Origin of the sequence: Acinetobacter sp. YH12138 (assembly GCF_015218525.1) — a bacterium.
Lineage (GTDB): Bacteria > Pseudomonadota > Gammaproteobacteria > Pseudomonadales > Moraxellaceae > Acinetobacter > Acinetobacter amyesii.
Window position 1 is genome coordinate 1845488 of sequence record NZ_CP048670.1, and the last position, 57671, is coordinate 1903158.

A 57671-nucleotide genomic window follows, 5' to 3' on the forward strand; every position below is an offset into this window, starting at 1 on the left:
AAACAACGCATTGCCAAAGCCTTAGTAGGAAAATATGCCTACAATGCCCCAAAAGTTTTAGATTCATCACATACGATTTTATTCTGTACTAAAGCAGACATCACTGCAGAGCATTTAGATAATCTTTTAAATCAGGATGATCGTAGTGGTCGCTTTAAAGATGACAAAGCAAAACAAGGTCAAAAAGACAGCCGTACAGGTTATGTCGATTATTATCGTAATGAAAAAGGTGATATTCAACGTTGGGCTGAAAACCAAACATTTATTGCTTTAGGTCAAATGCTTTTGGCAGCAGGCATTGAAGGTGTGGATGCAACACCGATTGGTGGATTTGACGAAGCGATCATCACTGAAGAATTGGGCTTAGTTGAACAAAACTTGATTCCTTCTGTACTGATGACTTTAGGCTATCGTAGCGAAAATGATTTCAATGCGAAATTACCTAAATCACGTCTGAATGCTGAAGAAATTTTTACACACCTCTAAGCTTTCCATAAAACCGACGAAAGGGGCAATTTTGCCTCTTTTTTGTCATTTCGGGACTTATTATTTAAACAATTATCGAGTATATTCTGCTCAAAATATACTCAGGTCTCTCCCTATGCCTACAGCTATAAAATTACCCATGAAATTTCATTGCGAAGCGTGCAATACGGTTTATTTACAAAAATATGCGGGCGATATGCTCCATAGCTATCCAAACTGCCCAAACTGTAAACAACCGGGTCAGTTACAAGGCACGATTGAAACTCAAGATTTCCTAAAACACCCCGTTGCAGTGGGTAAATGTTATTTTGAAAACACCTTACAACGTTTTCAACAACTCACACGTTAACTAAGCATCTAAAACTAAAAGCCTTCAAATCGAGGGCTTTTTTAATAACGACATATTTAGCAACAATGTGAAAATATAATATTTATAAATTGGTCTGGACTTTGCTGAATAATTTGAATCAGAACAACAAATCAAGCAGAGGTGGGACATGTCATATTTACTACAAATGCCGATGAAGTTTGAATGCGGTCATTGCCATCAAATGTATCTACATACTTATCAATATACCGACCTCCACTGCCCTGAGTGTCCAACCTGTCGAGATCAAGGACTGCTCATGGGCGTGGCTGAATGGGATGATTTACTACAACACCCGATCGTTTTTGCTAAAAATTATCTTAGACATACATGGCATATGCTAAGCAAACCACACTCATGATCCCAGCAATCAAACCAAATACGGTTGCGACTCTCAATTTTTCTTTAAAGATGATGAGGCCCGCAACCACACCTAAAACCACGACCAAAATATTCATTCCAGCAAACACGATTGCAGGTGTGTCTTTAAGCAACATGTGGGCTTTCACATACAGTGCGATATTGGCAAAGTTCAAGAGACCTAAGCCCAATCCAGCGAGGATATTTTTGGTCTGCCCCAAACTGCCGTGCTGTACGATGTTATAAATGCTCGAAAGTAAAAATGCACAAATAAACACCAAATTTAAAGTCACCGCAAACTGCATGCCCAAACCTGAAGCAAATTTTAATAGCACATCAATCAGTGCATAGCCTGCCCAAACGCTTAATAAAAATAAAATACCCTGCTTTCCATCAATGCTTCCCTTGCGCTGTGAAAATAAAATCAGCAATACCGCAAGTACACCAAGTGCGATACCAATGAGCTTAATGGCATTAAAATATTCACTGAAAATAAAATAGGCTGCGCTAAGAGAAAGCACAACAGATAAGCGCTGAGCCAATTCGGTTTTTAAAATACCCGCTGTTTGCAGTGAGCGTGCTAAGCAATAAAAAATCGTCGGCAGTAATACACCCAAAGCCGCAATTAAAACCCACGGCGTTTTATTAATCGAAATATGAGCTAGATCCGGCTTAAACCATAGAAAACATAAAATACTCGCAGATGCATAATTCCATGTGATCATTTGTGCAGGGTTAAAACCCCGATCACGACATAGTTTTAGAATTACTGAAACGAGAACACTGCAAATCGCGGCAGCAAAGATCAATTCCATGACACGCTCTTATTCTTGAGTTGTATTTAAAGCAATATTTCTAAGTTCAAATCAAAGAAAAGCCCACTTAATTGTGGGCTTTTCTTCAAAAATAATCTATCTCAAGACAAATTATTTATAGTGACTCACCATTTTCTCTAAAGAAATTGGACGAATCTTGTCAGCATTACCCGCTGTACCAAATGCTTCATAACGATCGATACAAATTTGTTTCATTGCATCAACAGTTGCAGAGAAGAATTTACGTGGGTCAAATTCAGCTGGTTTTTCAGCCATCATACGGCGCATAGCACCTGTAGATGCAAGACGTAAGTCAGTATCGATGTTAATTTTACGAACACCGTGTTTGATTGCGTCTACAAGTTGGTCTACTGGAACACCATAAGTTTCGCCGATGTTACCACCGAATTCATTAATTACAGCTAACCATTCTTGTGGCACAGAGCTTGAACCGTGCATTACAAGATGCGTATTTGGTAACGCAGCGTGAATTTCTTTAATACGGTCAATCGCTAAGATGTCACCTGTAGGTGGGCGAGTAAATTTGTACGCACCGTGTGAAGTACCCACTGCAATTGCAAGTGCGTCAACATTGGTATCAGCTACAAATGAACGCGCTTCTTCAACTGAAGTTAAAAGCTGAGAATGATCAAGTACGCCTTCAGCGCCTACACCATCTTCTTCACCAGCCATACCAGTTTCAAGGCTACCTAAACAACCGATTTCGCCTTCTACTGAAACGCCACACGCATGTGCCATTTGAACAGTACGACGAGTCACGTCTACGTTGTATTCGTATGAAGTTGGCGTTTTACCGTCTTCACCTAAAGAACCGTCCATCATCACTGATGAGAAGCCAAGTTGAATAGAACGTTGACATACGTCAGGGCTAGTACCATGGTCTTGGTGCATAACCACAGGAATATGTGGCCATTCTTCGATTGCTGCCAAAATCAAATGACGCAAGAACGGAGCGCCTGCATACTTACGTGCACCCGCAGATGCTTGTACGATTACAGGTGAATTTGTTGCATCTGCTGCAAGCATAATTGCACGCATTTGTTCTAAGTTGTTTACGTTGAATGCTGGTACGCCGTAAGCATGTTCGCCGGCGTGATCCAAGAGCTGGCGCAATGAAATAAGAGCCATAATATCCTCCCAGGTAATGCCGCATATTCTACATGCTCAATCATTTCAATTCAGCAACAAATAACACTATTTAAAAAAAAATCCCTGCATTTGCAGGGACTTTTTAAATAAAGACAACAATCTTAGTGAGTTGCTGCTGCTGAACCGGCTGTTTCAGTGTCAGCTGTTGCTTCGTCTGCAGGTGCATTTGCAATTTCAGCAGGAACATCTTGGTTCTTTTCATCCAATACTGGCTTATCAAGTTCATCAATGGCTTTTTGTTGTTCTGGCGTTGTTTGAGCGTTGTCTACGGCAACAGCAGATGCTTCTGATTCCGTTGGTGCAGACTCTTTTTTAGCACAAGCTGTCAAAGTTAATGGTGCGATTAAAAGTACAGCAAGTGCAAGTTTTAAGTTCATCGTTGTTTCCTACTACTGCGAATTAGGTGTTGCGATGAATTTTATTGCAGAAATATTGCACTTTGATGACGGCAAAATGAATGGGCGATAAAAAAAGGCTGACCGAAGCCAACCTTTTTTAATACTGTATTATCTTATTGATAATACTAAATTAAGCACGGTCAAGAAGCGCCGCTACAGCAGGAAGTGTTTTACCTTCTACGAATTCAAGGAAAGCACCACCACCAGTCGAGATGTAACCAATATTGTCTGCAACTTCATATTTATCAATTGCAGCAAGCGTGTCACCACCACCCGCGATCGAGAAGCCTTCAGATTCTGCAATCGCTAAAGACAATGCTTTGGTGCCTTCGCCGAATTGATCAACTTCAAACACACCTACTGGACCATTCCATAGAATAGTTTTTGAAGTTTTCAAGATTTCTGCAAATGCTTTGGCAGTTTCAGGGCCCACATCCAAAATCATGTCGTTGTCTGTTACATCTTCAACTTTTTTCACGACAGCTTTAGCAGCAGCTAATGAACCGAGGAAGTCTGCAAAATCAATTTCAGCAGCATCAGCAACAACAACATCTGTTGGAAGTGGTACAGATACTTTTGCAGCAATCGCTTTTGCTGTGTCGATCAGGTCATTTTCACAAAGTGATTTACCAACATTGAAGCCTGCAGCAGCTAAGAATGTATTGGCAATACCACCACCCACGATCAATTGATCACAGATGTCAGATAGTGAAGTTAATACATCTAATTTAGTAGAAACTTTTGAGCCTGCAACAATCGCAACCATTGGTTTTGCAGGAGTTTTAAGTGCACGGCCTAGTGCATCAAGCTCAGCAGCAAGTAAAGGACCTGCAGCAGCCACTTTTGCACAACGTGCTACGCCTTCAGTCGATGCTTCTGCGCGGTGAGCCGTACCAAATGCATCCATAACGTAAACATCACAAAGTGCTGCATATTTAGCAGATAATTCAGGATTGTTTTTCTTTTCACCTACATTGAAACGGCAGTTTTCAAGTAAAACCACTTGACCTGGCACAACGTCAACACCATCCAAATAGTCAGTGATCAATTGAACATCTTGACCCAAAGCTTCTGTTAAATAAGCGGCTACAGGTGCTAGAGACTGTTCTGCTTTAGGCTCACCTTCAACAGGACGACCTAAGTGTGAATACACCATTACAGCAGCACCTTTTTCTAAAGCTGCTTTAATTGTTGGCAACGCCGCACGTAAACGTGCATCGCTTGTAATCACGCCATTTTTAACTGGTACGTTAAGATCTTCACGGATCAGAACACGTTTACCCGCCAAATCTAGGTCAGTCATACGCTGAAAGTTCATGCATTACTCTCTTTTATTGATATCAAAACGCGACGATTTTAAATGATTATGCAGAAAAACGTTAGCTTCTTTTGCAGAAAAGCTATGTCGAGCCAAAGTTTTGTTATGATAGCGAAAAGCCTTATAAAGATTCAGCGCTTATGTCGATTCATCCAGACCCAAATATTAATCGTTTAAATGTTTTAGGCGAACCCTTGGCAAGCTGTTGTTTTGATCCGATTACCGGATATTTTAGAAATGGCTTTTGCCATACAGCAACAACAGACCTTGGTCAGCATACGATGTGTGCACAAATGACATCTGAATTTTTAAACTTTTCCCAAAAAGTTGGCAATGACCTAATCACACCCTTACCCGAAGTTGGTTTTCCAGGACTACAACCTGGTGACTTCTGGTGTATCTGTGTGACTCGCTGGGTGGAAGCGTATCAAGAAGGATTTGCCCCACCTATTAAAATACAAGCGTGTCACCAAGCGGTGCTGTCTTATGTACCGCTTGATGTACTTATGGAATATGCAGTGTAATGAGTACTTCCAAAATCATTTTGGCTTCTAGCAGCCAAACCCGTAAAGACCTAATGGACCGTTTACGGATTGATTACCTCTCAATCGTACCAGATATAGACGAAACACCTCGTGGTGAGAACCACGCTGATGAGTTAGCAAAGCGACTGGCATTTGAAAAAGCTTCAGCAATTGCAAACCAACACCCAGACGCAATTGTGATTGGTTCTGACCAAGTCGCATGGCGCGAAGGCGCACCAGATATTTTTATCGGTAAACCGCTTTGCGATGAAAAAGCCATTAAGCAGCTTCAAGCCAATTCTGACAAAATCGTTTATTTCAGTACGGCACTCAGTGTCCAACAAAAATCGACAGGTTTTGAACAAACCCTTGTCGAGCACTATAAAGTGAAGTTTCGCAAACTTAGCTTGCCTGAAATTGAACGTTATGTTCAGGTTGAACAACCGTTACACTGCGCTGGCAGTTTTAAATGTGAAAGTTTAGGGATTAGCTTATTTGAAGAAATGATCGGGCAAGACCAAACTACACTCATGGGTATGCCGATGATTAAACTCTGCAATATTTTGCGTGAGCTTAAGATCTTAGTCCCATAATTTTAAAATCTTTATTTGTTACAGCATAATAAACACATCATTAGCTCTTTATGGGCTAATGATTAAAAAGTCACTTACTTATTTATTACAACCAAGAACTGAAAACATGAAAAAGTTTAATTTAATTTCATCTAGCCTCATTAGCATTAGCCTTCTATTTTGTTCGACAAACGGTCATACCAATACAGTGAATCAAACTGTAACCAACTCTCAGCAATACAACAAAAACTTAGTCAATGAATGGGTTCAATATAAATTTATCCATGCTGAATTAGAACAACAAGGCGCTGCAATGCAGGAGCAAATCATTCAACAGCTAGGCACTAAGACCAAAACCGGTGGTAGTAACACGCCAGAACAACAAATCAATAAACTGGTTGCTCTAGGCAAACAAAAATTTGAAAGCATTCAACCACAAACAGTTGAAGTAAAAAAACTTCTAAAACTACAAACCGAAAACATTGAAATGATGGCAAAAGTCATGCCGAATCATTTCAAATTAATATCTGATAAAGAAAATACTAAAATTGATACCAATGCACATTTTGAGCAATTCATGAAATTTTCAGCGACTACGGCTGCTGCCAATAGCTATGATTTGGAAGTTGAAAAATTAGTCATGCAATATCTCAAAGACAATCCTTTAAAATAGTCTCAAGCTAATCGAAATAATTTAATGAAATAGAGCCTTGCTAAAAACTGGAATCTCAAGGGACAATATATCCATTGAAATTGTATGTATTTAGCTATGGCTCATTCTCTTGACATCCTCGGCGGTATCAGCGCTGAACAATTCCTTGCCGAATATTGGCAGAAAAAACCATTATTGGTTCGTAATGCACTCCCTGAAATTGCCCATATACTAGAACCCAAAGACATTCTTGAATTGGCTTTAGAAGATAACGTCACTGCACGTCTCATCAAACAAAAAGATCGTGATCCTAACCAATGGACAGTAAAATCTTCTCCACTACTTAAAGCCGATTTTCAAAAAATGCCGAAACTGTGGACTTTATTAGTTCAAGCTGTCGATCATTATTCTTTTGACCTAGCCGAGCTTTGGAAGCAGTTTTCATTTATTCCGCAATGGCGTCGTGATGACATCATGGTGTCGTATGCACAAAAAGGTGGCTCTGTCGGGCAACATTTTGATTTTTACGATGTATTCCTCGTACAAGGCTATGGTCACCGCCGTTGGCAATTGGGTCAGATGTGTGATGCAGATACTTCATTTGTCGAAGGTCAACCGCTTCGCTTACTGCCAGAAATGGACGTTCATTTTGATGAAGTGCTTGCTCCCGGCGACTTACTTTATGTGCCACCAGGCCTATCACATTATGGCGTAGCTGAAGATGAATGTCTGACGTATTCATTTGGCTTCCGCATGCCAAATGTCACTGAAATGATGGATCGAGTGACAGACAAATTCACAGACAATCCCCTACTTAAAAATCCATTAACTGACATTTTACGTGACCAAATCAGTGCGATCGGCCAAGTGACTGAAAATGAACTTGAGTATTTAAAAGAAAAGTTATTTGAACAATTGCAAAATTCAACCGTACTTGAAGATGCAATCATGAGCTTAATGTCAGAACCTAAATATCCTGACAATATTCCTGAAGCCGAAGAAATCGGCACTGGTGATCTTGAAGAGGCCTTAGATCAAGGCTATCAACTCATGTTAGAACCGGCTTCACGCTTACTATATACAGAGCAAGACGGTGATATTTTGTTTTGGGCAAATGGCGAAGGAATCTGTATCTCAGACGAATTTGCAGTGCATTTAAAAACCATTGCCGATGGCCAAAGTCTAGCGCTAGACGAATCTTTATATGATGCTGATATCTTAGAAGATATTGCCATGTTATTAAATGAATCTGTGCTGATGCTCGTCCCAACAGAAGCTGAATAAACTCAATAAAAAGGGAGCGTCATGCTCCCTTTTTATACTGCTGAATAGCATTATTTTCGCTTTCTACGATTTAAAAAATCTTCGACTTGATCGGCTTTTTTTTCCACGATGACGTGATAAACCCATACTATCAATAACACCAATCCAATAAACCACAGATAGCGCATTACACCGTATTGACTACCTTTGCCTTGCCAAATTTGTAATTCAATACTTTGAAACTCTACATTCCTCGACTCTAACAAACTTATTTGACTGGTCATACTATTTGGATCATTGGCAGCATTGACTGAAAAAGGCGCACCGTCCATAACAAAAATAAATTCTTGTCCTGCATCCAATGTTTCTAATCGTTCAACCTGATCAATACCTGCACCCATTTGCATAAGATTGCTTGAGGTTTGTTGAATAGCGGCATTGTAGTTATCAATTTGAAATTTTACAGATACCTCACCACTGATCATTGCCCTACCTTTGACCAACAAGACTGCACGATATGGGTTTTGGCTCGATGTCGCCGTGTAATCCACTGCAAATTTTTTAGTGTTTAATGTATTTGTATCGCTTTGACTTTCACTGAGTAATTGTTGAATTTCTTCGGTACTTAACACCGCATGCTGGAACAAAATCTGCCCATACTCACCTGGTTTAGGCGCATGATCCTGCGAACCACAAGCTGCTATAAAAGTGACACAGCAGAAGAATGCAATGCGCTTTAGATGACTTAATATCGAATTGATCATCATTTTTATTATTTCAATATATTATTTTATGCAGCTGATTTTAAATTAATTTCTGTTTGAATAATGGTACAGCCTTGCTGAGAATGAATTTTGAAATTTCCGCCTATACGCTCCACACGCATTTTCATACTTCTCATACCGATACTCATGCCATGATTTGAAACACTCTCAACATCAAAACCAACGCCATCATCTTCAATAGTTAATAACAATGCGCCATTTTCGAACTGTGACAGCGTGACATTGACATGATTTGCTTGGCTATGTTTCACAATATTGGTCAGGCTTTCTTCAATCACTCGTATTAAAGTCAGACACTGAATTGCCGTTGGTTTGATCGCCCACTGCGAAGGAATACACCATTTGGCATTCATTTCCACTTCATCCATCAACTGACTAAAGCGATGTCGAACAGGTGCGATCCAGAGCAAAGGTGAATCTGGCACTTTACTGTCTAAAGATGATCCACTATCAATAATTTGCCTTAAATCATCGCGCAATAATTTCAACATCGACAAGAACTGTCTGTTTGGAATATTACTTTCACACTGATCAACCAAGATCATCGAGCGCACAATGGATGCGCCCAGACCATCATGCAGATCATGCGATAATTTAATCCGTTCCTGCAGGCGTACATTACTCAGTTCAAGCTGATGTTTATCATTCAAGCTACTACATAGTTCATCACTGACTTTCTGAACTTCAAATGCCAAATCATCATTATATTTTTCAATTTTCTGTATATTTCGATTGAGTCTCGCCCCCAAGATCACCACTATAAATAAGGTTATAATCGGTGAAGTAAAGGGTGATAAAGGTGTAAAATTTTCTTTTGGAAAGAGCACCAAGACCATGATGTCAGCTATGACTATCACAATTATCGCAGTCAAACAGATTGCTAATAAAATATAGTCCTTTCTTCGTTCTTTGAAACAAATTTTACACAGATAGAGGTAAGTGATAAAAAAGAATGCACAATACAAAAAGAAAATAAGGCTCGAAATATCTGCATTTTGTTCGAATGGCCAAATACACACCACACCAATCAGTGCAGCAGTCAACATTGTAAATGACAGTTCTATTCGTGGAAACTTACGCCCAAGAAAGCGTAAGATATAAATGCTAAAGCACTGAAAGTACAGCATTACAAATATCAGATTAGCTTTGGCAGAAAAAACCGAATCTGGGTATGGAAAGGTTTCAGTAGTCAGGGCATTACTGAGAAATAAAATCCACAGCACTGTTGAAAGCGCAAACCAGCCAAAACTGGTATCACGAGGACGCATCAACCAAATAATAAAGCAAATTAGACCCAAGACCCCAGAAAGAAAAATATTTAACTGTAATATGGTCCGACGTGTAAATGTTGTTTTTTCGGCTTGCTCTACCGTTGCCATTACATTGTTAAATACTACTGGGCCCAAGCCAGCATTTAAACTCGAGTAACCATACACATAGATCAAAGTTTCATTATGATCATGTTTGATTCCACTTATCGGTAAAATCCAATAGCGCGCAACATTCCAACTTTTAGAAATCGGTTCTTGAAGATTTTTATTGGTCCACAGCAAGTCGCCATTCAGAAAGACTGAACCCGTATTAATGATATAATCAATATATAGTACGATGGGTTCTGCCAAACGGGCATTATTTTTACAGTACCAAGACCAGTCTAGTTTATACCAAGCACCACCTTGATAACCTTCCCAGTCTTTATCTTCTTTCCAACGATCAGGTAATTGTGTGGTTTTCCATCCCGTTCTGGGTAATTCTTGATTGGATGGTGTTTTCACCCGTGAAATGCTATTTACAGTTACATTACATTGATCATTTACAGGGAAAACTTGCTCTGCATGACTCAAGGTCCCCCATACTAAACAGAGGATAAATAATAAAAAATATCCTCCTTTACGCATTATAAAATACCCATAGATCTTGCTGTACTCACGGCTTTTGTTCGTTTCGTTACGGCTAATTTTCGGTAAATATGTTTAATATGGCTTTCTACGGTATAGCGCGATACAAAAAGCTGTTCAGCAATCTCACGATTACTCAAACCTTGAGCAACCAAACATAAAATTTCTTTTTCACGACTGGTCAGCAGATTTAAGTCTGCTTCATCGGCGACTGTTTGTTCTGGACTTGGTGCTTCAGCTTCAGATATTTGTTTGAGGATTTCTCGTGCAATAAATGGGTCAATCGGCGCCCCACCACGTAAAATACTCCGAATAGATAAAAGTACTTCAGCATCATCACGTTCTTTTAATACATAGCCTGTTGCGCCTGCTTTAATCGCAGCAAATAAGCTTTCTTGTGTACTCCATGCAGAGACAACCAAGATCATAGTATTACTTTCGAGGGAACGTATTTTTTCAATAATTTCGATACCACTACCATCAGGCAAACCTAAGTCAACTAAGGCTAAGGATATCGGTTGTGTCTCTACGGCTTGAATAGATTCTTTAACATTTTTGGTGAAGATAAGCTCTTCACGCTTATAACCCAGCTCCGTCAAAATTTGACGTAAACGTAATTGAATAATTTCCTCATCTTCAACGACGAGCACCGGTACGGGTAGTATGACTTCTTGTGGTGACATGATTTACTTCCCCCGAAAAAATGAAATGTCTTTTACATTAATGAGTTTAATCCTTTTAGGATATCCCTGTAATTAAGTAAATTTCTTATTTTTAATAATTTATTCTAATTCAATTTATGCAGTTATGATGCATTTTTCTTCTAATATTAAATCCACTTAACATTACAATATATGTATAGCCATCAGTCTGACTATACACTGTACTTAGCTTAAACTTGAGTAAGATTAGCTCAAATATTGCTTTTTCAGATATTTTACAATTTTTTCAGATTCAAAAAGTTCTACACCAGTATTAGGGTCTTTCAAGTATGGTACTTGAATATTGTTCCCCATGATTTTTAACACTTGTTCACGCTTACCACCTTTTAGAGGTACATATTTACCCGGTTTTAAGCGCATTATCGCTAATCCCTGATCTTGCCAACGCTCCTTGGCCACATTATGAAAAGTATATGCCAGCTCCATTTCAGACAATGCGCTACGTACGATGCGTGTATATGGACTCGCTTCAAAGCCCCATAGTTCTAAGAGTTGACTTGGTGCATCACGATGGATAACTTTACGCTGCACCCACACGCCTTGAGCCCCATTAATTAAGGTTCCAACATAGGCAACATACGGAATTTTAGGATAATTGGCATACTTCTTAGGAGTCTGACCTGTTTTGCCATAATGTTTAAATAAATGATGAATAATTTGCTGAGATTCGTACAAACGATCCCCTGTATTGTCATCCACCAAGAAAGGAAATTGCTGTTTTCCACCTAATTTCTGTACCTCTAAACGGTACTTTCTAGCCCCTTTGGGACATGGGTAAACCTCATAATCCAAATTAAGTGTGGTCAAAACTTCACGCACACGACGGCAATACGGAGAACCTTCAAATTCGTACAGTTTAAGGGCTTTTTCAGGTTGTTTGGGATAAGGCGTCCCATTTGTACCACGTCCTCCCTCTGCTACGCCTGAGAGCAACGCTTGCGCCACTTTTAATTGATGCAACAACATACATTCTTCCTTTCTTCTTTTATTTCGTATTTTTATACAACAGCCGAGAGTCCTCAGCTGAAGTTTGTATTTTTCCAGATTTGTATCGTCGTATATAAGTAAGCAATGCCCACTCATTCCATGACTAAAAACTCAAACACACTTATAGAACAACCAATTGCTCTTTTGAAACAACAATGCCGTTATTGTCAGCATAAATAAAATCACCAGATTGAATGTTTACACCACCAAAACTCAATGGAATATCTGTTTCACCCACGCCTTTGCGGTTACTTTTTTGTGGAATTGCGGCCAAAGCATGCACACCTAAATCAAGTTCGGCTATTGCATCGACATCACGCACGCAGCCGTAAATAATGACACCATTCCAATGATTCTTGACTGCAGATTCAGCAATCATATCGCCCATCAAGGCACAGCGCATCGAAGCGCCACCATCCACAACCAATACTTTACCCGTACCATCGGTTGCCAATAATTCTTTAACACGAGAGTTATCTTCAAAACATTTAACCGTCACCACCTGACCGCCAAAACTTTTTCGTGCACCATAACTTTGAAAGAATTTACCATCCAAAGACGGGATCACCACTTGTAATTCTTTGTCTGGATGATCATCAAGTAAATCACAAGTGACGAATGGAACTGTAGACACGGTATTTCCCTCATTTAATTGTTAGTATGCGTAAATTATCATAAATCTCGAACTTTTCAGTCTGAGTTTGTGCCGCCTCGACCATAGTATGAGCCACTTGCTGTGCTGTCACTGGCTTAAATTTGAAACGATCAGGTACAAAATGCGAAAAGCGCATATAAAGTTTCTGTGTCGCATCTTCTAAACGTCGAGATTCATGACGCTCACCAAGTAACAGCGAAGGTTTTAAAATCGAAAGTTGATTTAACTTTAAGGTTTTTAAATAATATTCCAATTCACCTTTGACTCGATTATAAAAAAACGCGGAATTGGCTTTTGCGCCCATTGCACTGACAATGATCAGATGTGTGTCTGTATATTCTAATAATTCAGCAAAATGCGCATTGATGCTAAAATCAATTTGATAAAAATTATCTTTAGACCCTGCTTTTTTAATGGTCGAGCCTAAACAACTAAAGGCATGACTATAATCTCTCACATCATCCTGAGTCAGAGAAAGAAAGTCACTGATCACCATTTGTTGAACTTTTGCCAGTCCATTCAGTTCATGGTCACGTTGACGTACCACAGCCGTAATATTCTTACATCCTGTATTTTGACTGAGCTGACGAACCAATACCCGCCCGACCAATCCTGTTGCTCCGATGACAATCGCATTCTCTATACTTTTAGTCATTTTTCATACAATCTCAATCACTTTAGACTAATCTAACGTTTTCTTTAAAATTTTTCTGCATCTAAAATGTTGTCAAAGCATGTCAAGACTTGACTTAAGCGCTTAGTTTAATCACAATATGGCACTTGTTTACGGGCTGGTGATAGTTCTTCTGATGTTGGTTTTCAGATGTAATTTCAGCCCGCCCAGACCAATCTATTTCAAGGAGTGCACGAGTGGCAAACTCTGCTCAAGCAAAAAAACGTGCTCGTCAAAACGTTAAAGCACGTCAACACAACGCAAGCTTACGTTCTATGGTTCGTACTTATCTTAAACGCACAGTAGCTGCTATTGCTGCTGGTGATTATGCTGTCGCTACAGAAGCTTACAAAAAAGCTGTTCCTGTTATCGATCGTATGGCTGATAAAGGCATCATCCATAAAAACAAAGCTGCTCGTCATAAGAGCCGTTTAAATGCACAAGTTAAAGCTTTAGCTAACTAATTTGTTGCGATAAAAAAAGCCCTTTTTAGGGCTTTTTTTGTACCTATAGGTTTTTAAAAGCAAAAAATAAGGTCCTCGATGGACCTTATTTTTTTAATTATAGGCTATTTATTAATCAGCTTCATATTCGTCGCTGATAAGTACGTCCATAATAAGTTTTGGCTTGCTGTCAAATTTGTCCAACGCTGATTGGCACCATTGGTACAGCTATATCGAATTAAATCCGCACGGTTATTTTGCAAACGTCCCGTATTTAAATCCATACATTGACCACTCTGACGAATCGTTGTAGTCGCAGGGTCCATGGTCCAAATTTGGTTGGTTTGGTTTAACACGCAACGTTCTAGCGTCACTTTAGCTGAACCACCGTTGCCTGTTATGCATTGATCTGGATTTGACTTACTGTGTATACGGCCAATGGCATCATATACCCACTGTTCCGATTCGTCCGCCGTACAACCGCTTGGGCCACTGATGTATAAATTCAATGTTCCATCAGTTAAGGTTTCAGATTTCAAACAATTGTTACCATTTTTGATCAATGTCGCCTGCTCGAACAAACCTTCTTGAGTGACTGAAAGCTTTTTCATAAATGCTTCGAGCGCGCTTTGCGCCTCAGGTACTTGATTGGTTAGGTCTTGTGCATACACATTCATCCAACGATTTAGTCGGTATGCTGTGTTTTGTTGCGACTCATAACGGGTTAATTGCTGACGCGCTACACTATTCATTAATGACTTGTCATTTTTATATGACTCATACAGCATTTTTTCAGTTGGATTTAGTGCAACAACAGCATTTACAGCTTGCGCTTCCAAAGCACTTTCTAATTGAGGAAGTTCGATAGCACGCAATGCACTATAACCATGCTGACGTCCAATTTTGACGGCCGGCTTGATCGCTGTGCTGTAGACTGGAATATCAATATTTGCTAATAACTTGGCTTCTTCACCTGCTTTTTTACAATATAAATCAACTTTCTGTGGTTGATCTGCCAAAGCTAAATTGACATGCAATTTATTGGCATTACTGCCTAATCGTGCAGGTGCTAAAGCAATATTGTTGACTTTATTCGTGTATTGCACATTCAACCAACATGCAGCTTGGTCTAAGGCCGTATTGGCCGCCGTTAAATCATAAACATTACCCCAGTTTGAACGTGCCGCAGGATATAACAAACCGACTTGATTGACAGGATCATAACCACCTAAAATTGTAATGACAGGCTGACCAAATACTCTTGGTCGTGGATAATTTTGATCTGCGTTATACCAAACCGGAGCCGTAGAATTTGGCATTTTCGGTTGTGCGACTTCCATCTCACGAGTGGTTTTGTTCCACTTTTTGTAGCCGGTAGGTGATGTTTCATCCCAGACATAACGGTCAAAGTGCGGTTGAATTTTCAGGAAGGTGCTGTAACCTGTGTAGTGCGTATATCGTGATACATTACTATCGGTATATCCGCCAGACATCGCATCTTTACCGTATGGGAACATATTTTTAAAATTAGGGATCCCATTGCTACCATCCCACTTCCATGTCGCTGTCCACGATAAATTACCACGCATCATATGACGGTTGGCAATATAGCCCCATCCACTATCCGCATGATGTGCAGCCCAAAATAGATTGTCGCCTACCTGACCAGGGTAATGCCCTAAACCATAGTGATGACCGATTTCATGGCTAAATTCATTCCCTACAGAATCATAAAGTGTCAGCATACCATTACCACCACTCAGGCCATGAGTATGCACACCATTGGCATAGTTCCCCTTCGTATGATGGACAACCACTGTTTGGGTTAATTGTGGCTGGCTTTGGTTGGCCATAGATGCACTGGTAATACCCCAGTTGGCAAGGTTTATACCAACACTAAAGGTTGATTTACCAACATCCTCACGCATGTCTCCTGCATAAACACCACCATCTCCGGCACTTTTACTGTCATAAATAACACCCGAAGAAACCATTGCACGTGTTAACTGCATATCATCATATTGTGCAACCGTCATTTCTGCTGCAGGAATGGTTTGGAAATAATCTGTACCTGCTTTTTCAGGCTCAAGCAGCATATAGTGACCGGTAGAATTTGGCTTATCTGCCAACATACCAACACGGATATTATTTAAAACCAATTCACCTGGTGCAGCAAAATCGATTTTATCTTCAGCCAATTCACCGCTGGCTTTATTTGCATCGATAAATTTTAATCTTAGACCAGGTTTAACTTCATCCCAATTGAGTTTCGTGGTCCACGCGCGTTTACTGTACCAAACATCTGGACGCCCTCTTTGCCCACTCTGGTCTGAAATAGGCATGTGCGTCGGATCATCCAATGTCGCGGTACGAACTAAGCGATTGTTTTGATAGATTTCTACTTTGAGTTGCTTGATGTTTTGCATATCAAGTGTTGGTGTCACGATAAGCAGCGCTTCTTTTTCACTGGTTAAACGTGGCATTTTCTTAGCTTCGTTTGCATTCGGGTCGACGACATGACTTTGACCAAATTGAACTTGAGCTGAAAAACTACCGACTAAATCATTTCGAATTTCACGAACCGCATCATTGGCATCGTAGTCATAAAAACCAATGCTTGTTTCATCCACAATATCTTGGGTTGGTTCTGGATAACTGCCAGTTGATGCAGAGCCGCCTGAACTATCACCACCGCCTCCGCCACCACAAGCAACTAGCATTAATGACACAATACAAATTGATAATTTGTTATATGAAAAACCTATCACACTTTTCACCACTATTCCCCAATTAGCCACAAAAAAATCCAATTAAGAGACTTATATAAAATATATAAATCAATAAGTTACAACATAATAAATAATATTTTCTTTGTATAAATCATTCAATTGCCGAGTTTTGTCACTTATTAACAATTCAAATAAAATCTAAATATTTTGCATTGGCGGAATCACGATTGGTGTGACAGGTACTTCACTTTTCAACTAAAATTAAGATGTAGACCTGTTAATACAATCGTATATTCCCGACAGAAATTGTCAGGATATTTTTAGAAACTTTGTAAATAAAAATTTTAAGAAATGGCTTAATCCCATATATTTTTTATGGTATTTTAATTTTCATCCTAGGCAGCCATTGCTGTACAAATGAAAAGAGGGATAAAAATGTCAATTAACCAATTTTTGCCATCATTAGAAAAATTTGCAGAAGCAGAAAATCAATATATTGAATATTTTACATCTAAAGGTGAAAAAGACATTTTAGGTAAAGTCATTTCAAATATGAAATCGACCGCTGAGATTCAAGCCTCTCAAGGCGTAGATTCATGGTTAGCATATGGCGTGTACTTACCAGCTGTAGAACGTATCTTTGCACTGCATCAAGGGGAAACAGAAGCTGAATTTTTTGAACGCACACAATATCCAGCTGAACTCGTGCAAGCGTATAGCATTAAAGATCATGACATTGCGACTTTGATTGCCGCTGACAAATATAGTCGAATCCACCAACAGCACCTCCCAGTTAATACTAGCCGCTGGCCTTATAGTGACGACGGTTCAAGTATTGATTTAAATCAGTACCCTGCACGAATTAAAGCCAATATTTAATCTTTTATTTAATGAAATACTGAAACAGATAAAAAAGGCATCCACGCACATGGATGCCTTTTATAAATTTTTTATTATTAGCAAAATTTCTTAAAGTTGCTGTTCAGCTTGCTGAAATTCACGAATATTTAATTCATTTAGTTCACCACGCCAAATCCATTTCAGTTTTGACTCAAGGAATACATCTCCTTCAAACCAAACAAATAAACCTTCCATCATTTTAGGCCAATCTTCGCGTGTCACGATATTTTTACCTGAAATAATGGCAAGAATTGCAGCCAAAATCGTATCATGACTCACCGCTAGACTCAGACCATAATCATTGGTTGGATGAGTGTTGTAAATCAACTCCAAAACATCTACCACCCCATGAATGGGCTGTTTCATACCCGGCAAAGCATTATTCACAAAACTATTGATAAAGCCTAAAGCACCTTGCTTTTGAAAGTATGGTCCTGCTTTTTTAATATCGAGCACAAAACTTCCCGGCTCGACCAATAATCCTTGTTCAATGATCTCGATATGGTGGGTATTTGGCTCAATCGTGACGTTATCTGCACCTTGAATCATCAATGCTGCCGTATCCACACAGCGCTGAATTGGACTCGAAATACAGTGCTGAATAACACGATCGGTATTTTCAACCAAATAGCTGCCCCACGCTTCGGCTAAATCACGTCCTTGATGCGTCAGTTGCAAGTCATAACCGGCCAAGCCTTGTCCTTGTACAACTTCACGAATGGAATGACGCGTAAACAATGTTACAGGCGTCTTTTCATCCGGCAATAAGTCTATTGCTTTCAGCATACTAGGAGGGAGCAAATCTAGGGCCATAATTGACAGTTCTTATATGCAGGAGATTTAACGGAGTGTGCTGACACTATAGCATGAACCCAATTTAGCTCAAGTTTTGTCAGGCATGTTTGCCAAAGCATTTAAGGCCAATTCTTTCATTTCGGCATTTTTAAATGCAATAAATCCACCATTTAATAAAGTCGTGCGTTGGTTATATAAAAATGCGCGACCTTTAAAATCAACCAAACCACCACCAATACGCTCGATTAAACATTGTCCAGCGCTCGTATCCCATTCACAAGTCGGATGAAAACGCGGATAAATATCCACTCGATCTTCTAACATCATACAAAACTTATATGCACTACCAGCATGGTATGTCTGATAAGGAGTGAGTTTTTCTAAAGCGTCTAGATAGTGCTTATAAATCGGCTTATTTTTGGCACTTTGACTCAAGCCAACGTGTACGACATTCTCTACAGAGGTTTGAACATATTCATACCATGTGGTTGACTGGCTATCATATTTCAATGGAAATCCTGCAAAAGGACAAATATATACACTATATTCCCCCGGAATTGCCAATATGGCAAAGGTAGTATTAGCACCCTCAACCAAACTCAGATTAATGGTAAATTCAGGTCTTTTATGTAAAAATTCTTTGGTACCATCTAAAGGATCAAGCAGCCAAAATTTTTGCCATTGCATACGTTCAGACTTGTCACCTTCTTCTGACAATACAGGCAAGTTAGAAACTTTGGATAATGCTTGAGTAATATAGCTATTTGCACGATAGTCAGCTTGCGTTACAGGTGAATCATCACTTTTACGTTCCACATCAAAATCCGCACCTGAGCAATAACGCCGATATTCTTCTCGCAAAATTTCGCAAGCTTGTGTCACAATGGGAACCAACTGCAAAATCAGTGGGTCTTGCGGTGCTGTTGTTGTTTTAAACATAGAATACCTTTATATGCCAAATTACTCAGAAAAGCCGACGATCATTTTTGATATGGACGGTACTTTACTCGATCTTGCTTATGATGATTTCATTTGGAATGAGTTGCTGCCAATTCGCTATGCTGAACAGCATCAGTGCTCACTCGAACAAAGCAAGCAAACGCTATTTAGTTTTTATCAACAGCATAATCATACCCTAAAATGGTACTCCTCTCGCTTTTGGACGTCACAAGTTGGCGTTGATGTTCTGGAGATGCAAATAGAACAAAAAGCCAAAGTGTCTAAACGCGAAGGCTGCATTGAGCTGCTCACCTATCTGAAAGAAAATGGCTATCCTATTTGGCTTGCAACTAATGCCGACTTTGCAGGTTTACAATTCAAACTTGAAGAAACCGGTCTTCGTGATTTTTTCGATGTTATCGTCAGTTCAGAAACTCTCGGTCATGCCAAAGAGTTTATTGAGTTTTGGCAAATATTAGCAAGCAAACATCTCTTCGATGCAAAAAACTGTTATTTCATTGATGACACAGAAAAAGTGCTCAATGGTGCAAAACTTTTTGGGATTGAACAGCTCTATTCGATTCAGCAGCCTTCATCTGCCAAAGCGCCTCGCGAGACTTGCAATTACCCAATGCTGTCCGCATTAACAGATTTAATCCCTATTTTAGAAGCTCAAATGATTGAGCAAGCCGAGGAACAGAAAAAATATGCGTAAATCAAATCTAGCCGAAGATGCGGTTAGTATGCGTATAGACAAATGGTTGTGGGCTGCACGTTTTTTTAAAACACGCTCTATTGCCAAAAATGCGATTGAAGGCGGTAAAGTTCATCATAATGGCGAACGCGTTAAAGTCTCTCGTGAAGTTCGTGTAGGCATGGAATTAACCATTGCCCAAGGCCTTGAGAAAAAAACCGTGGTGGTAAAAGCACTGTCGGATGTTCGTGGGCCTGCCCCAACCGCTCAGCTGCTTTATGATGAAACTGAGGTCAGTATTGCAAAACGGGAATTGCTCGCATCCCAAAGAAAGTTGCATAATCTAGCTCGGCCAGATCATCGACCAAGTAAAAAAGATCGTCGAGATATTGGTAAATTTAAAAGAGAAAATGATCAACAGTTTGACCAGCAATGGTCTTATAATGATGATTAAGTTAAAGCGTCACAACATGTCGCACCTGTTGTGATTTTCATAGAACAAAAGGATGATTTCTGTCACTATACCCTCGTGGAACAGATCTAAACTGAATACATCCACTTGAGTATATTGTTTCGTGACATCGTATTGAGGTTGTAAGATGGATGATAATAAAAGCAAGGCGTTAAATGCGGCCTTAAGCCAAATTGAAAAGCAGTTTGGTAAAAACACCGTTATGCGTCTTGGTGATAATACCGTACAGGCAGTTGAAGCTGTCTCTACAGGTTCTTTAACATTAGATATCGCACTAGGTATTGGTGGTTTGCCTAAAGGTCGTATCGTAGAAATCTACGGTCCTGAATCTTCTGGTAAAACGACTATGACATTACAAGCTATTGCACAATGTCAGAAAGCTGGCGGTACTTGTGCATTCATCGATGCTGAACATGCATTAGACCCTCAATACGCACGTAAACTTGGCGTAGATATTGATAACTTACTTGTTTCACAGCCAGACAATGGTGAACAAGCACTTGAAATTGCAGACATGCTGGTACGTTCAGGTGCCATTGACCTGATCGTTGTCGACTCGGTCGCTGCACTGACCCCTCGCGCCGAAATTGAAGGCGAAATGGGTGACTCACACATGGGCTTACAAGCTCGTCTGATGAGCCAAGCACTGCGTAAAATTACCGGTAATGCGAAACGTTCTAACTGTATGGTGATCTTCATTAACCAAATTCGTATGAAGATTGGTGTAATGTTTGGTAGCCCAGAAACCACAACTGGTGGTAATGCACTTAAATTCTATGCATCTGTACGTTTAGATATCCGCCGTATTGGTCAAGTGAAAGAAGGCGACGAAATCATTGGTTCAGAAACCAAAGTGAAAGTTGTGAAAAACAAAATGGCTCCTCCATTCCGTGAAGCGATTTTCCAAATTCTTTATGGTAAAGGCGTGAACCATTTAGGTGAGCTTGTTGACCTCGCAGTACAACAAGAAATTGTTCAAAAAGCAGGTGCTTGGTATTCATACCAAGGTGACAAGATTGGGCAAGGTAAAAACAATACCATTCGCCACTTAGAAGAACACCCTGAACTTGTGCAAACTATCGAAAAACTGATTCGTGAACAACTTTTGACTACGGGTACAGCACCTGTAGAAGACAAAGACGAAGAAGAACCAGACTTTTTAGATGCTTAATTACAGCATACTTTAATAGCAGACGAAACGCCCTACGGGGCGTTTTGTTTTGCACTCAAAATTTGTATTAAAATGACCCCATGACTAAAGACCATTTTCCACTCTTGCTTGATTATGAAGCACTGAAACAACAGTTTGCAGAAGCTGAAGAAACTACCTGCGTAAATCATGCTGCACAAACTGACATTTCACATGACAATACTTCGGTGATCGATCACACTGCGTTGCATTTTGACACCAATGGTAAAGATGTTCATGCTGAAAAAAAATCGGGACTGCGCGGCTCTCGTCTACGCTCGTACGCTTTTGCAGTACTCACACGTAAAGAATACTCAAAAGCGGATTTAATCGAAAAATTAGCACTGTATGCGGATAGTCGTGAAGAAGTCATACACTTGGTGGAAGAACTTGCACGTGAGAACTATCAAAGCGATCAGCGTGTAGCAGAGATGGTGCTATCGAGTCAAAAACGTAAAGGTAAAGGCCCTAATCGTATAAAGCTCGCGTTAAAAAATAAAAAAGTAGACAGTGAATTAATTCTGGATGAATTAAAAGAAACAGATTGGGTCGCTGAAGCTTACCAGCTCAAAATAAAAAAATTTGGCAAAGCTGTTGAACGTGATCCAAAACAAAAAGCCAAACAAATACGTTTTTTGCAATATCGAGGCTTTGATCTCGATACGATTTTTAAAGTGATTGCACGTAAAGAATTTGATGACGAATAAAAAAAATATAGATCTAAATGAAGAATTAATAAAACTAAAATAAAGAATAATATAGGGTTGAAAAAATGAGAGGACGTTTAATTTATTATTGTTGAAACTGGTGGCAACCCTACCAGCAAGACTTCGGCACATCATATTTCTACTACCGTTGCTACCTTCCGGTCCTGGCGGGGTTTATAGAGTACAATTGCGAAGTAACCGGCAGGGCTACCATTGCAAGAACAGAGTATAGAGATTTTTAATAAACATGCAAGCCTAAAACCAAGAATTCCTGAATAGAAAAAACTGTTTGATTATTTATAAATCAATATGATGGTCGATGATGTAGAAAACGTGAAACTTCATCACTATATTTTTACTTTAATACACAACAAGATTGTAAAAGCTTATTGCAATTCAGATCTTTGGCGTTTTTAATGTGCTTATCGTTTTATCTAAAGCTGTCTGTAATAAAACTATTCTATACGGACATGCTTGCAACTACATGGAATTTTTATGATGTTTAAACAGCATGTATTGTGTGCCCTTACATTGACTTGCTCAGGTGCATTATTTGCCAATATTCCAATTGAATCTCGTGGTTTGAGTGGCGCTAATAATGGCACTGTGTATACAGCAAATAATACGGCCATTCAAACAGGTGCTGGCTCTACACCTATTCCAACCAATTTAAACTGGCAGCTTATGCAGAAGAGCCAACAGCTTGAAAATGAATTGCGTAGCTTACGCGGTAAAATGGAAGAGCAAGACAATATTATCGAACAATTAAAAAGTGAACTTACAAACCGCTATGCAGATTTAGATCAACGTTTAGAACTACTCCAACAAAAAGTAGATCCAAGTGAAGACACAGAGGCCGCGGAGGATAACCAACAAGGTACTGTACCCAGTAACAGCTAATACAGCGCCTACACCTGTTAAACAACCTACGACCCAATCAACATTAAGCTCATCTGCAAACCAACCTGTAAATGCAGGTGGTGACTCACTTGAGCTCGAGAAAGCGGCATATACCGTTGCTTTAGATGCATACAAACAAGGTGGTGCGAAAAAAGCCATTGCACCGATGAAAAACTTTATTAAGAATAATCCTAACAGTGTCTATATTAGCAATGCATATTTTTGGCTAGCTGAGTTCAACCTTGCTGTTGAACCGACCAACTACGCGGAAGCAAAAAAGAACTATAGTATCGTAGTAGATCAATACCCTGAATCGACCCGCGCGCCTAGAGCGTTATATCAACTGTATAGCATTGCAAAAGATGTCGATCGAAATAGCAGTTTAGCAACGCAGCTCAAAACCAAGCTCACCCAAAAGTATCCAAAATCTGAAGAAGCAGGCTTTGTTAAAAAATAGTTCTATTTTTTAATGCAAAAAAAAAGACACCTTATAAGGTGTCTTTTTTTATTCGCAGCATTTAGCGTACGATACCGCGCTTAGACTGCTCAAGTGAGTCAATCAACAATTGCGCTTCTGCCACTTCAGGCAAAATTTCAATGCGAATACGCTCAATCGCTTCATTCGTCGTTAAACCATCTTTATAGATCAATTTAAAAGATTCACGTAAACCTTGAATCACATTTTTAGACCAACCTTTACGACGCATTCCTTCAATGTTCATTGCAAAAGCATGGGCTGGATTACCAGATACCATGACATAAGCAGGTACATCTTTCAAAATAAGTGATGCACCACCAATCATACTGTATGAATCGATTTTACAGAATTGGTGAATACCAGAGTTACCACCTACGATGACGTAATCACCAATGTGGACATGACCTGCAACGCCGACGTTATTAGCAAAAATATTATGATCACCTACCACACAGTCATGTGCAATATGTGTATTTACCATCAATAAATTATGACTACCAACTTTAGTTAGGCCCTGATCTTGAACAGTACCACGGTGTAAACTACAGTGTTCACGAATCGAGTTGTGATCACCAATTTCTAACCAGGTTTCTTCACCAGCATATTTCAAGTCTTGGCAGACTTCACCAACACTGGCAAATTGAAAAATTTCGTTATGTTGACCAATACGGGTATAACCACCCACCACAACATGTGAATGCAGTTTAGTGCCCGCTCCAATTGTGACTTTAGGACCAATAATACAATATGGTCCAATTTGCACATCCGGAGCAATTACTGCTGATGAGTCAATAATGGCGGTAGGATGAATTAATTCGTTATTGCTCATGCTGTCTCTGTTTTCTGATGCGAAACCATAATTTCCGCGGTTGCTGCGACTACGCCATCTACAGTGGCAACACAATTATATTTGTAAATGCCACGCTTTTGCATCACTAATTCCGATTTTAATACAAGTTGATCGCCTGCAACGACTTGTTTTTTAAATCGAACCTTCTCTGCACCAGCAAATAAGAACAGCGAACCCGCTGAAGGTTTCTCATTATTCATGATGAAACCTAAAATACCCGATACTTGCGCCAATGCTTCAACAATCAGCACACCCGGCATAATTGGGTATTCAGGGAAATGGCCTTGTAAAAATTCTTCGTTAATCGTTACATTTTTATAGCCTACAATCCCGTTGTCAGTCACTTCTACAACACGATCAACCAATAAAAACGGATAACGATGTGGCAAATATTCACGAATAGTCTGAATAGTCATTGGTAATTCAGGTTTTGTGAAAGCTGGGGTATTCGACTCTGTCATCATAATTATTTACGCAATTTAAATGTTGATTCAAGGGACTCAATTTGAGACTGCATATGATCAAGTCGTTTGACCAATTGGGTCAATGGCACATCTGCTAATTGTTTAAAGCGGATTGCTGCCTTTTTCCAAGAACCACTTTCAAGCATTGGCGTACCTGAAGAATAACTTCCAGCAACGGAAATACTTTTTGTGACCATTGACATACCGGTAATTGTCACATTATCTGCAATATTAATGTGACCTACGATACCAACAGCCCCTGCTAGCACACAATTTTTGCCAATAGTTGTACTACCGGCAATACCACATTTCGCAGCCATTGCCGTATTTGCACCAACTTTGACGTTATGCGCGATTTGCACAAGGTTATCAATAATGACACCATCTTCCAAAATTGTGTCATCTAAAGCACCACGGTCGATACTACAATTTGAACCAATACGCACATCATTCCCGATGCGTACAGAACCTAATTGAGCAATACGGTGCCATTTCCCTTGATAAGGTGCAAAACCAAACCCTTCACCACCGATCACCGTATTTGCATGGATACGTACGCGATCACCTAACTTGGCTTCACCAGTAATTGTCACATGCGAATCGATAAAACAATCTTTACCAATTTCAACTCCATGATCAATCTTCACTTGTGATTCAATGCGAGTTCCATCACCCACCACACTATTCGCACCAATCACCACATAATGCCCAATATAAGCAGTATCAGAAATGATTGCGGAAGGATGAATTTGAGCAGTACTTTCAATTCCTATTTCTACAGATTTTTTTTCAAAAACATGCGTTAGAATAGCGAAAGCCAGATACGGATTGGGTACAACAATGAAGTTTTGCTGTGAAGGGATTTGTGACTGCATGTCTGCAGTCACAATCAGCGCACCAGCCTTAGACTGTTGAGCTTCATTCAGATATTTATCTGCGTTTAAAAATGCAAGCTGATGCGGTTGAGCACTCTCCAAACTTGCCATTCCACTGAATTGCAAGTCTAGCTGACCAATACATTGACCTTGAACAAGTTGAGCAAGCTTTTCTAAACTGAATTTTTGAGAATTCATTGATTATTTAATTGCATTAACCTTTTGAATCATTTTATCAGTTAAATCAAACTTAGGGTCATACGCAAGTGCTGAATTTTTATTCAAAATAACATCTAACTTATTTTCTGTGCGCAATTGTTCTGCAACTTGCTTGATTCGAGTATCCATCGTGCGATTTAAGGACTGAATATTCCCTTGAACCGAAGCTTGAACTTTTTGCTGCAAATCAGTCAGCTCTTTAAGTTTAGCTTGATACTGTTGACCCATTTGCTGCTTTTGCGCAGCAGTCAACTTATCACCACCTTGCTGAGCTTTTTGTTGCATTGCTTCCAGCTCTTTAGCAAGTGATTCAATTTTAGTGGTTTGTGGTTTCAATTGCTGTTGAATTTGAGCATTTTGTTGTTTTAGATAAGCGCTTTGATCCACCACCTTTTCTAAATCAACCACACCGTAACCTGCTGCATGTACCACAGCAGAACATGACATACCCAATACGGCCAAACCAGCAAATAATTTATTCATCTTATCAACCTGTAATTTTGTTATTCCCCGAAGGGTCGTACTTAGAACGTACGACCAATCTCGAATTGAATTTCTTTTGTTTCATCGCCAGCTTTGTCATTAAGCGGGAATGCATAACTGAGTGAAATTGGACCAATCATCGTGATCCAAGTAAAGCCAGCACCCACGCTATAACGCATATTGTTCGTGTCGAAACCAAAGTTATCTTTACAATATTTCTTCGCATCAATACCTTTATCGTCCAACTCACCTGTTAAATATAATTTCCCCTCAGGAACATCACATTGCGTGTCGAAAACTTGCGCACCTTCGGCAAACAATACTGGACGAACTTGACGAGCCCAATCTCCTTTAAATGGCACAGGTAAAACTAATTCCGCACCAAATTGTACTAAGGCGTTACCACCAACCTCTTCAGGGTCATAATCAATTTTGTGCGATTCATTATAAGTTACACCTGGATATTTTGGACCTAAAGTACTGTTGTCATAGCCACGGACCGAACCAAAACCACCAGCATAGAAGTTTTTATAGAATGGTAGATCATTACCGTAGCCTAACTTACCATAGCCACGTAAAACAAAGTCTTTGCCCAACGGGAAGAAAGCTTGAACATCATATGTTGCTTTTTGATACTCAACATCACTACCAGGTAATGCAACCTCTGCATTAATACGATGTGACATGCCCGATGTTGGGAATACTGGACGGTTTAAAGTGTTGTAAGACCAACCAAGATTAAGATTATATGTTAAAAAATCACCAGAAAACTCATCATCAAATCCTGTAAAACCAATGTCTTCATTTGCTGAGTTTCTACATAACTTTTTAAAATACTCATCTTCTTTATCAGTAGGTTTTTCAAGGTTAGGATTTGCAGCTAAATCAAGATCCCACTGTGAAGAAGTATTGCCCGATGAACAATATTCACCTTGCCCTTTTGGCTTACCACCATGTGCTAACAAGTAGTCACGAACATATGTAGAAACATATGGACCTGTTGTCACTTCGGTATTATCAATATTCAAACCCATACTGATACTTTGGTTTTCATCGATCGGATAACCAAAGTTGATACCACCACCAAAACTGTCTGTAATATAGTTGTTAACGTTATAGTCGTTATCTAACTTGGTTTTACGGTAGTACATGTTATAACCGCGGCGCACACCATCAATAGTGAAGTATGGGTCAGTTACACTGAGGTTGTAGTAATCTTGAGTCTCTGAACGAGACAAATCGATAGAAACTGCATTACCTGTACCCAAGAAGTTGGTTTGACTCAAACCTGCTTGGAAAGTTACACCGCCACTTTGTGAGAAACCTACAGCTAAAGTACTTGTACCCGAATGCTGCTCTTCAACATTCACGTTTAAATCAATTTGATCTGGCGTGCCCGGAATACGTGCAGGCTTAACATCAACGGTTTTAAAGAAACCAGTACGTTCTAAACGCACTTTAGACAAATCAATTTTTTCGTTACTTGCTAAGGCGCCTTCCATTTGACGCATTTCACGACGTAGAACTTCATCAGCTGTTTTCGAGTTACCTGTGAAATTAATACGGCGAACAGTGACTTGCTGACCCGGATTCACATAGTAATTTAAATCAACCAATTTGGTGTCTTTATTGATTTCAGGAACAATGTTCACTTCTGCAAAGTAGTAACCTGCGTTACCGTATTTACGAAGTAAAAGTTGTTTCACACCATTCACTTTTTCTTGTGAATATAAATCGCCATCTTTATAAAGTTTTAAAGCATTTAAATCTGTTTGCGTATAAAGCGTATCACCTAAGAAATGGGTTTCACCAAACTTAAATTGTTCACCTTCATCCACCGAAACTTCGATAAAGACGTGTTTTTTATCTTCACTCAAATTTAGACTTGAATTGGTAATGTTGAAGTTGATGTAACCTTTGTTGAGATACATCGCACGTAACGCTTCTAAACTCGCAGCCATCTTTTCACGTGCATAGCGGTCATTACGAGAAATGATCGAGTTCCAACCACTTTCTTTTAATGCAAAAATTTGTTTAATTTCGCTTTCTTTAAAGACCGTATTACCAATGATATTAATATCAAATACTTTGGCAGATTGACCTTCTTCAAACTCGATTAAGACATTTACACGGTTATTCGGTTGAGCGGTTGTAATCACTTTGACATCAGCATCGTAGCGACCTTGCTGCATGTACTGTTGTTCTAATTCAGTTTCAACCGTTTGCAAAGATGATTTCTTTAAAACTTCACCTTCGGACAGACCCATTTTCTTTAAGCCTTCTTCCAAGGCTTCTTTAGGAATAAGTTTATTGCCTTTTAGCTCAACTTTAGAAATTACAGGGCGTTCAACCACTGTATATACAAGGGTACTACCGACTTGTGAAGACTTCACATCATCAAACAAACCCGACGCAAACATGCTACGAATTGAGTTTGAAATGATTTGATCATTGACACGATCACCAGCGGAGAATGGGATCATTCCGGCTACATTGTCAGGAGTTAAACGCACTAAGCCATCAACACGAATATCTTGTACTACAAAATCATCTGCTGCATATACTTGTTGTGCTACGGCCATAGCACTAACCAGTGCCAATGGCATAAATAAATGTTTGTGCTGCATGCCAGTCTTTTCCGCTGTTAATTTATTTCGTATAACGTTCTTATAAACGCATAATGTCATTGAATAGAGCCAGTAGCATCATGCTACCCAGCAATACCATACCAATTTTTAATCCAACCAATTGTATTTGTTCAGAAACAGGTTTACCACGAATTAATTCAATAAAATAGTAAATTAAATGACCGCCATCGAGCATAGGAATCGGTAGTAAATTTAAAATACCCAAACTTACACTCATCAGTGCCATAAATGAAATGAAGGTTTGCCACCCCATCTCAGCACTTTGTCCAGCCACTTTCGCAATAGTAATCGGACCAGATAAATTATCTAAACCAACCAAACCACGCACCATTTTTACAATAGAATTCAGGATCATACTAGATATCTGACCTGTTTTTTCTACCGCTTTGCCCATCGCCTCTACAGGCGTGTATTGAATGGTTTGTTTGTATTCGGCTGGAATATTGACTTTACCCGGATCACTTTGTACACCTAAAAGCCCTGTGACTTTACCCATTTGGTCACGCTTACCTTGCGGCATCACGCTTAAATGCACAATTTTATTTTGTCGTAAAACATCAATTTTAAGTAACTTTTCTGGAGAAGCTTGTACAACTTGTACAACATCAAACCAGTCTTTCATTTTTACGCCATCGATCGAAACAATTCGATCACCCACTTGCATCCCTTGGCGAATCGCTGCGCCATCTTCACTGAGTTTTGAAACTACTGCAGGAATTTCAGGACGATACGGTGTAAAACCTAGAACATCGAGTGGTGACTGAGTTTGATCACGTAAGAAACTTTGAATCGGTAAACTGAAGTTTTGAATTTGCCCTGCTCGTTCAGCTTGAATTTGAATATCGCCAGTTTCACCTACACGATCAACCAAGGCATAATTCAAGCGCTCCCAAGTGGATACTTGAGTGCCATCTACGGCAGTAATTTTATCACCAGACTGCATTTGCGCAGCCGCTGCTGGCGTATTCGGTAAAATTTTACCTACGCGCGTATTGAGCTGTTCCTGAGCTGGTAAAAATAAAATCCAAAACAACACTACTGCAAAAGCCAAGTTAATGAGTGGCCCTGCCGCAACAATTGCAATACGTTTCCAAGGGTGTTGTCGGTTAAATGCTTTTGGTAAGTCTTCTGCTGCGACATCACCTTCGCGTTCATCCAACATTTTGACATAACCACCCAGTGGTAATGCAGACAGTTGATATTGAATACCCGACTTCTTTGACGTCCACTTGAGCAGTGTTGGGCCAAAACCAATCGAATAAACCAAAACCTTTACGCCCAGTTTACGTGCAACGAAATAGTGCCCAAATTCATGAATCGCTATCAACGGTCCAAGTAGCAATATTGCTGCAATAATCATAAACAAGGCATTCATGTCTTAACTTCCTGAATTCAATACTGCTTTTTCAGCAACCATACGTGCCGATTTATCTGCATGCAAAATAACATCAATATTATTTGCAGCTGAGTTTTCAACTTGCCCCAACACATGTTCCACAATTTGAGGGATTTGAGTAAAGCCAATTTTCTCATGCAAAAATGCTGCCACGGCGATTTCATTGGCTGCATTTAAAATCGTAGGAGCTAAGCCCCCAGCCTTCATGGCTTGACGTGCTAATTTTAGTGCTGGGAATCGTTGTATATCAGGCTGTTCAAAGTTTAACTGTGAATGAACAAATAAATCTAATGGAGGCACATGTGTTTGAATACGCTTTGGCCACGCTAATGCATGAGCGATAGGCGTACACATATCAGGATTTCCCATTTGTGCCAAAGTCGAACCATCTACATATTGAACCATTGAATGAATGATACTCTGTGGATGGACAACAACTGTTACAAATTGTTCTTCAACTGCAAAAAGATGACAGGCTTCGATTAATTCCAAGCCTTTATTCATTAGCGTTGCAGAATCAACTGAAATTTTTTGCCCCATCGACCAATTTGGATGCTTACAGGCTTGGGCCGGCGTTACACTTTGCAATTGTTCTAAACTATGATGTAAAAATGGACCACCAGATGCGGTGAGTAAAATCTGTTTGACACCCAATTTTGGCTGACCATGACGCTCACCTTGTAGATAAGTTTCAGGTAAGCATTGGAAAATTGCATTGTGTTCAGAATCGACCGGCAGCAACAAAGCATTATTTTCACGTGCGGTCTGAATCATGATGTCACCCGACATCACCAGCGCTTCTTTATTTGCAAGCAACACGCGTTTACCTGCTTTCGCAGCAGCCAATGTAGGTAGCAACCCTGCCGCACCCACAATAGCTGCCATGACCACATCAACCTGTGGATGTTCTGCTACTGCAATCAATCCTGCTTCATCATGCAAGATTTCAATATCAGTTAATTTTTCAGCTACGAGTAATTGGCGCAGTTCATCCACTTTATTGTATGGAACAACTGCGATTTTCGGTCGATATTGTTTGCATATTTCGACAAGTTCTACAATTCGGCTATGTGCAGTGACTGCAAAAACTGAATACTCTTCGGGGTGCTGTTGCAGAATCTTTAAAGTACTTTGACCAATGGATCCTGTTACACCCAATATACAAACAGATTGTGACATCTATAAATCTACGCCAATTAATTTTAAAACATACATACCTGCCGCAAAGATAGGTGCTGCAGCAAGCAACGAGTCAATACGATCCAGCACACCACCATGTCCGGGAAGAATACGACCAGAATCTTTGATCCCTGCACGACGCTTGATCATCGATTCAAATAAATCACCAAGTACTGAACTAAATACTGTTATTACTGAAAGTATTAAAAATAAAATATGTTCAGCAATGCTTAAATCAAGATAAATAATTTCAACAACAATAACAATTAGCATTGCAGTGAATAGACCGCCATATAAACCTTCGATCGATTTATTTGGGCTCACATCTGGTGCAAGTTTTTTCTTACCAAATTTACGTCCCACGAAGTATGCACCACTGTCTGCACCCCATACCAACAGGAACAGATACATGAGCCACCAAGGTGAGTTCATCCACACAGAAAAAATAGCAGTTACCGCAGCAGGAACTAAGACTAAACCAATACCACTCAGACTCGGGTTATACCAGTTATCGTAATCAGGATAAGACTTCACCCAATAGACACTTAAGATCCAAGTAAAGATCGAAGCCGCCCAAAGCAGTAATGCAACATCTGTAAAATGCAATGCTAGTGCTGAAAGAATAGCAGTGACTAGACCATAGCCCCAAGCGAAAGGTTTAATCACATTTTGTGTATTCCGCGGCATGAGTTTGAACCACTCATAACCCGCGACAGCTGATGCAATAATCATCAGCACAAGCATTGGGTATTTAGACTCGGTTGCAAACATGCAACTCAGTACAACTGAAACCAGTACCAATGCGGTTATTATCCGCTCTAACATTTATTTATTCTCAAACTGCTCTTGTTGAATCTGCTCTGAAGTCTTACCAAAACGACGTTCACGACCACCAAATACTGCTAGTGCGTCATCAAATTCTTCAATGGTAAATTCAGGCCATAATGTCTGGGTAAAATAAAGTTCTGCATACGCAGCTTGCCAAAGCAAGAAGTTCGAAAGACGGAAATCACCACCTGTACGAATTAACAAATCTACCGGAGGTAGATCACTTAAACTGACATATTGACCAAAGACTACAGCATCCACTGCTTCAAGATTTATTTTGTTAGTTAAAACATCTGCTGCGATTTGTTTTGCAGCCTGTGCCATATCCCACATACCACCGTAACTAATTGCAATAGTTAAAGTCATGCTATCGAAATTAGCAGTCCTTTGTTCTGCTTGCAACATTAAGTCACGTAAGTTAGGAGATAAACGAGAACGATCACCAATAAAACGTAGGGAAATGTTAAATTTTTCCATACGCGGCAACTGCTCATGAATGGTTTCTTCGAGAAGAGCCATCAACAGATCAACCTCAAACTGAGGACGATTCCAATTTTCACTTGAAAAAGCAAAAACGGTCAGTGCTTGGATATTTCTTTTACGACAATGTTCAACGATGGGATCTAGGATGTCCTTTCCAGAACGATGCCCTTCACCTTTTTGCATTTGATTCTTTTTGGCAAAACGATTGTTGCCATCCATAATGATGGCAACATGTTTTGGAAGACGGGAAGTTTCTTCAGATGAGGTCATTAAAACTTAGACCTTCATCAATTCAGCTTCTTTTGCAGCCAGACGTTTTTCAACTTCAGCAACGAATTTGTCTGTGATTTTTTGAATGTCATCACCTGCACGACGCTCATCATCTTCAGAAATTTCTTTTTCTTTCAACAATGCTTTGATATCACCCAAAACATCACGACGGATGTTACGGATCGCAACTTTTGCATTTTCAGCTTCGTTACGTGCAATTTTCTGCATGTCTTTACGTGTTTCTTCTGTTAATGCAGCCATAGGAACACGGATCGCATCAGCAGTAATCGGGTTTAAGCCCAAGTCAGATTCACGGATTGCTTTATCAATTGCAGCAACCATTGAACGTTCAAAAGGCTGAACAAGTAAAGTACGAGAGTCTTCTACACCCACGTTCGCCACTTGGTTTAATGGCACATCAGAGCCATAGTAAGGAACCATAACACCATTTAAAATTGATGGGTGCGCGCGGCCTGTACGAACTTTGGCAAAACCATGCTCTAGAGAATCTAGAGATTTATTCATACGGTCTTCTGCGTCTTTTTTAAGATCGTTAATCATGTGATCTTCCTAACTTAATTCGAAAAGATGTAAATTCTAAAATAGCTTGTAGTATAAAGAGCTTTAGGGCCCACGTACATTAGTTAGTAACGTGAGTACCCTCTTTTTCACCCATTACCACTGAAAGTAATGAACCTGATTTGTTCATATCAAATACTTGAAGTGGAACGTTGTGGTCACGGCATAAGCAGATCGCAGTTAAATCCATCACACCCAGTTTTTCATCTAAAACTTGGTCAAATGTTAATGCATCGTATTTCACTGCATCTTCATATTTACTTGGATCTTTGTTGTATACGCCATCAACCTTCGTCGCTTTAAGGATAAGATTGGCTTCAATCTCGATACCGCGTAAGCATGCTGCTGTATCAGTCGTAAAGAATGGGTTACCCGTACCTGCGACAAATACACATACTTCGCCACGAGTTAAATGACGAATTGCATCGCGGCTAGAATATGATTCAACTACTGCACCAATGGGTAAAGCCGACATTAGACGAGTTTTGATATTACGACGCACCAAAGCATCACGAAGCGCCAAACCGTTCATCACAGTCGCCAACATACCCATTTGGTCACCTGTTACACGCCCAACCAAACCATCTTTTTGTAATTGGCTACCACGGTAAAGGTTACCACCACCGACAACGATACCCACTTGAACACCCAAACCAACAAGGTGCGCAATTGCGAGTGACATTTGATCGAGCACTTGTGCATCGATACCCATCTCTTTATTGCCCGCTAAAGCTTCACCTGAAAGCTTAAGCAGGATGCGACCAAAACGTGGTTTTTTAGAATCAAGCATCATCAACTCCGAATTATTTAATTTCAATTATTTTTAATGAATCGTTTAAGCAGACTTAACCGAGATCAGTTTTGCAAATAAGTCATATTCATCTGCATCTGTGATTTCTACTTCAAGTAAATCACCTGCTTTAATCACTGACTTATCGATATCTTCCACAAAAACATTACCATCAATTTCAGGTGCATCTGCATAAGAACGCGCAACAGCAACTGGGAACTCTTCTTCAAGATCATCCACCAGTACTGTCATTTTCTGACCGATACGGCTTTGCAATTTCGCAGCAGAGATTTCTTGCTGAACTTGCATGAAACGTTCATAACGCTCTTGTTTGATTTCTTCAGGCACATGATCTGGCAAATCATTTGCAGTCGCGCCTTCAACTGGTGAGTAAGTAAAACAACCCACACGATCAAGCTGCGCTTCTTTTAACCAATCAAGCAACATTTGGAAGTCTTCTTCAGTTTCCCCCGGGAAGCCCACAACAAATGTAGAACGAATCACAAGATCAGGACATTTCTCACGCCAAACTTTTAAACGCTCTAGTGTATTTTCACTGTGCGCAGGACGTTTCATGAGTTTCAAAATCTTAGGACTTGCATGTTGGAATGGAATATCCAAATACGGCAGGATTTTGCCTTGTGCCATTAAGTCAATCACAGCATCCACATGTGGATATGGATATACATAGTGCAGACGCACCCAGATACCCAATTGACCCAATGCTTCACACATGTCATAGAATTTGGTTTTAACGGGCTGACCGTTCCAGAAGTCCAATTTGTATTTGGTGTCTACGCCATAAGCAGATGTATCTTGAGAAATCACTAAAACTTCTTTTACGCCTGCTTTTTTCAGTGCTTGAGCTTCAGTCAATACTGAACCTACTGGACGAGAAACCAAATCACCACGCATGCTTGGGATGATGCAGAATGTGCAACGGTGATTACAACCTTCTGAAATCTTCAAATAAGCATAATGTTTTGGTGTTAAACGAATACCTTGTTCAGGTACTAGATCAATAAACGGATTGTGTTTCGGTGGCTCAGGCACGTATTCGTGCACAGCTTCCATCACTTCTTGATATGCCGCAGCACCTGTCACTTTTAAGACATTTGGGTGCATTTGGCGAATTTTGTCTTCGTCTTTACCTAAACAACCAGTCACAATTACGCGACCGTTTGAACTCATCGCTTCGCCAATGGCATCTAGCGACTCTTGTACTGCAGATTCAATAAAACCACAGGTATTTACAACTACTAAATCGGCACCATCATAATCTGATGCTACATCATAACCTTCAGTCTTTAACTGAGTTAAAATTCGTTCGGAATCTACCAATGCCTTAGGACAACCTAAAGAAACAAAACCGACTTTGGGGGATTTCATGAATCTGCGCTCCACTATAATCCGCGTATTGTATGTCTTTTCAAAACATAAAAACAGGTGAAAAGGCCACTCTTTATATCACGCACCAAAATAATGCTATAAATTCATCCATATAATTTCATTTGCACCATTTTAATGCATTTTAGATTTACAGCCTGTTTTTAATCAGCTATACACTTTATTTAAAGTCTTAAATAAGCGCATTTATTCAAATAAGCATCAAAACTTAGCGTATTTCTGAAATAGTTGGCTTATATCTTGCATAACTTGCATCAATTCGAACCTTATTAGATTGAACGATTTGCTTTATGAAGATGCCATTGCGCCATTTTAAGACAGGAACCTCTCGCTAATGGATCAGACTATGACGATTGATTACCGGCTTTTAGTGGATAATTTAACCACTGCCATTTTATTGGTCGATAGCAACCTGAATATTTTTTATTTAAATTCATCTTGTGAAGCGCTTTTTGACATCAGCTTACTTCGTGCATCAGGTCAGCCTGTATTAAATTTACTCCATATGCCCGATGATGAATTCAATACGCATGATGCATTAATGAATACATTAACTTCTGGCCAGCACTATACGCGCCGAGAAGCAACGATTAATGTCAACTTTAAAGACATTCATGTTGATTACACCGTGTCACAGCTCAACTCTGGCAAACCCTACCACCCGTTGCTATTGATTGAACTCAATCAAATCGACCGGATGTTGAAAATCTCTAAAGAAGAAAACCTGATTCAACAGCATCAAGTCGCACGACAACTGATTCGTGGTGTTGCCCATGAAATTAAAAATCCACTCGGTGGTATCCGTGGGGCGACACAACTTTTAGCGCGTAGCTTAAATGATCCGAAGTACAGCGAATTCACCGACATTATTATCAGTGAGGTGGATCGATTACGAAATCTAGCTGACACCATGCTTGGCTCTAGACAATTGCCAAGTTACGAACCAGTCAATGTGCACGAACCACTTGAACGTGTCCGTTCACTGATCGTCAACCAAACCAAAAAGAAAATTAAGATCACCCGTGATTACGACCTTTCGTTACCGGATGTTTTAGCAGATCGTGATCAATTGATTCAGGTCATGCTGAATATCAGTGTAAATGCCGTTCAGGCGATGACGGAAAATAAAGAGTTCTTTGTTGAGCATCAACCAGAACTCACTTTGCGCACACGTATTCAACGTTTAGTCACCATCAACGGTGTATTAAAACGTTCTGCGGTACGCATTGACATCGAGGACAATGGACCGGGTGTACCACAAGAAATATTAGAATCCGTATTTTACCCTTTAGTGACAGGACGAGCGAAAGGCACAGGTCTCGGCCTTAGCATTGCACAAAATATTATGCATCAACATAACGGAATGATTGAATGCCAATCAGTTCCTGGAAAAACAGTATTTAGCCTATATTTACCTTGGGAGTCAGATCATGTCGCGTAATAAGATTTGGGTCATCGATGATGATCGCGCCATGCGTTGGGTGCTGGAAAAAACATTCAAAGAAGAAGGTTTTGATGTTACCAGTTTTGAAGAAGCACAATCCGCTTTAGATCAGTTAAGTGTCGATGCGCCAGATGTTATTTTGACAGACATCCGTATGCCGGGTATTGATGGACTGACCTTTTTAGGTAAAGTCAAAGGCAACTACCCTGACTTACCTGTAATTATCATGACCGCACATTCAGATTTAGAATCTGCTGTGTCGAGCTATCAAACGGGTGCTTTTGAATATCTACCAAAACCTTTTGATATTGATGAAGCTTTAGCACTTGTAAACCGTGCAATTTTGCATATTGCCAAATTACAACAACAAGAATCTGCTAAAACCATTCAACCGATTCAATCTACAGAGATTATTGGTGAATCACCTGCTATGCAGGAAGTCTTCCGTGCCATTGGTCGTCTTTCTCAATCACACATTACTGTATTAATTAATGGTGAATCAGGCACAGGGAAAGAATTGGTTGCGCATGCGCTGCATAAGCATTCACCACGTGGCAACAAGCCTTTTATTGCGCTCAACATGGCGGCAATTCCAAAGGATTTGATCGAAACTGAATTATTTGGTCATGAAAAAGGCGCGTTCACCGGTGCCAACACACAGCGTCAAGGGCGTTTTGAACAAGCCAATGGCGGGACTCTTTTCCTTGATGAAATTGGTGACATGCCATTTGAAACCCAAACCCGCTTATTGCGTGTTTTAGCGGATGGCGAATTCTACCGCGTTGGCGGTCACATCCCAGTCAAGGTGGATGTCCGTATCGTTGCGGCAACGCACCAAGACTTAGAAAAGTTAGTACATGAAGGTCGCTTCCGTGAAGACTTGTACCACCGTCTAAACGTGATTCGTATTCATATTCCAAAACTTGCACATCGTAGTGAAGATATTCCGATGCTTGCACAACACTTCCTAGCAAGTGCAGGTAAAGAACTTGGGGTAAGTCCGAAGATTCTGCGTCCTGAAACGCAAGAATACATGCAAAAACTACCATGGCAAGGTAATGTGCGTCAGCTTGAAAATACCTGTCGTTGGTTAACGGTTATGATCACAGGCCGTGAAGTGTATCCAGAAGATTTACCTTCTGAATTAAAACAGATTCCAATTCAAGGCACAGATGGTAACCCTGCTGCTCAAGGGATTGATCGCATCGGTGTGCATCATTGGGATGAGCTACTTGGTCAATGGGCAGTACAAAAACTTAAAAATGGTGAGATGAAAATTCTAGATATTGCAACACCAATGTTTGAACGCACCCTCATCAATGCTGCACTACAACAAACACGTGGGCGTAAGCGTCATGCTGCAGAACTTTTAGGTTGGGGTCGCAACACCTTAACCCGTAAACTCAAAGAACTTGGCATGGACAGTGCCGAAGATGATGTCGAAGAAGAATTAGAAAGTTAATTTTCTGATTTACATTAAAAAAGCCAGTCACTTGACTGGCTTTTTTATTTTGAGATTTTTTAACAATATTTTATGCCGTAAAGCCGACATAACGTGAATAACCTTCCACCCCTAAATCAGACTTATATATCTGAAACTCAGGGAAACTTGAGGCGGTAATTTCAGTAAACATATGATATTGATCATCATTGGCATGCAAGTCATCGACTGTATGCTGCATGGTTTGCTCAAATTCATCGGTAATAAACTCAAAACCAATATCCATTGCAATAAACAGCACATGCTCACATGGCTGCACATACTGCTCTTCTGACCAATCAATCACTTGCTGCTGGCAATGTGGACACTGAATGTTATCTGAGGGAGAAATATCAAGTTCGATCAATTGATAAGACATAAAAGTAAATTTATTCATAAATATTAGATTTATTCTAACAAAACTTAGTTTCAGCTAAAGATATTTATTCAATAAAAAAGGAGCCGTAGCTCCTTTAAATATGACTGGTTTTGACTATTTTTTAAGGGATGACTTATAGGCTGACAATGCAGCCACTGCGATAGCTGACAAAGCAATACCCGGCGCACTTGCAATTAAAATACCTGTCGTTCCTAGACCTAGCGCCAAAATCTTACCTGTGAGTAATGGACCTGTCATTGCACCCAAACGCCCCCATGAAATCGCACTCCCCACACCTGTTACTTTCCCAGCTGGTGTATAGAAAATTGGAGAGATCCCATACAAAATCGATTGACCACCTGTAGAGAAAATCCCGCCCATGATGCCTGCTGCGATAAGTACAGGAATTGAATTTGTTGTGAACAGTACAAACAATGCCACAAACAAACCTGAATAGATAATCACTGCCATTTGCCATAATTTTAGGCGATCTAGCAAGTAGCCTAAACCCAGCGTACCAATCACCGCGCCCACTTGGAACATCAACATGATCATAAAAGCTTGTTGCTTTTCCAACCCTTGTTCCATAAGCAAGTTAGGCAACCAACTGATCAGAATATAGTTCACCATTAAGGTAAAGAAAAAACTCAACCAAAGCGGCAAGGTATATTTATAACGCTGTTCAGCAAAAAGGATTTGCCCCATCGGAGGAACCGCTTCTTTGCTTTCTGCCTGAACTTTTTCAGTACGCTTATCTTTTAAGATAATCGCCATGAATGGAATTAGAATTAAAGGCGTTAAACCACCAATTAAAAATAGTGTATGCCAAGAGATATCTTTAAAAATAATACCCAAGCCAGCAACAAAGATTGCACCTACAGGTAAGCCGCAGTACATCAAACTATTTAAGCGTCCACGGTTAGCATCCGTCGCTTCATCACCCACCACCGAGATCATCGTTGGCATCGCAGCGCCCAAACCTAAACCTGTAAAGAATCGTGCGATATATAAAATTTCAATACTTGGTGCAACTGCCGTTATAGACATAAATACACCGAAGATAAAAATCGACAACATTAGGACTTTCTTCTGCCCCAAATAGTCAGCGACACGCCCCCCAAAGAACGCGCCAAATAACATACCAAATACACCCAAGCTAAACACATAGCCCATTTGCACCTGATCTAAGGAAAATGTCGCTGCGATTCCTTTTGCTGCGATACCGGGAGCTTGTAGGTCAAAACCTTCAAAAAATGCCACCCAGAAACACAAAAATACTGTTAGAAATTTTTGCATTTTTCCCGATTGTTGATTTGCCATAATCGAACTCCATTCATGTAGCGTAAACCCACTTGTACGCCATGCCCTGAAGTTTCGGCTTTATTGGGTAGAATAAATACCACTACAAAGGTCGGAATTCACACGACCAAAAGCCCACCATTAAGACCTAAAACTTTGTATATCAATAGTTTTTAGATCTTATTTTTTATATTTATAATTAATTATCAATCACTTAAGTTTATGAAAGATTTTAATAATCAAACCATAGCTAAAACTAATGATGATAAAAATATTCATTTAATCCGATCAAATACCAATAGCCAATAATTTTTAAGCAATAAAAAAACCCGCAACTGAGCGGGTTTTTTGTTTAACTCAAAATCTTATGCAGATTTTTTCGCTTGGTTATTCTTACGAATCGTAATCATTACCAATTGAACAGCCGCAGGTGTTACACCCGGAATACGACTTGCTTGTGCCAATGTTTCAGGCAATACATTTTTCAGCTTCATGGTGATTTCACGTGAAAGACCAGAAACGACATCATAATCAAAATCAGCAGGAATACGTGTATCTTCCAAACGCTTCATTTGCGCAACGTCTTCTTGCTGACGGTTAATATAACCTGCATATTTCACAGCAATTTCAATTTGCTCACCCACAAATGCTGAAACTTCAGAACCCGTCAATTCAGCAATTTGCGCAAAGTTGATATTTGGACGTTTGAGCAAATCAATTGCATTGGTTTCTTTTGACAGGTCATCGCCAGTCATTTCAACGAATTTTTTGCCTAGTGGATTGTTTGGCGCTGCCCAAAGGTGTTGTAAACGACCTTTCTCCGTTTCTACAGCTTCCATTTTTTGGCAGAACGAATCCCAACGCGCATCATCTACCAGCCCCATTTCACGACCAATGGCAGTTAAACGCTGATCCGCATTGTCTTCACGAAGCATCAAACGGTATTCCGCACGTGACGTGAACATACGGTACGGTTCTTTAGTACCGAGAGTAATCAAGTCATCAACCAACACGCCCATGTACGCTTCATCACGTTTTGGTGTCCATTGCTCTTGATCCCATGCACGACGTGCTGCGTTTAAGCCTGCAAGCAAACCTTGCGCTCCCGCTTCTTCATAACCTGTTGTACCGTTAATTTGACCTGCAAAATACAGGTTATTAATCGATTTGGTTTCTAAAGAGAATTTCAATGATTGTGGGTTGAAATAGTCGTACTCAATTGCATAACCCGGACGCAAAATGTGCGCATTTTCCATACCACGAATCGAGCGAACCAATTCAAACTGAACATCGAATGGTAATGAAGTTGAAATACCATTTGGATAAAGCTCATGTGTATCTAGACCTTCAGGTTCCAAGAACACTTGATGCGAATCTTTATCGGCAAATTTATGAATTTTATCTTCAATCGATGGGCAGTAACGTGGACCCACACCTTCAATCACACCAGTATACATTGGTGAACGGTCTAAGCCGCCACGAATGATATCGTGAGTTTTCTCGTTGGTATGTGTGATATAGCAATTGATTTGCTCAGGATGCATCGACGCATCACCCATGAATGACATAGTCGGAGATGGGAAATCACCCGGCTGTGGCGTCATCACAGAGAAATCAACTGATCGTGCATCGATACGTGGTGGTGTACCAGTTTTTAAACGACCTACAGGTAAGTTCAATTCACGAAGGCGCGCAGCCAATGAAATTGAAGGAGGATCGCCCGCACGACCGCCTGAAGCATTATTTAGACCTACGTGGATCACTCCACCCAAGAATGTACCTGTAGTCAATACAACAGTTTTCGCATCAAAGCGAATACCCATTTGGGTGACTACACCTTTAACGGTATCGCCTTCAACAATAAGGTCATCAGCTGCTTGTTGGAAAATATCCAAGTTCGCTTGATTTTCTAAGGTTTCACGAATCGCAGCTTTATAACGAATACGGTCAGCCTGTGCGCGAGTCGCACGAACAGCCGCACCTTTACGTGAGTTTAAAATACGGAATTGAATACCACCTTTGTCGGCAGCCAATGCCATAGCACCGCCAAGCGCATCAATTTCGCGTACTAAATGTGATTTACCAATACCACCAATGGCTGGGTTACAGCTCATCTGCCCTAAAGTCTCAATATTATGAGTTAAGAGTAAAGTCTGTCGACCCATACGTGCCGCAGCAAGAGCTGCCTCAGTACCCGCGTGACCGCCGCCGATAACAATGACATCGTAAACTTTAGGATAATGCATAGTGGTAAAGGAGATTAAAAAAGGATGACGGAAGATTATAGCAAAAATTCACCGATAAGTTGACTGATTAACTCGATTTTATTGTTATTGGCTACTGTTTTATGCCTATATATTTCTTTATGAATATACATACTTTGCATATTCCACATAAAAATATACATTTCTCAAGCAAATGTTACTCGAAGATTGTTGTTTTATTCTGATGATTTTTTATTCTGTTATAGATCCCATGAGAATCATAAGGACTATAAGCATGAATAAGAATATTTTGCTATCCACGGTTTTATGCGGTTTATGTTTATCACCACTTGCTGCCTCAGCCAATGATAAAGTTGAGAAAGTGTATGATGCACAGCGATATCAACAAGTCTGTAAAGGTAAAAGCCAAGGCGCTCAAGTATCATTTGCCTATCGCGGTATTATCTGGAATGGTACTTGCGAACCACAATTTTTTAGCTCGTCCAAAAATGCAAATCTTCATGGCGAAGAAGCCGAATTATTAAGCACATGTAGTGCAGATGCAAAAGCCACTACTGCAACGATTAATGGACAAGAAATTAAAGGAAAATGTGCTTTAGGGTTTACTCCTCCTCGTCCTAAATAATCAGTTGTCGATGAAAATATCGACCAATTAACAGATCAAAAATAAAGCGGGTAAAACATCAGTTTTTACTCGCTTTTATTTATTGCTTATTTATTAAACTGAGATAAACTCAAAAACACTATAAGGATAAAAATATCAGGAAATTCCATGGATTCGGGATTATTTGCATTTTTTCTACCCATTGCTTTAGCCATTATGATGATGGGTTTGGGACTTGAACTTTCAGTCAAAGACTTTTTACGCGTTGGACGCTATCCAAAAGTTATTTTCATCGCTTTATTTACTCAGCTTATTCTACTGACCAGTATTGCGTTTTTCCTGTGTAAGTTGCTTGAGTTACCCCCATTACTTGCGGTGGGGCTCATGTTGCTTGCGGCTTCACCCGGTGGCCCCACAGCAAACCTTTTTAGCTACCTATATAAAGGTGATATTGCTTTAAACATTAGCTTAACGGCCATTAACTCAGTTGTATCGTGCTTTACATTGCCTTTTATCGTCAATCTATCCATTTTGCATTTTGTTGGTGAAAGTACCAGTATTGGTATGCCTATCGATAAGATCACCCATGTATTTCTGATTATTTTGATACCGGTATGTTTCGGTATGTTTATTCGAAACTCCTTTCCGACCATTGCATATCACATCAACAAGCCGATGCGAATGTTGTCTATTTTCTTATTAATTCTTATCTTTACACTCGCAGTTTTGCGTGAACAATCCAACATAATTACGTATTTTGCCAGCGTCGGCATTGCGACCTGTTTACTCTGTTTCAGTGGCTTATTTTTGGGTTACCTAATTCCGTTCCTCTCGGGTGTGCCTGAAAAACAGGCTCGTGCGTGTACCTTTGAGATTGGCATTCATAACACCAGTATCGCCCTAACCATCGCACTGAGTGTGCTTGAAAACACCACAGTGGCGATACCTGCCGGTGTTTATTCTATTTTTATGTATTTATTGGCGACCTTATTTGGTTTTATTTTGACGCGCCGTGGCAGCCACCTAATTCAACAAGTGAAAACCTAAACTATTTTTTCTAACGCAATCACCATAAGGACTTTGGTGAAAAACCATTAAATATGCTCAAGGAGAATAAATACGATGGATTCTGGAATTATTACGGTTCTTTTGCCATTAGCACTGGCCTTTATTATGATCGGGCTTGGGCTAGAACTTACCCCCAAAGATTTCGCACGTGTCACCAAACATCCTAAAGCCGTGTTGATCGCATTATTTTGCCAACTCGTGTTGCTTGTCGGTATCGCCTTTCTACTATGTAAACTGTTAGCATTACCACCACTGCTTGCTGTCGGCTTGATGCTACTCGCAGCCTCACCTGGTGGTAGCACAGCTAACTTATTTAGCTATCTATTTAAAGGTGACTTGGCTTTAAATATTACCCTGACCGCCATCAACTCTGTCATTGCAGCATTAACCCTTCCATTGATCGTGAATTTTTCGATCATGCACTTCATGCAAGAAGGGCAACAAATCAGTCTACAGTTTGGAAAAATCCTCCAAGTTTTCGGCATCATTATCATCCCAGTCTGTATAGGTATGCTGCTTCGTCACTATGCACCTAAACTGACTGAGAAACTGCATAAACCACTCCGCATCTTTGCTGTGGTCTTTCTCATCTTAATTATTATCGGTGCTATTTACTCTGAACGACATAATATTGCGGCTTATCTAACCCAAGTTGGCTTAGCTACGGTTCTATTCTGTATTTTCAGCTTATGTATCGGTTATTTTGTTCCGAGACTATTCGGCATCAATAGTGCTCAGGCACGTGCTTGTGCATTTGAAATCGGGATTCATAACAGCACATTGGCCATGACCATCGCCTTAACAGTGATGGCCAGCTCTGCAGTTGCAATGCCTGCGGCAGTATATTCAATCTTTATGTATATTTTTGCCGCTGTATTTGGTTTCGTAATTACACGTTTTGCACCGATCTCGACAACTACAACTGAAACAATTAAAAGTTAAGTCACTGAAAACTTAAAAGGATGCCACGTGCATCCTTTTATTTTTGGTCAATTTTGATAATCGCTAGCTGCAAGTTGCCGAGTTCCGTTACAATAGCTTTTTATAAAACTCATTTAGGTTATGTCCGTGAAGTGGTTACAAATTCATATTACTGTTGAAAAAGCTCAAGTTGATTACACTGAAACGCTGCTCAGTTCTTTAGGTGCAGTCAGTGTCACGCTAGATGATGCAGAAAATCAGGATTTACTTGAACCACTTCCAGGTGAAACACCACTTTGGAATAAAGTGATCGTAACTGGTATATATGCACAAGAAGATGATGAAGAAATTGATGTTGCAGCATTAGAAACATTTATTAAAGCTCAACTTCCTGATGTGCCAATGCGTAGCGAATTCATTGAAGACCAAGAATGGGAACGCACATGGATGGATGCTTACGAGCCTATTCAAATTGGTGAAAAATACTGGATCGTACCAGAATGGATGGAAGCGCCAGAAGCAGACGCCGTAAACATCAAACTAGACCCAGGTCTGGCATTTGGTACTGGCAACCATGCATCAACATTCTTATGCCTACAATGGTTAGGTAAAGTTGACCTTAAAGATAAAATCGTAATCGACTACGGTTGTGGTTCTGGTATTTTAGGTGTTGCCGCTTTACTTTTGGGTGCAAAAAAAGTTTATGCCACTGATATTGACCCACAAGCCGTTTTAGCAACACAACAAAATGCCGAATTGAATGGTGTACTGGAAAATTTGTATGTTGGCCTACCTGAAGAGTTCAACCAAGAGCTTGCTGGACAAAAAGCCGATGTGTTTGTTGCTAATATTCTTGCAGGCCCTCTAATGGCCTTGGCTGCAGAATTCTCAACTTTAATTAAATCTGAGGGCGAGTTCGCACTTGCAGGTGTAATTGAAGAGCAAGTTTCTGATGTTTCTAGTGTTTATTCTGAATTTTTTGATATATTAGACGTAGAAAAACGTGACGAAACATGGTGCCGAATTTCGGGTAAACGCCAACAGTATTAAAATTTAAAATGTGTACTTATGAGCGACAAATTAACTAACTGCCCAACTTGTTTTACAACATATAAAGTAACTGTTCCGCAGCTTACTGTCGCTCAGGGCATGGTTTGTTGCCCAAAGTGCTCTACATCTTTTAATGCACTGTCTCATTTGGTGGTAGATAAAGCGTTGTCTTTTTCTACCCCTGAGCAAGAAAATGCACCTCAAAAAAACTCCAATACTATTATTAATGTCAGCGAATTTAATAATACGCTTACACCAGTGACTGTTGAAGAAACACCAACCCACCATTTATTAAAACTATTTGATCAAAAAGTCGAAAACTCTAATATCGATCTAAAAACTTATTTAAATAACTTAAATTATTTCAGCACCGAACCGATCGGCAACCTTCCTGCTGTAAATTGGGCAGAACAGGCTGAAAAAGATAAAAAACGTACACCACTGAATTATTTTATGTGGTTCTGTATTAATGCTTTCTTATTTGGTGCACTTATATTCCAGTTTTTCTGGTTCAATCCACAATATTTAAAAAATAGTCCAGTGATGGGTGCTGCATTTACTGCGGTCTGTGATGTATTCAATTGTTCACGTCTCGAAGAACATTACAGTTTAATTAGTACCAAAAAAGTCAAAATTCGTAGCATTGGAAATAATGAAACACGTTTTACAGGTGAAATGATCAATTTTCATGACCGTAGCCTTGCCTTACCCAATATGAAAATTTCACTAAAAGAAAATGGTACTGAAATAGCAAACTATACGCTTTTACCTGAAGAGTATTTGGACAAAAGTCTGCATGGCATCCAACGGATCCCAAAAAGTAGTCCTTTTAAATTCCAATTTAGTCTACCAATTGCACGCAAGAGCTTCGATAATTATTCAATTGAGTTGATTCGCCCCTAATATTGGAAAAAACTATTAAAAAAGTAAAAAAAACATAAAAAAAATGCAGTTTTCTTGCTCACTTTTTCCTAGACAATGGTATGATACGCGCCACGAAAGCTTTGTGCTGCAAACTCCTCGCTAATTTTTCACAACAAATACAATCCCAACCGTGCGCTTTAATATTTATTGCGTATTGAGTAGATTTTTTGTTTGTTTTTTAGGCTGTAACAATTATTAATCTATTGTTACGCTTATTTTTCGAACAATTTTGCGAGTTGTGTCAAGCTACAAGTAATGTACAAGTTTTAGAACTCCGCATTAGGAACTAAAACGGAGTTCATTCAAGTTTATAGACCACTTTTAACAAATCACTTTACCCAAGTGATATTTGATTTTTCGGATTAATTCGCATGAATAGCAAATCTCCTATTTTTACTGCACAATCTGATGTCGCTCTTCGTATTCACGTAGATCGCGCAGTTCGCCATTACTTTGCACAATTGCAAGGCGAGCAACCATCTCAGGTATACGATATGGTGCTGGCGGAAATGGAGAAGCCTCTTCTATCTGTAGTTCTTGAATATACACGTGGTAATCAAACCCGCGCTGCTGAGATTCTCGGCTTAAACCGTGGTACTTTACGTAAAAAGTTGAAAGCTCACGGTTTAATGAGTGAATAAATGATAAAATGCTTGCGGCTTCCGCAGGCATTTTTTTTAACCTGCATTTTGCTAATTTTGTTTTAATCTGTTCCTTGAAAACTGTGACGAAGATCATGACTATTAAACGCGCTTTAATCTCTGTGTCTGACAAGACTGGAATTGTTGAATTTGCACAAGAACTTGCTGCTCTAGGGGTAGAAATTTTATCTACTGGCGGAACATACAAATTGTTGAAAGACAATAATGTTGCCGTAGTTGAAGTTTCAGAGCACACAGGTTTCCCAGAGATGATGGACGGCCGTGTAAAAACGCTACATCCGAAAATTCATGGTGGTATCTTAGCTCGTCGCGGTCTAGACGAAGCTGTGATGGCTGAACACAACATCGATGCAATCGATTTAGTTGTTGTTAACCTTTATCCGTTTGCTGCGACTGTGGCTAAACCGAACTGCTCACTTGCTGATGCGATTGAAAATATCGACATCGGTGGTCCGACTATGGTTCGTGCTGCTGCGAAAAACCATGCATCTGTAGGTATCGTAGTAAATGCATCTGACTATGGAACTGTTGTTGAAGAGTTAAAAGCTGAAGGCGCATTATCACATGCAACTCGTTTTGACCTTGCGGTTAAAGCATTTGAACATACTGCTCAATACGACGGTATGATCGCTTCTTACTTAGGCGCTCGCGTAGGTAAAGATGAAGGTCAAGCTGACAAATTTGCACGTACTTTCAATACTCAATTGAACAAAGTTCAAGATCTTCGTTATGGTGAAAACCCGCATCAATCTGCTGCTTTCTATGTAGAAGACACAGCAACTGAAGCATCTGTTTCTACTGCGAAACAACTTCAAGGTAAAGAACTCTCTTATAACAATATCGCAGACACTGACGCTGCACTTGAATGTGTGAAATCATTCGCTAAGCCTGCTTGTGTAATCGTTAAGCACGCAAACCCATGTGGCGTTGCAGTTTCACTTGACGGCATTCAAGCTGCTTATGACCTTGCATACGCAACTGACCCTGAATCTGCATTCGGTGGCATCATTGCATTCAACCGTGAATTAGACGTTGCAACTGCTCAAGCCATTGTTGACCGTCAATTCGTTGAAGTGATCATTGCTCCTAGCGTTGCTGAAGGCGTGCTTGAAGTGACTGGCGCGAAGAAAAACGTACGTGTACTCGTATGCGGCGAGCTTCCTGCAATTACTGAACGTAAAGCTCAGTTAGATTACAAACGTGTGAATGGCGGTCTATTGGTTCAAGACCAAGACTTAGGCATGATCACTAAAGATGACCTTAAAGTTGTGACTAAACGTGCACCAACTGAACAAGAAATCGATGACATGATCTTTGCTTGGAAAGTTGCGAAATACGTTAAATCAAACGCAATTGTTTATGCTAAAAACCGTCAAACGATTGGTGTGGGCGCAGGTCAAATGAGCCGTGTGAACTCTGCTCGTATTGCTGCAATCAAAGCTGAACATGCTGGTTTAGTTGTTGAAGGTGCTGTAATGGCATCTGATGCATTCTTCCCATTCCGTGATGGTATTGATAACGCTGCGAAAGCAGGTATCAAATGCATTATCCAACCGGGTGGTTCTATGCGTGATGAAGAAACAATTGCTGCTGCTGATGAAGCTGGTATTGCAATGGTCTTCACTGGCATGCGTCATTTCCGTCACTAAGTTGGCAACGTGATCATGACAATTAAGCACAGTTTTTTGCTTAATACACTAGATTTATAATCTTGCATAAAGTCCTCTCCTGCTTTCAGGTTGAGGACTTTATGTCATTTTCGATTCATGGAGTATGAACCGATGAATATTTTAGTTTTGGGTAATGGCGGTCGTGAACATGCATTAGCATGGAAAATCGCACAAGATGATAAAGTCACAAAAGTATTTGTAGCACCAGGTAATGCGGGTTCTGCAACTGAAAATAAATGCGAAAATGTTGCACTAAATATTTTAGACAATGCTGCGATTATCGACTTTGCAAAAAGCAATGCAGTTGATTTAATCGTGGTTGGTCCAGAAGCACCACTAGTCAATGGTGTAGTCGATGCTTGCCGTGAAGCGGGTGTAAAAATTTGGGGCCCAACTCAATTTGCTGCACAGCTTGAAGGCTCTAAAGCATTTGCGAAGCACTTCTTAAAACGCCATAACATCCCAACTGCTTTCTATGATGTATTTACAGAAGTAGATGCAGCTAAAGCATTTGTTGAAAAAAATGGCGCGCCGATTGTAATCAAGGCAGATGGTCTTGCTGCGGGTAAAGGCGTAATTGTTGCCATGACCAATCAAGAAGCATTTGATGCGATTGATGACATGCTTGCAGGCAACAAATTTGGCGATGCTGGCTCACGTGTAGTAATCGAAGAATTTCTTGCAGGTGAAGAAGCTTCTTTCATTTGTATGATTGATGGAGACAACATCTTGCCAATGGCAACTTCACAAGATCACAAACGTATCTTTGAAGGCGACCAAGGTCCAAACACAGGCGGTATGGGTGCTTACTCTCCTGCGCCTGTAGTGACTGCAGATGTATTTGAAAAAACTATGAATGAAGTGATGCGTCCTACCGTTGAAGGCATGAAAAAAGACGGTCACGCTTATACAGGTTTCTTATACGCAGGTTTGATGATTGATGAACAAGGTCAACCTAAAGTGATCGAGTTCAACTGTCGTTTTGGCGACCCTGAAACTCAACCAATTATGATGCGTTTAAAATCGTCTTTAGTTGATTTGGTTGAAGCTGGTATCGCGGGTAACTTACCTGCGGAAGCTGAATGGGATGAGCGTAAGACTGTAGGTATCGTACTTGCATCTAAGGGCTACCCTGAAACGTCTAGCAATGGCGATGTGATTTCTGGCTTAGACACAGAAATGGCTGATGCGAAAGTTTTCCATGCAGGCACTAAAGCACTTGAAAATGGTGATATTGTGACTGCAGGCGGTCGTGTTCTTTGCGTTACTGCTCTAGGCAATACCATTGGCGAAGCGCAAGCTAAAGCTTTAGAGCTTTGCCAAAAAGTGACTTTTGATGGTGTTCAATACCGTAAGGATATTGGTTACCGTGCAATTGCGCGTGAAAATGCTTAATTAGATTTAAGAATAAAAAACCCCGCTAAGTGCGGGGTTTTTACTTTTTTTCAAGAATGTTTAATCTTATTAGCTAAATTATTCACTTTTTCCTCAATAGTAAGAAATAGTGTTGTGGAAAACATTCCTGTTAAAAAACATAAAACTATCATCTTATAAAAAAATTTCTTTTTATCTATTTCATCAAATTTAACTGAACTAGAATGATCAACTATTAAGTCTAAGATTATGCCACTTTTAAGCCCTAAAAATGTTAAGACTCCTAATAGACCAGAGCCAATTAAAAGTTTCGCATATTCATAGTCCTTTAAATTGTTTTGGGAAAGCAACATCTTTGTTAAAGAACCCAAGCATGCAACTAAAAATGCTGGTAAGGCATAAATAAATGCATTTACACTCATATTTAAAGCAAATAGTACGTCTTCATTTAATTTGAAAATCCCATCCATCTGCTCACTGCCAATCGTCAAATATAATATATAGAAAACTCCCCCTAAACCTGCAGCAGCAACATATGTAAATACCATCAACCGATAAATTTTAAGTCTCTTTTCCCTTTCCATTTGACTATTTTGTTTTGTCTCTGACTCATTTTTTCTTAAGTGCTCTAAAAATTCTTCATCACTTAAATGAGAGCTATCTGTATTATTGCTATTCAAAAAATTTCCCCTAAATATAATCTCATAAATATCAACACTATTTTACAATCAAATTACTCATCATCGTATTTTCCCATAATATTTAAATTATAAAAACCAATTAAATACATTCTGATAGTTTAGTCATTTCTTATAATTTAAAATCTAATTTGGGAAAAAGAAAGTGAATATCAAAACCCCTCGCCTTATCCTCCGCCAATGGCAAGACTCCGATACTGCTCCATTCATCCACATGTGTGCAGATGATGACATCATGCGCTATTTCCCTAGCAAACTTGATGCTTCCGAAGCCACTGCATTTATGCAACGCCTACACGATGCAATAGAAATACGCGGTTGGGGTTTATATGCTGTCGAGCTTAAAGCTACAGGAGAATTTATTGGCTTTATCGGCTTACATGTACATCCCCCTGAGTTTGAAATAGCCGATGCACCAGAAATTGGTTGGCGCTTACTGCCGCAATATTGGCATCAAGGCTATGCCACCGAAGGAGCAAAAGCTGTACTCAAATATGCTTTTAGAAACCTAAGATTAGATAAAGTCATTTCATTTACAGCGATTTTAAATACGCCTTCGGAACGTGTGATGCAGCGCATTGGCATGGTAAAAGTACGCGAGTTTAATCATCCGCATGTACCAGCGGATCATCCATTAAACCGTCATGTACTCTATGAAATTCAGCGCAGTGATTATTTGCACATTCCATTTTGCTAATTCAATAATTATTCACGGCAAAACTAAAGTACATTAACTCTGCCAAACAGTGGCTATAGATGATGTTAAAAAGCTTAATTTTAGTTACTGTAGCATTTCGCATAAGAAAGCTAAATCATTCATTGAATCATATACCCCCCGCTAAGTGCGGGGTTCAGCTCTAAAAAATCATTTGCTATGACCTAGGAACTAAAAATCATAAGGTGTAAAGCTAAAGCAACTGTAAACCTGTCTAAGCATACTTAATCAAAATTGCATACATAGTCGACAACATCGGTGCATTGCACTTTAAAAATAGAATCTTGAGGAACAATAAAGCTTTCGCTAGAAGTATATTGTACAAACTCTCCCTGCTCCCCAATTTGCACAACACACTACCCCGATGTGATTTCAACACGTTCTTTCACATGCGCCTCAAACGTCATGGGTTGCTCTGAAGGTAAAAATACACCGATGGTTTTTTGACTACCATCTTCCACTTTTAAAACATGGCTCACCGATCTACCGCCATAATGTACTGTAGGCTTTTTACAATTGAGACGAAATCAAACTGATTTAACATAGCGTGCCGCACATAGCAATTTATTATGATCAATTATAAAGCAGCTTATATTAAACAATGTAGCGGATTCAATCTTCCTCAGATTTAGATCTAAGATTTTGAAAAACCATGAATCAGAGTTGAACTGTAAATGTATCAATAAAGATTTCAATGCAGATTAGATTGGAGCACTTCGTTATTTTCACATATGAATGTTACAAATTTTGTGTATGACAGGACTTATTTCATTTTTATCATTTTTTCAGCAATACATTTTAAAATTTGTTATATAGACCTAAACTTATATATATGATGTACTGAAATAGTTTAATTATAAATAATATATTGTTTTTACTTATTAAATTTTTTAATTAAACATATTCCATATACAATTTTGGTGCTAAGCATAACTTTTTAAATCACTATATTGAATAATAAAAAATTGATATGATGCCTAGCGAAATATAGAGATTTGCTTTATTAAATCTTTTGTTTACAGCAGCTTGCAATGGCTATCTTTTCCCATTTGGAAATAGACTCAGATCTAATTGTATAAGTCTGTGTAGCATTTTAAATTATTAAGCATCTATCAGCCTGTCTGACAAAAGACTTAAGTAAATCTCTCCATAATATGATTTGTGAATTTATTAATTTTATAAATTTACTCGGGTGAATATATGAAAAAGCTCCTAGGATTAGTTCTCGGTTTATCTGTTGGCCTTTCAGGCTGTGGTAAACAAGAAGCTCCTGCAACTGACGCAGCACAACAAAAAGACACTGCAGAAGTGCAAACCGTCACCATGGCTTCGACTGGTTCGGATGCTGATATTTGGCGCTATATTGCTACGCTTCCTGAAACCAAAGAAGCTGGCATTAAACTTGAAGTGAAAAACTTCACTGACTATGTGTCTATGAACACTGCTGTAGCAAACAAAGAAATTGATGTTAACGCATTCCAATCATATGCTTATATGGTTGCGTTTAATGACAACAATAAAGATAAAATCGCACCGCTTTCGACTACTTATTTAGAGCCAATGGGTATCTATTCAAGCAAAGTCAAAAAACTTGAAGAGTTCAAAACAGGTGCAACAATTGCGATTCCAAATGATGGCGCAAACGAATCACGTGCATTGTTACTACTTCAATCTGCTGGCTTAATCAAACTTAAAGCTGATTTTGATGATGTAAAAGGCACACCTGCTGACATAACTGAAAATGCGAAGAAAATCGTAATCAAACCAATTCAAATGGCGACTGCGGTTCGTGTTAAAGACGAAGTTGATGCGATTGTTTTGGGTAATACCCTTGCGATGGAAGGTGGTTTAAACGTACTGAAAGATGCGGTTTACTATGAGCCAATCGACCAAAGTACAAAAATGAACGTGAACATTCTTGCTGTTTCTGCTGACCGTCAAAATGACCCAGTTCTACAAAAAGTAGGCGCGCTTTATCACACTCCAGCAGTTAAAGCTTACATCGATGAACATTTTGGTGGTACTAAAATTGATGTAAATAAACCAACTAGCTACCTCACTGAAGCAAAATAGTAATATAATTTCTTCAAATAAACAGGCAAAGTTTACTTTGCCTGTTTTTTCATTTCTGAACCTTTTTTGACGCTATGATCCAATTTAAAAATATCTCCAAGCATTTTGAGCTAAAAGGCCAAACCGTTACAGCACTGGATCAGATTAATCTGGACATTCCAGATGGCTGTATTTTCGGTCTAATTGGCTACAGTGGTGCAGGCAAAAGTACCTTAATCCGTTTAATTAATTTGCTAGAACGTCCAAGTGAAGGGCAAATTATTATTCATGATAAAGACTTTACTGCTTTAAGTTCGGCAGAGCTACGTCAAGAAAGAACCAATATTGGCATGATCTTCCAGCACTTCAATTTACTGCAAACCAAAACAGTTGCAGAAAATATTGAAATGCCGCTTAAACTTTTAGGTGTGTCTAAAGCTGAACGCCAAAAACGTTTAGAAGAGTTGCTCGAATTTATTGACCTAAAACATAAGAAAAATGCCTATCCAGATGAGCTCTCTGGTGGCCAAAAACAACGTGTCGGGATTGCCCGTGCGCTTGCCAATCATCCTAAAATTTTACTGTGTGATGAAGCAACATCTGCTCTCGATCCGCAAACCACCAAGTCGGTATTGGCGTTATTAAAGAAAATCAATCAAGAACAAGGCATTACTATTGTCATGGTCACCCATGAAATGGATGTGATTGAATCTGTTTGTGATTATGTTGCGGTAATGGAACAAGGCAAAGTCATCGAACATGGCTCAACCTTAGAGATTTTTAGTCAGCCAAAACACAATACAACCAAAAATTTTATTCAAACTGTATTGCAGCAACAGCTCCCTGTTAATATTTTAAATAATCTAGAAAATCAAAATCATAACAGTATTTATTGTTTAAAATTTCTGGGCAGTTCGGCACAAGAAACTGTCATTCAAGTGGTAATTAAACAGTTTGATATTAGCCTGAATATTTTGTTTGCCAATATGACTGAAATTAATGGTGCGGTAATTGGGCAAATGTTCGTTCAGCTATTAGGTGATGCAGCATTGATTCAACAAGCGGTGGCGTTCTTAGAACAACATGGCGTTGAAGTCACTCAAGCAGGAGTTCAGCAATGAGAGATTTAATTGTTCAATGGCTGACTCAAATTACAGCACCCTTTTGGAAAAGTTCTTTGTCCATGGATCAGTTCGTCACTGCCCTACAAGAAACTTTTCACATGGTGTTCTTTGCCATGCTCTTTGGCTGTATTTGGGGTTTTATCCAGGCCGTGATTTTATATGTCTCACGTCCACAAGGCATTTTGCCTAACCGTGTTATCTACCATGGTTTGAACCCGATTGTGAATGCGCTGCGTTCATTGCCATTTATTATCCTCCTGATTGCGGTCATCCCTTTGACCAAAGTCATTGTGGGTACTTCAATTGGTACTTGGGCTGCAATTGTTCCTCTCACAATCTATGTTGGTCCTTACATTGGTCGTCTGATTGAAACTTCGTTGCTTGAAGTGAATGACGGCATCATTGAGTCTGCTCAAGCGATGGGCGCATCTCCGCTGCAAATCATTACTAAATTTGTGCTACCAGAGTCACGTAGCTCTTTGATTTTAAACTTAACGACTGCAACCATTAGCTTAATTGGCGCAACAGCCATGGCGGGTGCAGTAGGTGCAGGCGGTATCGGTGACCTTGCTATTTCTTATGGTTATCAACGTTTTGATAGTAGCGTGGTCATCATGACCGTGATTGTCTTATTGATCTTGGTTCAAATCGTACAAAGCCTAGGTGATTGGTTATCAAAATTACGCTAAGCCTGCGCAATTTATATCTTTAAGCTCTCTTCGGAGGGCTTTTTAATGTTTAAGATTTGTTTTTTTTAAAGCTGAAATTAAACCAAAATGTCTTTAATTTTAAATTATTTTGACGGCAAATTAGCAACACCATAAAATTTAAAATATGACCTTCAATATTACGTTTACAAAAACTTGAATGAGTACAAACTATCAAAAGAATAGAATTTTATATTCTCCATGCAAACAATACTGACAGCAAAAATTTTCCGCTTAAATTTTTTTCACAACAGCAATATTGATCACTTCAGCAGCATCTGCATCCATTGCTGATTATGACTATGTAACTAATATTAAGGTAAATGATGTTGACTTAGCCTTACCCTTGCCTGCATCAAAAGCAAATGCATTAATCAGCAAAAATCCAGTAAAGCTTAAATATGAATATTCAGAATGTACCGGCAATACTGAATTTCATGTCACATCAAAAGGTAAATTTCTAAAATTTGAAATTTATGCTGAGGACAATCCTTAAGTTAAAAATGATTCATTCTATAAAAATAAAAACAGCTTCGCCCAACTTGGACAAACCAAAGGGGTTGTTTGGATGGAATGGGATAAATCCACTCAAATACGCGATAAAATTCAAATTGGATCAAAACATCTGATAAGCCAATATGACTATCAACAATTTGTAAAAGACTTTACCAAAAGTGCAAAATTAGCCAATCCAAATGAAGTTGCATTTGTGATTTTTCTCTCACCGACTCATGCCAAATGCGTGCTGAAAGAGCCGCATAACTATGATTTACCCTATATTGGCAATCTAGCCTTCAACTTTAAAAATAGCAAATTAATAGCTTTTTCAGTTAATCAAGGTATTGCTTGCTAAACCGTGATTATCATACAGCGTTTATTGATTAAACAGTGAATTTATAAATCTGCATAAAGC

Annotated in this window: 57 protein-coding genes, 1 other RNA gene and 2 pseudogenes (1 of these 60 cut by a window edge); 29 read left to right on the forward strand and 31 right to left on the reverse strand. The window is 39.5% G+C overall.

Features of this window, described 5'->3' with window-relative positions:
• Positions 1-486, forward strand: partial view of an oxygen-insensitive NAD(P)H nitroreductase gene (gene nfsB / locus G0029_RS08945; protein WP_078193507.1) — the 3' portion only. It extends 168 nt beyond the left edge of the window; the window shows 486 of its 654 coding nt (coding positions 169-654); its start codon lies off the left edge, out of view; it ends in the stop codon at positions 484-486.
• 115 nt (positions 487-601) lie between these two features.
• Positions 602-835: a hypothetical protein gene (locus tag G0029_RS08950; protein WP_078188692.1), complete on the forward strand. Its 234-nt coding sequence runs from the start codon at positions 602-604 to the stop codon at positions 833-835.
• 338 nt (positions 836-1173) lie between these two features.
• On the opposite strand, the gene G0029_RS08955 is transcribed toward G0029_RS08950, so the two are convergent.
• The 4 genes from G0029_RS08955 to G0029_RS08970 form a co-directional block, all read right to left on the reverse strand.
• Positions 1174-2028, reverse strand: coding sequence for an EamA family transporter (locus G0029_RS08955; protein WP_180084315.1), 855 nt, complete (start codon positions 2026-2028; stop codon positions 1174-1176).
• 111 nt (positions 2029-2139) lie between these two features.
• Positions 2140-3177, reverse strand: a complete 1038-nt coding sequence (gene fba, locus G0029_RS08960; protein WP_078193509.1) for a class II fructose-bisphosphate aldolase — start codon at positions 3175-3177, stop codon at positions 2140-2142.
• Between the two features lie 122 nt (positions 3178-3299).
• Positions 3300-3575 carry a hypothetical protein gene (locus tag G0029_RS08965; protein ID WP_180106496.1) on the reverse strand — a complete coding sequence of 92 codons (276 nt, stop codon included), beginning with the start codon at positions 3573-3575 and terminating at the stop codon, positions 3300-3302.
• Between the two features lie 151 nt (positions 3576-3726).
• On the reverse strand, positions 3727-4914 hold the full coding sequence (locus G0029_RS08970; RefSeq protein WP_078193511.1) for a phosphoglycerate kinase: 1188 nt from the start codon (positions 4912-4914) through the stop codon (positions 3727-3729).
• A 140-nt stretch (positions 4915-5054) separates the two neighbouring features.
• On the opposite strand from G0029_RS08970, the gene G0029_RS08975 reads away from it, so the two are divergent.
• The 4 genes from G0029_RS08975 (at position 5055) to G0029_RS08990 (ending at position 7946) form a co-directional block, all read left to right on the forward strand.
• Positions 5055-5438, forward strand: a complete 384-nt coding sequence (locus G0029_RS08975) for a DUF2237 family protein (RefSeq protein ID WP_078193708.1) — start codon at positions 5055-5057, stop codon at positions 5436-5438.
• Complete coding sequence (locus tag G0029_RS08980; protein WP_078193512.1) at positions 5438-6031, forward strand: Maf family protein; 594 nt, start codon at positions 5438-5440, stop codon at positions 6029-6031. Before G0029_RS08975 ends, G0029_RS08980 begins: the two co-directional genes overlap by 1 nt.
• A gap of 106 nt (positions 6032-6137) precedes the next feature.
• Positions 6138-6683, forward strand: a complete 546-nt coding sequence (locus G0029_RS08985; protein WP_180106498.1) for a hypothetical protein — start codon at positions 6138-6140, stop codon at positions 6681-6683.
• Positions 6684-6779: 96 nt separating this feature from the next.
• Positions 6780-7946, forward strand: a complete 1167-nt coding sequence (locus tag G0029_RS08990) for a cupin domain-containing protein (RefSeq protein WP_180106500.1) — start codon at positions 6780-6782, stop codon at positions 7944-7946.
• A 50-nt stretch (positions 7947-7996) separates the two neighbouring features.
• On the opposite strand, the gene G0029_RS08995 is transcribed toward G0029_RS08990, so the two are convergent.
• The 6 genes from G0029_RS08995 to G0029_RS09020 all read right to left on the reverse strand — a co-directional run bounded on the left by G0029_RS08995 (position 7997) and on the right by G0029_RS09020 (position 13627).
• The gene (locus G0029_RS08995; protein WP_180106502.1) at positions 7997-8692 is read right to left on the reverse strand and encodes a hypothetical protein; all 696 of its coding nucleotides are present in this window, start codon (positions 8690-8692) and stop codon (positions 7997-7999) included.
• A 23-nt stretch (positions 8693-8715) separates the two neighbouring features.
• A complete protein-coding gene (locus tag G0029_RS09000; protein ID WP_180106504.1) occupies positions 8716-10608 on the reverse strand; it encodes an ATP-binding protein in 1893 nt (630 codons plus the stop codon).
• Complete coding sequence (locus G0029_RS09005; protein WP_078188703.1) at positions 10608-11291, reverse strand: response regulator transcription factor; 684 nt, start codon at positions 11289-11291, stop codon at positions 10608-10610. Before G0029_RS09005 ends, G0029_RS09000 begins: the two co-directional genes overlap by 1 nt.
• Before the next feature lie 225 nt (positions 11292-11516).
• Positions 11517-12296: a glutathione S-transferase N-terminal domain-containing protein gene (locus tag G0029_RS09010; protein ID WP_180106506.1), complete on the reverse strand. Its 780-nt coding sequence runs from the start codon at positions 12294-12296 to the stop codon at positions 11517-11519.
• Positions 12297-12438: 142 nt separating this feature from the next.
• Positions 12439-12951: a ribonuclease E activity regulator RraA gene (rraA, locus tag G0029_RS09015; RefSeq protein WP_180023800.1), complete on the reverse strand. Its 513-nt coding sequence runs from the start codon at positions 12949-12951 to the stop codon at positions 12439-12441.
• 10 nt (positions 12952-12961) lie between these two features.
• Positions 12962-13627 carry an NAD(P)H-binding protein gene (locus tag G0029_RS09020; RefSeq protein WP_180106508.1) on the reverse strand — a complete coding sequence of 222 codons (666 nt, stop codon included), beginning with the start codon at positions 13625-13627 and terminating at the stop codon, positions 12962-12964.
• Positions 13628-13842: 215 nt separating this feature from the next.
• On the opposite strand from G0029_RS09020, the gene rpsT reads away from it, so the two are divergent.
• A complete protein-coding gene (gene rpsT, locus G0029_RS09025) occupies positions 13843-14109 on the forward strand; it encodes a 30S ribosomal protein S20 (protein ID WP_078188707.1) in 267 nt (88 codons plus the stop codon).
• 104 nt (positions 14110-14213) lie between these two features.
• Here rpsT and G0029_RS09030 read toward each other — a convergent pair whose 3' ends face one another.
• A complete protein-coding gene (locus G0029_RS09030; RefSeq protein WP_180106510.1) occupies positions 14214-16808 on the reverse strand; it encodes a M66 family metalloprotease in 2595 nt (864 codons plus the stop codon).
• Between the two features lie 444 nt (positions 16809-17252).
• On the opposite strand from G0029_RS09030, the gene G0029_RS09035 reads away from it, so the two are divergent.
• On the forward strand, positions 17253-17696 hold the full coding sequence (locus tag G0029_RS09035) for a hypothetical protein (RefSeq protein WP_078193520.1): 444 nt from the start codon (positions 17253-17255) through the stop codon (positions 17694-17696).
• A gap of 90 nt (positions 17697-17786) precedes the next feature.
• On the opposite strand, the gene G0029_RS09040 is transcribed toward G0029_RS09035, so the two are convergent.
• A complete protein-coding gene (locus tag G0029_RS09040; protein WP_078188709.1) occupies positions 17787-18530 on the reverse strand; it encodes a histidine phosphatase family protein in 744 nt (247 codons plus the stop codon).
• A gap of 69 nt (positions 18531-18599) precedes the next feature.
• Positions 18600-19451, reverse strand: a complete 852-nt coding sequence (locus G0029_RS09045; RefSeq protein WP_180106513.1) for a 3'(2'),5'-bisphosphate nucleotidase CysQ — start codon at positions 19449-19451, stop codon at positions 18600-18602.
• Positions 19452-19464: 13 nt separating this feature from the next.
• Here G0029_RS09045 and G0029_RS09050 point away from each other — a divergent pair, with 13 nt between their 5' ends.
• The 4 genes from G0029_RS09050 (at position 19465) to G0029_RS09065 (ending at position 22513) form a co-directional block, all read left to right on the forward strand.
• Positions 19465-20166 (forward strand): HAD-IA family hydrolase, encoded by a 702-nt coding sequence (locus tag G0029_RS09050; protein WP_078193522.1) that lies wholly within the window; start codon positions 19465-19467, stop codon positions 20164-20166.
• Positions 20159-20599, forward strand: coding sequence for an RNA-binding S4 domain-containing protein (locus G0029_RS09055; protein WP_078193523.1), 441 nt, complete (start codon positions 20159-20161; stop codon positions 20597-20599). Before G0029_RS09050 ends, G0029_RS09055 begins: the two co-directional genes overlap by 8 nt.
• Before the next feature lie 145 nt (positions 20600-20744).
• Entirely contained in the window at positions 20745-21788 is a 1044-nt protein-coding gene (gene recA, locus G0029_RS09060; protein WP_078193524.1) for a recombinase RecA, read from the forward strand.
• An 80-nt stretch (positions 21789-21868) separates the two neighbouring features.
• On the forward strand, positions 21869-22513 hold the full coding sequence (locus G0029_RS09065) for a regulatory protein RecX (RefSeq protein WP_180106514.1): 645 nt from the start codon (positions 21869-21871) through the stop codon (positions 22511-22513).
• 107 nt (positions 22514-22620) lie between these two features.
• On the opposite strand, the gene ffs is transcribed toward G0029_RS09065, so the two are convergent.
• An RNA gene (gene ffs, locus G0029_RS09070) (signal recognition particle sRNA small type) lies at positions 22621-22717 on the reverse strand.
• Positions 22718-23008: 291 nt separating this feature from the next.
• Here ffs and G0029_RS09075 point away from each other — a divergent pair.
• Positions 23009-23870 (forward strand): annotated as a pseudogene (locus tag G0029_RS09075) (YbgF trimerization domain-containing protein).
• A 61-nt stretch (positions 23871-23931) separates the two neighbouring features.
• On the opposite strand, the gene lpxA reads toward G0029_RS09075, so the two are convergent.
• The 12 genes from lpxA to rimO form a co-directional block, all read right to left on the reverse strand.
• A complete protein-coding gene (gene lpxA / locus G0029_RS09080) occupies positions 23932-24720 on the reverse strand; it encodes an acyl-ACP--UDP-N-acetylglucosamine O-acyltransferase (protein ID WP_180034788.1) in 789 nt (262 codons plus the stop codon).
• Complete coding sequence (gene fabZ / locus G0029_RS09085) at positions 24717-25202, reverse strand: 3-hydroxyacyl-ACP dehydratase FabZ (RefSeq protein ID WP_171263789.1); 486 nt, start codon at positions 25200-25202, stop codon at positions 24717-24719. Before fabZ ends, lpxA begins: the two co-directional genes overlap by 4 nt.
• 5 nt (positions 25203-25207) lie before the next feature.
• A complete protein-coding gene (lpxD, locus tag G0029_RS09090) occupies positions 25208-26278 on the reverse strand; it encodes a UDP-3-O-(3-hydroxymyristoyl)glucosamine N-acyltransferase (RefSeq protein ID WP_180106516.1) in 1071 nt (356 codons plus the stop codon).
• A gap of 3 nt (positions 26279-26281) precedes the next feature.
• Positions 26282-26782 (reverse strand): OmpH family outer membrane protein, encoded by a 501-nt coding sequence (locus G0029_RS09095; RefSeq protein WP_180034786.1) that lies wholly within the window; start codon positions 26780-26782, stop codon positions 26282-26284.
• 41 nt (positions 26783-26823) lie between these two features.
• A complete protein-coding gene (bamA, locus tag G0029_RS09100; RefSeq protein ID WP_180106518.1) occupies positions 26824-29469 on the reverse strand; it encodes an outer membrane protein assembly factor BamA in 2646 nt (881 codons plus the stop codon).
• A complete protein-coding gene (gene rseP, locus G0029_RS09105) occupies positions 29450-30805 on the reverse strand; it encodes an RIP metalloprotease RseP (protein ID WP_111883756.1) in 1356 nt (451 codons plus the stop codon). Before rseP ends, bamA begins: the two co-directional genes overlap by 20 nt.
• Before the next feature lie 3 nt (positions 30806-30808).
• Positions 30809-32005 (reverse strand): 1-deoxy-D-xylulose-5-phosphate reductoisomerase, encoded by a 1197-nt coding sequence (ispC, locus tag G0029_RS09110; RefSeq protein ID WP_078193532.1) that lies wholly within the window; start codon positions 32003-32005, stop codon positions 30809-30811.
• Positions 32006-32830, reverse strand: a complete 825-nt coding sequence (locus G0029_RS09115; protein ID WP_078193533.1) for a phosphatidate cytidylyltransferase — start codon at positions 32828-32830, stop codon at positions 32006-32008. It lies immediately after the preceding gene.
• On the reverse strand, positions 32831-33586 hold the full coding sequence (gene uppS / locus G0029_RS09120; RefSeq protein WP_180106520.1) for a polyprenyl diphosphate synthase: 756 nt from the start codon (positions 33584-33586) through the stop codon (positions 32831-32833).
• Between the two features lie 6 nt (positions 33587-33592).
• On the reverse strand, positions 33593-34147 hold the full coding sequence (gene frr / locus G0029_RS09125; protein ID WP_111883758.1) for a ribosome recycling factor: 555 nt from the start codon (positions 34145-34147) through the stop codon (positions 33593-33595).
• 79 nt (positions 34148-34226) lie between these two features.
• Positions 34227-34955 carry a UMP kinase gene (pyrH, locus tag G0029_RS09130; protein WP_078193535.1) on the reverse strand — a complete coding sequence of 243 codons (729 nt, stop codon included), beginning with the start codon at positions 34953-34955 and terminating at the stop codon, positions 34227-34229.
• A gap of 45 nt (positions 34956-35000) precedes the next feature.
• The gene (gene rimO / locus G0029_RS09135; RefSeq protein ID WP_111883759.1) at positions 35001-36344 is read right to left on the reverse strand and encodes a 30S ribosomal protein S12 methylthiotransferase RimO; all 1344 of its coding nucleotides are present in this window, start codon (positions 36342-36344) and stop codon (positions 35001-35003) included.
• Between the two features lie 352 nt (positions 36345-36696).
• On the opposite strand from rimO, the gene glnL reads away from it, so the two are divergent.
• Both glnL and glnG read left to right on the forward strand, forming a co-directional pair.
• On the forward strand, positions 36697-37803 hold the full coding sequence (gene glnL, locus G0029_RS09140) for a nitrogen regulation protein NR(II) (RefSeq protein ID WP_078188727.1): 1107 nt from the start codon (positions 36697-36699) through the stop codon (positions 37801-37803).
• Entirely contained in the window at positions 37793-39268 is a 1476-nt protein-coding gene (gene glnG, locus G0029_RS09145) for a nitrogen regulation protein NR(I) (protein WP_180023811.1), read from the forward strand. Before glnL ends, glnG begins: the two co-directional genes overlap by 11 nt.
• A gap of 70 nt (positions 39269-39338) precedes the next feature.
• Here glnG and G0029_RS09150 read toward each other — a convergent pair whose 3' ends face one another.
• The 3 genes from G0029_RS09150 to mnmG form a co-directional block, all read right to left on the reverse strand.
• Positions 39339-39665, reverse strand: a complete 327-nt coding sequence (locus G0029_RS09150; protein WP_180109745.1) for a hypothetical protein — start codon at positions 39663-39665, stop codon at positions 39339-39341.
• Between the two features lie 114 nt (positions 39666-39779).
• Positions 39780-40985, reverse strand: coding sequence for a 3-(3-hydroxy-phenyl)propionate transporter MhpT (gene mhpT / locus G0029_RS09155; RefSeq protein ID WP_180059077.1), 1206 nt, complete (start codon positions 40983-40985; stop codon positions 39780-39782).
• Positions 40986-41329: 344 nt separating this feature from the next.
• Positions 41330-43210: a tRNA uridine-5-carboxymethylaminomethyl(34) synthesis enzyme MnmG gene (gene mnmG / locus G0029_RS09160; RefSeq protein ID WP_180003879.1), complete on the reverse strand. Its 1881-nt coding sequence runs from the start codon at positions 43208-43210 to the stop codon at positions 41330-41332.
• A 253-nt stretch (positions 43211-43463) separates the two neighbouring features.
• Between mnmG and G0029_RS09165 the strand changes: the two genes are divergently transcribed.
• From G0029_RS09165 to purD, 8 genes are all read left to right on the forward strand, one after another.
• Entirely contained in the window at positions 43464-43814 is a 351-nt protein-coding gene (locus G0029_RS09165) for a hypothetical protein (RefSeq protein ID WP_078188731.1), read from the forward strand.
• A gap of 147 nt (positions 43815-43961) precedes the next feature.
• Complete coding sequence (locus tag G0029_RS09170) at positions 43962-44840, forward strand: bile acid:sodium symporter family protein (protein ID WP_180109717.1); 879 nt, start codon at positions 43962-43964, stop codon at positions 44838-44840.
• A 75-nt stretch (positions 44841-44915) separates the two neighbouring features.
• Positions 44916-45803 carry a bile acid:sodium symporter family protein gene (locus tag G0029_RS09175; protein ID WP_180109718.1) on the forward strand — a complete coding sequence of 296 codons (888 nt, stop codon included), beginning with the start codon at positions 44916-44918 and terminating at the stop codon, positions 45801-45803.
• Positions 45804-45929: 126 nt separating this feature from the next.
• Positions 45930-46832: a 50S ribosomal protein L11 methyltransferase gene (prmA, locus tag G0029_RS09180; RefSeq protein ID WP_180109719.1), complete on the forward strand. Its 903-nt coding sequence runs from the start codon at positions 45930-45932 to the stop codon at positions 46830-46832.
• 18 nt (positions 46833-46850) lie between these two features.
• On the forward strand, positions 46851-47735 hold the full coding sequence (locus G0029_RS09185; protein WP_180007762.1) for a DUF3426 domain-containing protein: 885 nt from the start codon (positions 46851-46853) through the stop codon (positions 47733-47735).
• A gap of 392 nt (positions 47736-48127) precedes the next feature.
• A complete protein-coding gene (gene fis, locus G0029_RS09190) occupies positions 48128-48397 on the forward strand; it encodes a DNA-binding transcriptional regulator Fis (protein ID WP_001086304.1) in 270 nt (89 codons plus the stop codon).
• Positions 48398-48492: 95 nt separating this feature from the next.
• On the forward strand, positions 48493-50067 hold the full coding sequence (gene purH, locus G0029_RS09195; RefSeq protein WP_180109720.1) for a bifunctional phosphoribosylaminoimidazolecarboxamide formyltransferase/IMP cyclohydrolase: 1575 nt from the start codon (positions 48493-48495) through the stop codon (positions 50065-50067).
• 132 nt (positions 50068-50199) lie between these two features.
• Positions 50200-51483, forward strand: a complete 1284-nt coding sequence (gene purD / locus G0029_RS09200) for a phosphoribosylamine--glycine ligase (protein WP_180109721.1) — start codon at positions 50200-50202, stop codon at positions 51481-51483.
• A 50-nt stretch (positions 51484-51533) separates the two neighbouring features.
• Here purD and G0029_RS09205 read toward each other — a convergent pair whose 3' ends face one another.
• On the reverse strand, positions 51534-52142 hold the full coding sequence (locus G0029_RS09205; protein ID WP_180109722.1) for a hypothetical protein: 609 nt from the start codon (positions 52140-52142) through the stop codon (positions 51534-51536).
• A 163-nt stretch (positions 52143-52305) separates the two neighbouring features.
• Between G0029_RS09205 and G0029_RS09210 the strand changes: the two genes are divergently transcribed.
• Positions 52306-52857 carry a GNAT family N-acetyltransferase gene (locus G0029_RS09210; RefSeq protein WP_180109723.1) on the forward strand — a complete coding sequence of 184 codons (552 nt, stop codon included), beginning with the start codon at positions 52306-52308 and terminating at the stop codon, positions 52855-52857.
• A gap of 242 nt (positions 52858-53099) precedes the next feature.
• Here G0029_RS09210 and G0029_RS09215 read toward each other — a convergent pair.
• Positions 53100-53419: pseudogene (locus G0029_RS09215) on the reverse strand (pyrimidine/purine nucleoside phosphorylase).
• Positions 53420-54075: 656 nt separating this feature from the next.
• On the opposite strand from G0029_RS09215, the gene G0029_RS09220 reads away from it, so the two are divergent.
• The 5 genes from G0029_RS09220 (at position 54076) to G0029_RS18260 (ending at position 57611) form a co-directional block, all read left to right on the forward strand.
• A complete protein-coding gene (locus G0029_RS09220) occupies positions 54076-54948 on the forward strand; it encodes a MetQ/NlpA family ABC transporter substrate-binding protein (protein ID WP_180106537.1) in 873 nt (290 codons plus the stop codon).
• A gap of 74 nt (positions 54949-55022) precedes the next feature.
• Positions 55023-56048 (forward strand): methionine ABC transporter ATP-binding protein, encoded by a 1026-nt coding sequence (locus G0029_RS09225; protein WP_180106539.1) that lies wholly within the window; start codon positions 55023-55025, stop codon positions 56046-56048.
• A complete protein-coding gene (locus G0029_RS09230) occupies positions 56045-56740 on the forward strand; it encodes a methionine ABC transporter permease (protein ID WP_078188742.1) in 696 nt (231 codons plus the stop codon). Before G0029_RS09225 ends, G0029_RS09230 begins: the two co-directional genes overlap by 4 nt.
• Positions 56741-57017: 277 nt before the next feature.
• Positions 57018-57254 carry a hypothetical protein gene (locus G0029_RS18255; RefSeq protein WP_227591801.1) on the forward strand — a complete coding sequence of 79 codons (237 nt, stop codon included), beginning with the start codon at positions 57018-57020 and terminating at the stop codon, positions 57252-57254.
• Positions 57255-57326: 72 nt separating this feature from the next.
• A complete protein-coding gene (locus G0029_RS18260; RefSeq protein ID WP_227591802.1) occupies positions 57327-57611 on the forward strand; it encodes a hypothetical protein in 285 nt (94 codons plus the stop codon).
• The last annotated feature ends 60 nt before the right edge of the window (positions 57612-57671 follow it).

Coding starts and splice junctions, on each gene's coding strand:
- G0029_RS08950 (WP_078188692.1), top strand. CDS start 602: ATGCCTACAGCTATAAAATTACCCATGAAATTTCATTGCGAAGCGTGC.
- G0029_RS08955 (WP_180084315.1), bottom strand. CDS start 2,028: ATGGAATTGATCTTTGCTGCCGCGATTTGCAGTGTTCTCGTTTCAGTA.
- fba (WP_078193509.1), bottom strand. CDS start 3,177: ATGGCTCTTATTTCATTGCGCCAGCTCTTGGATCACGCCGGCGAACAT.
- G0029_RS08965 (WP_180106496.1), bottom strand. CDS start 3,575: ATGAACTTAAAACTTGCACTTGCTGTACTTTTAATCGCACCATTAACT.
- G0029_RS08970 (WP_078193511.1), bottom strand. CDS start 4,914: ATGAACTTTCAGCGTATGACTGACCTAGATTTGGCGGGTAAACGTGTT.
- G0029_RS08975 (WP_078193708.1), top strand. CDS start 5,055: ATGTCGATTCATCCAGACCCAAATATTAATCGTTTAAATGTTTTAGGC.
- G0029_RS08980 (WP_078193512.1), top strand. CDS start 5,438: ATGAGTACTTCCAAAATCATTTTGGCTTCTAGCAGCCAAACCCGTAAA.
- G0029_RS08985 (WP_180106498.1), top strand. CDS start 6,138: ATGAAAAAGTTTAATTTAATTTCATCTAGCCTCATTAGCATTAGCCTT.
- G0029_RS08990 (WP_180106500.1), top strand. CDS start 6,780: ATGGCTCATTCTCTTGACATCCTCGGCGGTATCAGCGCTGAACAATTC.
- G0029_RS08995 (WP_180106502.1), bottom strand. CDS start 8,692: ATGATGATCAATTCGATATTAAGTCATCTAAAGCGCATTGCATTCTTC.
- G0029_RS09000 (WP_180106504.1), bottom strand. CDS start 10,608: ATGCGTAAAGGAGGATATTTTTTATTATTTATCCTCTGTTTAGTATGG.
- G0029_RS09005 (WP_078188703.1), bottom strand. CDS start 11,291: ATGTCACCACAAGAAGTCATACTACCCGTACCGGTGCTCGTCGTTGAA.
- G0029_RS09010 (WP_180106506.1), bottom strand. CDS start 12,296: ATGTTGTTGCATCAATTAAAAGTGGCGCAAGCGTTGCTCTCAGGCGTA.
- G0029_RS09020 (WP_180106508.1), bottom strand. CDS start 13,627: ATGACTAAAAGTATAGAGAATGCGATTGTCATCGGAGCAACAGGATTG.
- G0029_RS09030 (WP_180106510.1), bottom strand. CDS start 16,808: ATGCTAGTTGCTTGTGGTGGCGGAGGCGGTGGTGATAGTTCAGGCGGC.
- G0029_RS09035 (WP_078193520.1), top strand. CDS start 17,253: ATGTCAATTAACCAATTTTTGCCATCATTAGAAAAATTTGCAGAAGCA.
- G0029_RS09040 (WP_078188709.1), bottom strand. CDS start 18,530: ATGGCCCTAGATTTGCTCCCTCCTAGTATGCTGAAAGCAATAGACTTA.
- G0029_RS09045 (WP_180106513.1), bottom strand. CDS start 19,451: ATGTTTAAAACAACAACAGCACCGCAAGACCCACTGATTTTGCAGTTG.
- G0029_RS09050 (WP_078193522.1), top strand. CDS start 19,465: ATGCCAAATTACTCAGAAAAGCCGACGATCATTTTTGATATGGACGGT.
- G0029_RS09055 (WP_078193523.1), top strand. CDS start 20,159: ATGCGTAAATCAAATCTAGCCGAAGATGCGGTTAGTATGCGTATAGAC.
- recA (WP_078193524.1), top strand. CDS start 20,745: ATGGATGATAATAAAAGCAAGGCGTTAAATGCGGCCTTAAGCCAAATT.
- G0029_RS09065 (WP_180106514.1), top strand. CDS start 21,869: ATGACTAAAGACCATTTTCCACTCTTGCTTGATTATGAAGCACTGAAA.
- lpxA (WP_180034788.1), bottom strand. CDS start 24,720: ATGAGCAATAACGAATTAATTCATCCTACCGCCATTATTGACTCATCA.
- fabZ (WP_171263789.1), bottom strand. CDS start 25,202: ATGACAGAGTCGAATACCCCAGCTTTCACAAAACCTGAATTACCAATG.
- lpxD (WP_180106516.1), bottom strand. CDS start 26,278: ATGAATTCTCAAAAATTCAGTTTAGAAAAGCTTGCTCAACTTGTTCAA.
- G0029_RS09095 (WP_180034786.1), bottom strand. CDS start 26,782: ATGAATAAATTATTTGCTGGTTTGGCCGTATTGGGTATGTCATGTTCT.
- bamA (WP_180106518.1), bottom strand. CDS start 29,469: ATGACATTATGCGTTTATAAGAACGTTATACGAAATAAATTAACAGCG.
- rseP (WP_111883756.1), bottom strand. CDS start 30,805: ATGAATGCCTTGTTTATGATTATTGCAGCAATATTGCTACTTGGACCG.
- ispC (WP_078193532.1), bottom strand. CDS start 32,005: ATGTCACAATCTGTTTGTATATTGGGTGTAACAGGATCCATTGGTCAA.
- G0029_RS09115 (WP_078193533.1), bottom strand. CDS start 32,830: ATGTTAGAGCGGATAATAACCGCATTGGTACTGGTTTCAGTTGTACTG.
- uppS (WP_180106520.1), bottom strand. CDS start 33,586: ATGACCTCATCTGAAGAAACTTCCCGTCTTCCAAAACATGTTGCCATC.
- frr (WP_111883758.1), bottom strand. CDS start 34,147: ATGATTAACGATCTTAAAAAAGACGCAGAAGACCGTATGAATAAATCT.
- pyrH (WP_078193535.1), bottom strand. CDS start 34,955: ATGCTTGATTCTAAAAAACCACGTTTTGGTCGCATCCTGCTTAAGCTT.
- rimO (WP_111883759.1), bottom strand. CDS start 36,344: ATGAAATCCCCCAAAGTCGGTTTTGTTTCTTTAGGTTGTCCTAAGGCA.
- glnL (WP_078188727.1), top strand. CDS start 36,697: ATGGATCAGACTATGACGATTGATTACCGGCTTTTAGTGGATAATTTA.
- glnG (WP_180023811.1), top strand. CDS start 37,793: ATGTCGCGTAATAAGATTTGGGTCATCGATGATGATCGCGCCATGCGT.
- G0029_RS09150 (WP_180109745.1), bottom strand. CDS start 39,665: ATGTCTTATCAATTGATCGAACTTGATATTTCTCCCTCAGATAACATT.
- mhpT (WP_180059077.1), bottom strand. CDS start 40,985: ATGGCAAATCAACAATCGGGAAAAATGCAAAAATTTCTAACAGTATTT.
- mnmG (WP_180003879.1), bottom strand. CDS start 43,210: ATGCATTATCCTAAAGTTTACGATGTCATTGTTATCGGCGGCGGTCAC.
- G0029_RS09165 (WP_078188731.1), top strand. CDS start 43,464: ATGAATAAGAATATTTTGCTATCCACGGTTTTATGCGGTTTATGTTTA.
- G0029_RS09170 (WP_180109717.1), top strand. CDS start 43,962: ATGGATTCGGGATTATTTGCATTTTTTCTACCCATTGCTTTAGCCATT.
- G0029_RS09175 (WP_180109718.1), top strand. CDS start 44,916: ATGGATTCTGGAATTATTACGGTTCTTTTGCCATTAGCACTGGCCTTT.
- G0029_RS09185 (WP_180007762.1), top strand. CDS start 46,851: ATGAGCGACAAATTAACTAACTGCCCAACTTGTTTTACAACATATAAA.
- fis (WP_001086304.1), top strand. CDS start 48,128: ATGAATAGCAAATCTCCTATTTTTACTGCACAATCTGATGTCGCTCTT.
- purH (WP_180109720.1), top strand. CDS start 48,493: ATGACTATTAAACGCGCTTTAATCTCTGTGTCTGACAAGACTGGAATT.
- purD (WP_180109721.1), top strand. CDS start 50,200: ATGAATATTTTAGTTTTGGGTAATGGCGGTCGTGAACATGCATTAGCA.
- G0029_RS09220 (WP_180106537.1), top strand. CDS start 54,076: ATGAAAAAGCTCCTAGGATTAGTTCTCGGTTTATCTGTTGGCCTTTCA.
- G0029_RS09225 (WP_180106539.1), top strand. CDS start 55,023: ATGATCCAATTTAAAAATATCTCCAAGCATTTTGAGCTAAAAGGCCAA.
- G0029_RS09230 (WP_078188742.1), top strand. CDS start 56,045: ATGAGAGATTTAATTGTTCAATGGCTGACTCAAATTACAGCACCCTTT.
- G0029_RS18260 (WP_227591802.1), top strand. CDS start 57,327: ATGGAATGGGATAAATCCACTCAAATACGCGATAAAATTCAAATTGGA.